Source organism: Bdellovibrio sp. HM001, assembly GCF_055397275.1.
This window is the reverse complement of the sequence record NZ_AP029174.1, coordinates 2681759-2738724: the sequence shown is the minus strand read 5'-3', so window position 1 is coordinate 2738724 and position 56966 is coordinate 2681759. Positions and strand designations below refer to the sequence as shown.

Below are 56966 nucleotides of genomic sequence, written 5' to 3'. Positions count from 1 at the left end.
CATACGGCGCTTTATTTTCCCTATTGCACGGGGGATGTTTTTTCAGGCCGTCATGTGGCGCGCTACACGGAGTACTCTGCGCGCCAAACCTGGCATGTCGGTTACACAAACATCCTTAAATCTTTAAACTATCTCCGTGATCGAAAGATTTTAAACTTTGATAATTTTGATGACGTGACCTTGTGGGGTGCTTCTGCAGGTGCCATTGGCGCTTTGGTTCATTCCCACACGATCTCAGACGCTTTCCCGAGGGCGACACAGAAAACTCTTTTGGCCGACAGTCCGGGACTGCATTTTGGGGATAAGTTCTTTGATAAGTTTTCTTCTCAAATGCGTGCAGATTTCAAACAGGCCTTTGCGGCGGTCGGGTTGATCTATCCAGAGCACAGTGGCTTCGTGGCTCCGTACTTCGGTCCGGTCTTTGCGCAACTGCGGGACTGGAAGGTCGGTCTTCTGCAGGCCACCAAGGATGTTGTCATGGCCGTGGTATTTGGTGAGATCTCTCCGCAAGAACATGAAAGACGTGTGCTTTCAGAAGGTGGCATTGTTGAAGTCGCTAAACCCTATAATCATGTCCAGGTTTGGGCGCCTCGTTGTCTGATGCACACCTTCTTGTTAGCGCCACCGAGCGCCGGAATGGAAAACGAGGAAAACTTGTCAGCCATCCGCTTTGCTGAGCGGATCTATCACGAGAAAAGATAGTCCCTATCGTGCTCCGGCTTTTTCCAGAATCGCCACGATCTCTTTAAAGCCCTTTTTCTTGGCGTGGGCCAGGGCCGTTACCTTATCCCGATCCGGGATGTTCACATTGGCGCCCGCATCGACCAGAATCTGAATGATTTGTTGATGAACAGGGCCGCCGTCACTTAAGACAACGGCCTCCATCAAAGCTGTCCAGCCCAGGTTGTTGACATGATTTATATCAATGGGTGTCTTGACGAGTTCCTTCACAACCTCGACATGACCTTTTTCCGCGGCTGGAATTAAAGCAGTGCCTCCGAAACGATTGTATATTTTGAAGTTAGGTTTGGACTTCAGAATCATCTTCAGTATTTCCAATCGGCCTTCTGCCCCCGCATAAAGCAGCGGACTGTCCTGAATTTGATCTTGAATGTTCACATCAGCACCAGCTTCAATCAGAAGCTTGGCGATTTCGACATCGTTATTGCGGGTGGCAATCAACAACGCCGTTCGGCCTTGAGAATCTTTTTCGTCAATTTTATTTTTTTGTTTCAGAAGGGCGCGGACCATTTCGGCATTGTTCTTCTTTGTGGCTTCCAACAGTTGAGATTCCAGGGGTTTAGTCTGCACGTCTTTGTCCTTGCTGCAAGAAATGGATGCGATCAGTGTCGTTAAGAGAATGATTAAAATCTGCCTTCTCATAGAGCCTCCGGTTTTTCAGGAACGCCGAACTTTTCCATTTCCTTGATCACAGTTTTGGGCAGGACCGTGGCATTCGGTCCGACGGTGGCACGGCGACCTATTTCGACTCCGCCCAGAACTTTTGCTGCAAGTCCTATGGTGGCGCCCGAGCCAATTTTTAAGTGGTCAATGATAAGATAACCTTTCATTCCGTAGTGGGCCATCAAATATGCAGATCCCCCGATAGTGACATAGTCACCCAACCTGATAAGGGCCGGATCCGAGATGTTGGAGGAATTGATCATACAGGCTTTGCCAATCTTCATGCCCATGGCGCGGAAGAAGAAGATATTCAACGGTGTCGGTGTGATAAAGTCCAAGACTGTGTAGCGCACCAGATAGGTCAAGGCATTGTGATAAAACCAGGGGATGGATTCCAAAGAAAACCAGGGACCACGATAAGGTTTGATAAATGGCAAGGCGGGCGCATTCAAAACGGGCACGACAACAATCAGAACAAAAATGAAGGCAACGAAACCTCCTGCCAAGGAGAGCCCCAGACACAGCGCCTGCAGCAGATCCGGCAGAGCGGTGCAGTTCGCAGACACCCAGCGGAAGAGATAAATCCCCGGAGCCAGCGAAACCCCCAGACAAATTACATAGGCCAGAAGAACTGGAATGATGGCAACCAGGTATGCTATCTGACGAAACTTGCGAAGAAAGCTTTCAAGCATCCCGGAGGCTCCGGTTTTTACAGATCGCTCGGCATTGATATCCTGAATGTCCTGATGATGTGTCATTCTTTCATAGTGAAATCTTGGAGCAACCTGGTCACGTCTTTTTTTTGGTTCAAGAAGATCATTTCAACACGAATGTAGACGCTGCTGATGTTCGCTGAATTTTAAGAGACAACAGAGGGCTGATTTTACTGTTAATTTTCTGCAAATTTTAAAAGGAGAGCTTTCGTTACCTCTTCCGTTCGGGTAAACAGCGTCCACTTCATTTTTAGCAGGAAGAAGATTATGAAATACTTTGTTCTTACTTTTTTCGCGGTTTTTATCTGGGCGCAGGACAGTTTGGCCATCTTTCTGGCGACAGATCCCGGTCAGCTTCGGTCGGGCGTCCCCACGGATGTGTTTGTTGCGGGAGATGGAGATGATCATGGAAATTTGTTTTTAAAATCGGCTATTCTGGCGGCGAAGGTATCACGCGATCGCTTTCCTCAGCGTCAAAGAATTATCATCAGTGCAGTCAATGACTTGTATTCCGATCAGCAACTTTTGGCTAATGCGGGTTTTAAGCTCCACATCGCAGATTCCTCCAGGCTGGATAAATCCCAGATCCTAAGCGCATTGAAGTTTCCCCGTTCATTGCTGACATCGCTTCAGTTCTTTGTTCACTCAAACCCTCATACGGGGATTGTGTTGCATAAGAGAACCAAGCGGTTGGCTCACACGGATGCAGAGTTTTTTCAGATGGGAAGTTTTTTGGCGCGCAATGCGGTTGTGATTTTCCATTCCTGCAACTCGGGGTGGTTCCTGGCTCCGGCGGCAGCGAAGCTGTGGGGGCGCCCGGCCTTTGGCACCTTCACGGCGGATGACTTTCAAGAGCCGATGTCTGATGGTCAATGGTACTATCATGATGCCGGCAGATATCCGGAACATCTTTCCCGAGTTGGTAACACGACTCGCATTCTTCGTCAGAGCATGCGCTGCGGATCCCACGATTGTCTGCGTTTAAAGCCTGTGAACAATAACTATTCAGGGATGATGGGCCGATTTGATAAGGGCCTGGGTTTCTATAAAGGTTTTGCCAAGAGCGAGGCGGACTTGCCTCAGGCGATGATTCATTATGCGCTGCTGATGCCTTCGGTGACACCGCTGTCGATGCGGTCTTCGCGCGCAGAGTTCATGGCTGTCGTCAAAGACTGGATGTGTCCTTCGGATAAAAGCGGTTCGCTATTCGCAGCTTGTAGCAAAGCGATCGATAGCAAATCTTTTGAATCGAACCCGAAGTTGAACTTCTACGCCGGGACCCCGGTATCTTGCTCAGCTTCGCAATGTTATACCATCGTGAAATGCAGTTCCTTCAAGTCCGCTCTGGGAATCAAATCCTGTAAGACTGTGGATGTTCAGGACAAGCCCTCGACAGTCTTTAGTGATCAAATGAAGCAGATCATGAAAGGTGTTCAGATGTTTGAAAAAGGGCAGATCTCTTTATAGAGGTCCGCCTTTAAGTCGGTTCGGTGCATAAAAGCGCCCACTTTTTAGGTGCCTTAAAATTGAATAGATTTGAAATCAGCCTTCGAGTTGTTCGGTAAATGAGCCTAGGAACCAAATAAATTCTTGAAATCGGGGACTTCTGCCCCTATAAGAAAGATTCACTCAGCGTGATACCGTGGTTCCGTAGCTCAGCTGGATAGAGCATCTCCCTTCTAAGGAGAGGGTCGTACGTTCGAGTCGTACCGGAATCACCACTTTCTTTAATTAATCAATAAAATTAATAGTTTATCGTCTTATCGGGGCTTTGGGGTCGAATTGTCGCGAACTATGCAATGTGTCGTTTTTGCAGGCTCGCACACAGGGCGACGCCTCCCAGGATTACATACCACAGTGTCAGAATCCATAGAAGCAACAGGGGCAGGGCCGCGAAAGAGCCGTAAAGTTTATTATAGGCAAAGAATTTCTTGGCCAATAGAACGTAGCCTTTGTGAACCAGGAAAAGGCTGATCGAAGCCAGTACCGAACTAATGACAGCGGCTCGCGTTCGCACTTGCACGTCAGGAACCATCTTATAGACCAAAAACAAGGTGCCGACCAGAACCAGCGAGTTTGAAACCGAGGCCGGGATCACGCGGTGAACGAATTCAAACTGTTCCAGTGAAGTAAAGCCCACATAGATCGCCAGAAAAACCGGGATCGCCAGCACTAGAGCCCAGTGATAGATCAGGCGCTTGTAAAACGGTCTGGTGTTGCGCTGATTCCAGACGCGGTGAATGCCGACTTCCATGTCGTGCATCAGACGGATCGACGTGATGAACAGGAAAACCGCACCGGCGGTCCCCAGTTTACCGGCGTTGACGTTCTTTAGGACGATCTTCATCATTTTGGTAAAGCCACTGCCTGCGGCTTCCTTCATATTTGAAAGAAGCAGGGCTTCGACTTTGGGATAAAGAGCCTCCAGGCCCCCAATGGATTGAAAAGTTGCCAGAACAACGGCGATAAAAGGAACCAGAGCCAGAGCAGTGGAAAAAGACAAGGATGCGGCGACCAGTTGCAATTCACCATCGCGCATTTGTTGAAGGGTGTCTTTAAGTACGCTCCACAGTCTTTTTAGCAAAATGCAATCCAGTTCCGCGAGCCCCGCCCGCTGCACATTCGGCGCGTGAGTGCGCTACAGCCAGAATCTTTTTTGAACGGCGAAATCGTTCCCGCTGCGTTCAATCAGAGCCGCATCACAGTAAGGATCGTGCTCAAAGAAAAGATACCATGAATGATCTGCTGCTTCACTAAGATACTTGGTTTTTTCCTCGATCAGCGTCAGCGGATGCAGGTCGTAACCCATCACCCAAGGCAGTTTCACGTGCGTGCTGGTGGGAACCATGTCCCCGCAATACAACAACGTGGTGCTGCCGTCGGTGACTTTGATAACCTGCTGACCTTGGGTGTGCCCGTTGCTGATGATGGCAGAAATGCCGGGCAGGAAGTTTTCCTGAGCGCCATTCATGATATTCACAACGCCCGCATCAATCAGTGGCTGGAAGTTCGCAGGATAGTAGCTGGCTTTTTCGCGCAAGTTGGGGTTGGAGGCGGTTTCAAGGTTCGCTTTTTGGATCCAGTACTTTGCGTTCGGGAATGTCGGAACCAGCTTGCCATCTTTTTCTGTGGTGCCACCGCCGGCGTGGTCGAAATGCAGATGAGTCAAAATCACATGATGGATATCTTCAGGTTTTACGTGATGATGCTTCAGGGAGTTGAGCAGGGACGGGCCGTCGCTGTGAATGTTGAACAGTTCAGCAAACTTGCCACCCAGCTTTTCACCGTATTTGGCAATGAAGTCGCCACCGTTGCCGGTGTCGATCAGAATATTGCAACCCGGGGACTTTAACAGCAGACCACGGGCCTCCATCGAGATTCGATTTTTTTCATCAGGTGGATTGCTGCGCTCCCACAGAACTTTCGGGACGGTGCCAAACATCGCGCCGCCATCCAGTCCAAACAGTCCTGTTGGGATGGGGCAGACCTCATAAGGTCCGATCTTTAAGTGTTTGTTTTCGATTTGCAGTTCATTATTCATGAGGTTTTTCCTCCGTAGCAGCCGGGAAGGCATCCGGGTTGATGGTCATAACCCAGCTCTTATAAGCAGCATACACCTCTTGAATCGGACCCGGTGGATGAACTGGACCGACGTGCAGGGTTAGTTTTCCAGGGCGAGGCATGCTTTGACCCTTGGGCCAAAGTTCCATCACGCCATCCAAATAGGTGAACAACAAAGGTGTCTGAGTGCGCTCTGAAAAGATCGAAACGCCCCGTTTGAATTCCTGAATTTTCCCGTCTTTGGAGCGGGTGCCTTCTGGGAAAATGATCAGCCACATGCGTGGAAGCTCGGTCAGAAGCTTCAAAATCAGATTGATGGCTTCGCCCTTACGGTCCTTGCGGTCAATCGGAATGGCACCCAGGCAGTGTTGAGAGAAAAACATAAACAGCGGATTGCTGAAGAAGTAATCCTTCGCGGCAGCGATGTAAAGATTCAGCCAGTAACGGCGTGGGATGGAGGCGGCAATGGACACCGCATCCAGGTGACTGGCGTGGTTGCTGATGATGATCAGCTTCGGCTGTGTTTTATAGATTTCGGAAAAGGGGGTGCCTTTGACTTCCAGTCGGATGTAAAACTTGTACAGAATATTTTTAAGGATCAGCGACCACAAAAAACGCATGCACACACTGAAAAGATCAATGTGGCGGGTGAAAAGCGGCAAGTGCTTCAGGTAAGTGGGAAGCTTGGTCCACTGTTCGTTTTCGTAGTTCCAATCCTTCATAAAATGACCGTCATGACGTAATAGTAAATAGGAGCAACAAAGATCAAGCGGTCCATACGGTGCAGGAAGTCCCCGCGGCCGATGATGAACGGGCCCACGGTTTTCATGCCGGCATCACGGCGAACCACCGTCATCACCAGATCCCCGATAAAGCCGCCCATGGAGGCCACAAGACCGGAAGCCAGCCAGTACTTGTCAGACCCATCCGGCAAAAGGAAGCGCATGGAACCTGCCAGGAACAAAGTCAAAAGCATGGACACCACGGTACTGCCCACGGTACGGCGGGGATTGATACCCGGGAACAGCTTCCAGCCACCAATGTAACGGCTGACCGCCAAGTTGGTGTTATCGCAGAACTCTGTCAGGATGATCAGGTACATCACCTGGAAGACCCCGTTCGGGAACTTCATGATCAGTCCCAGGTGCATAAACGACCAGCCAAGGAAGATAAAGGCCAGCAAGGTCAACGAGATGTATTGAATCATACGTTTGTACGAGTTGCGCACCAAAGGCACCAGGCAGGTCACACCCAGAACCATCATTGGCATGGCATTGTAAATATCCAAGCGGTCATACCAGGCACAGACCCCCAGGCCGATAATCCCCGCATAACAAATCAAAACAAAGTAACTGCGATGGAACATCCCCATGATTTGGAAGAAGATCTTTGCGCCTAAGATAGCCAGTGCGGTCAGAGCCACCAGCGGCCAGGGCTCGGGCATCCCCATCGCCAGGAACATCAGCGGGGCTGCGATCAGCCAGGATTTGATGCTGGCCCAGGATTGAACGAAGTAATAATTCTTTTTACGGAACCAGAAAATGATAAAGGCCGAGGCAAAGATGATGGACAGGACAATCAGTACGGTCTGACGATAGATGTGGCTTTCCCAGGCCGTCGGCATGGCGATGCGGATGGGAAGATCAAGATCAAAAAAATCCATTAAGAAGGTTCCTCTTCAATTTTGTAGTCTTTGATTTTTTTGTATAGATTTGAGCGAGAGACTTTCAAAACTCGCGCGGCGTCTTCGATGTCGCTGGTTTGCTTGATGCAAGTGCGAATCACATGCGCTTCAAATTCTTCAACCAGGGTGTTGAGGCCCTTATTGAAATCAATCACAGTATAAGATGGTGCTCCCACCGGAGTAGCCGCAGGCTTCAGCCATGCCGTGACATCTTCGGCACGAATGAAGGGCAGGGGGGACGTCAGACTCAGTTGTTCGCACACGCGTTTAAGTTCGCGCACGTTTCCGGGCCAGTTATATTTTTTTAGGGCCTCAATGCCGTCGTCAGTGAAGGACTTGTTACGGCGCGGGCGTTCTGCATCCAGGAAGTGTTTTGCAAGCTCAGTGATGTCTTCCAGGCGTTCACGCAATGGTGGCAGTTCGATACGCTGAGAGGCCAGGCGGTACAAAAGGTCTTCGCGGAATTCTCCGGCAGCGACCATTTTTTCAAGGGACTTGTTGCTGGCAACAATCACGCGGGTTTTAACTTGCGTGCTTTCTTTGGCTCCGACTCGACGAACTTCACCGGTTTCCAGAAAGCGCAGAAGTTTTGCCTGCTGGGTCAGTGGCAGGGCTTCGATTTCATCCAAAAACAAATCTCCACCGTGGGCGGCTTCGGTCAGGCCGATCTTGTTTTGATCCGCTCCCGTGAAGGCCCCCTTCATATGGCCAAACATTTCAGATTCAAATAAATTTTCCGGAATGCTGGCGACGTTAACTGCGATGAAAGGGCGATCGCCCTCTTGTTCGTGCAGAAGTCTAGAAACAACTTCCTTTCCACACCCGGTTTCACCTTCGATCAGAACCGGACTGGTTTCGCCACGAAGATCTGCAATGCGCTTTTTTATTTTCAATGAGGCCGCAGATGTTCCTACCCAGCGTGTGCTTTTGCGGTTGGCTGCCGGGTCCACACTGCGCAAGTCCCAGAGGGCTTCGATTTTTTCCAGTACCAGAAGAATTTCTTCCGGCATCAGGGGCTTGGCCAGAAAGCGCTGGGCGCCGGCTTTAAGACAGCTTTCCATCAGCGGTCGGCTGAGGTCACCTGACATAGCCACAACTTCCAGTTGGTTGTTGTGCTTTACCAGTTTTTCAATCACCGACGGTCCCACGGCTTTGGTAGAGCCTGGTTCCAGATGCATATCCACAAAGGCAGCATGATAGAAACGTTCGTATTGAATGGCCTCTAAAGTCTGGGCCGAAAACACCTTCCAGTGATTCGGAAGGGCCAGCTTCAGGGACTGATGAATCAATGGATCGTCATCCACGATAAGTAGAGAAAATACTCGATTTGATGTCATAGACTCCAGCATACCCGAGACGTCTAATTTGGCCATCATTAGCACGCCTCGTCACTGCGAATAGTGACGAAGATCGTGAATGGGAGTAGCATCATTGGTACGGAGGCCCGATGAGCGCTCAAAGAATTTTGTTGGTTGAAAATATTCATGCGGTGGCGAAACAAAGACTTGAAGAGGAAGGTTACAAGGTCGACCTGATCACGCATTCGCCTTCTGAGGAAGAGCTGATGCAGTTGCTTCCCAACTACGAAGTTGTGGGCATCCGATCCAAGACAGAGTTGACGGCCAAAGTCCTTGAGGCGAACAAACATCTGGTGACGATTGGTTGTTTCTGTATTGGCACAAACCAGGTGGATCTTCTGACCGCGCGTGAAAAGGGTGTGCCGGTTTTCAATGCTCCTCATTCAAACACACGATCTGTGGCGGAACTGGTGATTGCCGAAATGATATCTTTGTCCCGTCAACTGGGCGATCGCAATACTCAGGCTCACATGGGTGAATGGGTGAAGTCGGCTGTGGGGTCTCACGAAGTGCGGGGTAAAACCCTGGGCATCGTGGGTTACGGGCATATTGGAAGTCAGGTCAGCATTTTGGCCGAAGCCATGGGGCTAAAGGTTTTGTTCTATGATGTTTTAAAAAAGCTTCCTCTGGGAAATGCCACCATGATGTCCTCAATGGATGAGCTTTTGCGCTCTTCTGATTTCGTAACCCTGCATGTTCCGGAGACTCCGGAAACCAAGGACATGATCGGCGCACGCGAGTTGTCGCTGATGAAAAAGGGGAGCTTCCTGATTAATGCCAGCCGCGGAACGGTGGTGGTGATCGACGATCTAGTGAAGGCTCTTAAAGACAAACATCTTGCGGGCTGCGCGATTGATGTGTTCCCGGAAGAACCTTCTTCTAACAAGGAAAAATTCAAGTCGCCATTACAGGGAATGCCCAACGTGATACTGACTCCGCATATTGCGGGAAGTACGGAAGAGGCACAGTACGCCATCGGTTTGGAAGTGGCGGAAAGCTTCCGTCGTTATTTGAAAGTCGGGTCTTCTCCGGGGGCTGTGAATTTTCCGAATGTGGATTTGCCAGTAAAGCAGGGGACTTCGCGTATTTTGAATGTGCATAAGAATGAGCCAGGGGTCCTGGGGGAAATCAACGGATTGATCTCTAAGGCGGGGGCCAACATCGAAGGACAGTACCTGTCGACAGATGAAAAGATCGGATATCTTGTGATGGACGTGCATTCATCCCATGCACACACACTGGCGGCGGAGATCGAAAAGTTGTCTCGATCCATCCGCACGCGGGTGGTTTACTAGTTCTGAGAAGTCAGTGCCTTGATTTCCGCGCCACTGAGCTCTTGGTCAAAGATCAGGAGCTCTTTGAGAGAACCCTTGATCGGCAGGGTTGTTCCCGCTGAACCACCTGAGAATAGATAGGCCTCTGTATTTGTAGAGGGTACATATCCTGTCAAGGACCCAGAAACCTTTGCCGGAGTCGTTGTCGATGAGGTGATCAGATCTCTTTTGGGTGCACCGACTGTGTTCAGAATCAGGGCTTGTCCCGAGACACTTGTGTTTAAGGCAGAGCCCGTCGTGGTTTCCAAAGTGGAAGAGGTCGACGCCGATTTCACGGACCATACGCCTCCGGCCGTGCGACCGATTTCAAATCCTTCCAAGTTCGACGGATCTTTTTTGCCAAATGAAAGCAGAGCTGCCGCAGTGCTTTGTGCGGTGAAGGTGAAGTGAGTGTAAGCGGTCATGGCGGTGAGTGCCGGGAAATCGGGAAGGATCATGGCATCATCAATTCCATCTGCAGTAATACGCAAAATGCCCCCGGACAAGCTGACCGTTGGCTGGCGGTTTGGGTCGGGCTGATAGGCGTGTTTGCCTTCTGCACCCTGGTCGTACCAGGTGACCAAGCGCCCGGTCGTACCAGCAAAGGTTGTCAGGTAAGAATCCACCATTCCATTGGTATCAAAATAAATGTCAGTGGTGCTGTTGTCAGAAGTACGGCGTACTGTCAGTGCCGGGCCGGAATAGCTGCCATGTTTGCGCCACGAATAAATCCGTCGTGGCGTCGGCAAGGCCTGGAGACTGATGTTCACGGTGCGGATGGCCTGACCGTCGGTGGCGTTCAGTGAAATGCCAGTTTGTCCATAAACTCCGGGAGTGGAGGCGATTGCGATGGAGCAATTCAGCCCCGAACCGCCCAGTGTCAGACTGCTGTTGGGAATGACTCCGGTGTTGGAACTGGTGGCAGAGTTGCCACTGCAATCAATGGTGTCTTCGGGGTCCGGATCGGCAATAGTGAATTTTCTGGTGTATGTATCACCGAAAGTCACGGCGTTCACCGCCGTATTCACAGCCAGTGCCGGACCTTGCATGGTGATGTTGGGCTGATTGCTGGTGGGTGTTGTGCTGACGTTGGCCGCGGCGGTGCTGCTATAGGCGTTCACCGCTTCGACACGGAAGTAGTACAGCGTTCCGTTGGTCAGTCCTTCCACCACAAAGGGGGACGTTGCAGTTGTGGAGGCGACGGTCGTGGGTGTTGTCGTGGTCCCGTATTTCACGGTGAAAGAAGAGGCGCCACTGCCGCCTGACCAGGTCAGTGTGGCCTTTTTGTTTCCGGCGGAAGCGGCGACAGAGGTCGGCGCACTAGGGGCGCCGAGTGTGCAGGCGATATTACTTGTTTTCGGTCCGGTGCCAACAGCATTGATGGCTTCGATGGTGTAGTTGTAAGTGGAGCTGGAAAGACCCTCTTCCGAACAGGTGCGTGCAGAGATATTCTCGCAGATCACAACGTTGGTGGTGGGGTTGACCACGCGACGAACAGTGTACGTTATAGGCGGAGCCCCGCTGGCCGGAGGCATCCAGTTCAGTGTGCACTTGCCGATTTCGTTCACCACCACTGTTGGACTCAAAGGGACTGAGGGGGGGACGTCCGGGGTCGCGCTCAATGAGTTGGAAGCTGTTTTGCTTCCCACCGCATTCGTGGCAATCACAGAGAAGTAATAAGGCACGGTGTTCGTCAAAGCTCCGACGACATGAGGTGAATTGGCACTCGTGGAGGCCGTGGAGGTGAAGTTGCCCGGACTGGTGCCATATTTAACCGTGTAAGCCGTGGCCAAAGAGCTGTTTTCCCAGGTGAGTGTGACCTGACCGTTGCCAGGGGTTGCCGTCAGCAGTTGGAAATCGCCGGGTGTTCCGACGGCGCAGGACACACTGCTGCTCAAAGGACTTGTGCCTGAAGTGTTGGTGGCTTCAACGGTGTAAGTGTGGATTGCATTTGAAATACCGGTGTCCAGACAAGTCAAAGTCGGAACGTTAGAGCAGGCCACAACGCTTGGATTGCCCCCAGTGGTTCTGCGAACGGTGTACAAGAAAGGAGCGGTGCCTGTGGCCGGAGCTTGCCATGTCAGGTTGCACTCTCCGGTGCCGGGCGTGGCCACAAGATTTTGTGGGGCGCTGGGTGGCGGACTGGGGGTGGCGCTTAAAGAGTTTGTTGCCAACGTCGAGCCGACGGAGTTTTTGGCAGTCACAGAGAAGTAGTAGGTGGTGTTGTTGCTCAGAGAGGAAATCAGTTTGTTGGTGGTCAGGGCCGTGCCTGCAGAAGTGGTGAAGTTTCCGGGGCTGGTGCCGTAAGCAACCGTGTAACTGGAGGCCTCCGGGCTGGCTTCCCAGCTTAGCAGAACCTGACCGTCACCGGCGACGGCCGTAAGCAGGTTAAAGTCTCCGGGGGCTCCCATGAACGGAAAACTTTTTTCGGAAGAGGAATCCACGCTGCCCAGAGAGTTTGTAGCACTGACTCGGAAGTAGTAGGTGGTCTTGGGCGTCAAGCCTTCGATGATAGCAGGGGACTTGGAAACCGTGAGGCTGTTGGTGTAGGTGTTCGACGTGGTCCCGTATTTCACTTCATAGGAATTAGCGCCCTTGGAAGTTGTCCAAGAGACCAAAAGCTTTTGATCCACACGCTGAAGAGAGGCCAGATCGAATTCCCCGGGCGCTTCTGTCGAAGGCTGCTCCAGCGGGTTTTGATCGCCTAAAGGTTTAGTACAGGAAACACACAATAAAAATAGAAATAGAATGAATATACGCACTGTACTTTCCAGTCTAACAGAAGACTGGAAAGCGGCAATGGTCGCAGGTCTTAGGTGAGGTCTAGATCACTTTACCCGGGTTGATGATATTGTCAGGATCAAAGACTTTCTTAATCCCGCGCATAAGCTCAATTTCAGCTTCAGAGCGCGTATAATTCAGGAAGGATCTTTTGGTCAGACCCACGCCGTGTTCGGCGGAGATCGAGCCCTTGTACTTTTGAACCGCCTCGAAGACCAGAACATCGACTTTGCGGCACTCTTTCACGAACTCTTCTTTGCTCATGCCTTCAGGACGCAGGATATTGATGTGCAGATTGCCGTCGCCAATGTGGCCGAACCAGACCACTTCCCAGGTCGGGTACGCCGCGGACAGGACCTGGTCCAGGTCTTCCATGAATGGCGGCACTTTAGAGATCGCCACGGCAATGTCGTTTTTGTAAGGGGAGTACTTGGCCAGACATTCGGAAATGTCTTCGCGATATCTCCAGAAAGTTTTGGCTTGAACGTCGGATTGGGAAATCACGCCATCCAATACCCAGCCCTCTTCCAAAGACTTTTCAAACACGCTCAGCGCCTGTTCTTCATCGGCTTCATTGCGAGTTTCAACTTCGGCCAGAACATAGAACGGACATTCGGTCGCCAGCGGAGCGCTAAGCCCTGTGCCTTCCAAAACTTTGCGAAGGGCTTTGTCTGAAAACATCTCAAACGCCACCAGGGACGTTTTGGTTTTGAATTCCGCAAAGATCTTCATCACGGCATCCAAACCACTGACACCCATCACTAGAACTTTCATGGGCGGAGGCGCCGCAGCCAGCTTGATGGTGGCTTCAGTGATGAAGCCCAAGGTTCCTTCCGAGCCAATGAACAGATGGCGCAGATCATAGCCGGTCGCATTTTTCACAAGAGCATTGTTCAGATCCAGCACATCACCTGTGCCTGTGACCACTTTCAGGCCCACCACCCAGTCGCGAGTCAGGCCGTAGCGAACGACCTTGATGCCGCCGGCGTTAGTGGCGATATTACCACCCATTTGTGAAGATCCACGGGCTGCAAAGTCCACGGGATAGAAAAGATTTTTAGAGAGTGCGAACTCCTGCAAAGCTTCTGTGACAACACCCGGATCAATCACCACGGTCTGATCGACGGGATTGAATTCCTTGATTTTGTTCATTTGATCAAAGGACACAACGACTTCACCTTGCGTGGCCACTGCCGCGCCAGAAAGTCCGGTGCGACCTCCGGATGGGATCAGGGCCATTTTGTTTTTACGGGCCCAGTGAACCAGTTTAACGACGTCTTCGGTGGAGTGTGGAAAAACGATGGCAGAAGATTTGATATCAAAATAGGTTGTCCAGTCCTTGCCCCAGTACTTCAGACTCTCTTCGTCGGTTTTGATTTGGTCTTTCTTCAAGAGGCTTTCAAGTTCGAGGAGAGCGCTGGTGGACATGATGACAACATCCTATTCTTCGTTGATCGGTCGGTGGTAATCTTTCAGAGTTCTGATTCTAAAGAAAGCATAGACGGGACACAAGCCCCAAGCTGCGGTGATGAGGCCATAGACCCCGATATACGCCCAGAAAGGACCGCCGGCCACGGCGTAGGCAGTTAAACCCACGCCGAATAAAAACCTTAGAATGCGGTCCCACAGGGCGACGTTGCATCTCATATTACTTCAAAAGTTCCTGAAGTTCGCCGGACTGGTACATTTCCATCATGATGTCGCTGCCACCAACCAGTTGAGAGTTGATGTAAAGCTGTGGAATTGTCGGCCAGTTGCCGTATTCTTTGATGCCCTGACGGATTTCATCGTCATCCAACACGTTCACATCGTGGAACTGCACACCCATGTCCTGAAGGATCGCGCAAGCACGAGCGGAAAAGCCGCACATAGGGAACTGCTGAGTTCCTTTCATGAACAATACGATTTTATTACCTTTAACAATCTGATCAATTCTTTCGTGAGTTGTAGCCATTTTTACGGGTCCTTTTTATGATTTAATCTTAGTCTTGATTGACAGGGCGTGAACCTCACCGGTCTTCAATTCTGGACCAAAGCAAGCCATCACGTTTTGGTGCTGCTGGATGCGAGTCATCCCCGCAAACACAGTGCTTTCCACAAATACTTCCCAGTGATCCTGAGTGCCCGTCAGATCGAAAACTTCGATGGTGGCACCTGGATAATGCTTCTCTAAACGTTCTTTCATTTGTTCTGCTGTCATAGATGGGGAAACTAGCAGAGCAGGCCCTCTCGGTAAAGGGGGAGGTGCTGATAGATTGAATGATGCAATCCGTCAGTGTAGTATATCCCCATGTTTGGACCGTCCCATCGAATTATTAAGATCTTCTCTCTGGTTTTAGTGGCCGTGCTGTTCTATTTCCTGGCACGGGTCGAGTTCCTGATTTGGAACTGGAGTCTATTTAAAAACAAACCGGGGCAGGATCTGTTGTGGTCTTTCATCGTGGGGTTGCGCTTTGATGTGGTGGCCACGCTGACTTTGGCGGCGCCGCTGGTGCTGCTGTCTCTGATTCCATGGCCGCAAAGCTGGAATCGTCTGTGGCAGCATTTTACTTGGATCTCTTTTAGTGCTTTGCAGGTGCCGCTCCTGATCCTTAATTTGGTGGATACGGAATTTATCAATTTTGTTGGGCGTCGTTTCACTTATGACAGCCTTTTTTTGATGAATGAGCTTTCCGGAAAGTTGTGGAACTTTGTCAGCAGTTATTGGCTGCTGTTTCTGGTGAACACATTGCTGGTGGTGTTGTTTGTACTGGTGGTGCGACGGGTGGCTCTGGCGGAATCCCCAGTCGTTTGGACGGCACCCAAAAGCTCGGGAAAGCTTAAGCTTTGGGGGGCTCACGTATTTTTAAGTTTTGTGGCTCTGGTGCTGAGCGTGATCGGCATCCGCGGCGGTTTGCAGGCCAAGCCCATTAACTTTGTAAATGCCAATGTCTTCACCGCTCCGCTCTTGAACAATCTGGTTTTGAACTCGACTTTCACCTTCATAAAAAGTTACGGCGCTGAAGGCCTGAGCAAACAGAAGTACTTCAACGACAAAAACCAAATGCTGTCGTTATTAAATGGTTCTTTGCGTGGCTCCCTGTTGGAGGGAAGGCGGGCACAAAAGCCTCAGAATATCGTTGTGATTATCCTGGAAAGCTTCGGGGAAGAATACCTGGGGCCGGTCGACGGTGGGAAGTCCTACACACCTTTTTTGGATTCATTGAAAAGTAAATCTTTGAGCTTTGAAAACGCCTATGCCAACGGGCGCCGTTCCATCGAAGGGATCGGAGCCATCATGGGCGGTATTCCGGCATTGATGAATGAGCCTTTTATTTCATCGCATTTTACCGCCAACTATTTCCTGGGTCTGGGAACTTTATTGGCCCCGCATAAGTTTTCTTCGAGCTTCTTCCATGGCGGGCATAACGGAACCATGTATTTTGATAGCTTCATGCAAAGTGCCGGGGTGGAAAAGTATTTTGGTGCCCGTGAATACGGCAACACCGCAGACGATGACGGCGTGTGGGGGATTTGGGATGAGCCATTCCTGCAATGGATGTTGACCCAGGTGGATGAAATGCCTCAGCCGTTTATGACCTCGGTCTTTACTTTGAGCTCCCATCAGCCCTTCAAAGTGCCGGCACAGTATTCAGAGCGCTTTGTGGAAGGCCCGTTGCCTATTCTGAAAGCTGTGGAATACACGGACTACGCCCTGCAAAGATTCTTTGAGGAAGCGGCCAAGAAGCCGTGGTTCAAGGATACATTGTTCATTATCACGGCGGACCATACCTCCATGCACTATCGCCCTGAATATCAGAACGAGCAGGGGAACTACCGCATTCCGTTGATGTTGTATCATCCGTCCTTTAAGTTCCCCCAAGTGGATACGCAGATGGTGGTGCAGCAGATTGATATTCTGCCGACGGTTTTGGACTTCCTGGGGATTTCGGATAAGGATCAGAACTATCTGGGTAGCTCTGTTTTTGTTCCAGGGGACAAGATTGCCGTGAACTTTATTGATGGACGTTACATCCTGTTTGCCAGGGACTATTCAGTGATCTGGTCACCAGGGCATGGCGAGCCTCAGATGTTTGCCATTACCGACCGGGCCCACGAAAAGGATTTGTCAGCTTCTCTGACCGAGGCCTCTCGTCGGGATCTGTTGGTACAAAGACTGAAGGCCACGATTCAGTACTTCAACGAAGGTATGTGGGACAATAAGCTTTATTATCCCTCCAAGTAAAGATAACAAGAGGCCCGTGGGGCGAGCCTCTTGCGACAGGTCAGTGAGATACATTAGATAAAATGTTCTGAGTAAGCTCCTGGTCGCGGGATTTGTTGGCGATATCACCCAGGCTGAGCATGCCGACCAGACGTTTTTCGCGATTTATCACCGGCATTCTGCGAACTTTGTTTGAACCCATCAGACGTCCAACCTGCTCCAGGTCATCGTCTTCATAGCAGAAGTCGATACCGCTGCTCATGCATTCGCTGACCTTTGTGTTGTTCGGATCCAGTCCCTTCGCGACCAGGCGAATGGTGATATCGCGATCCGTGATCATTCCTATCATCTTGTCGTTTTCTTCAACGGGCAGGCAGCCGTAATCTCCGCGAGCCATCATCTGCGCGGCCTCACGTACGGTATGGTCTCGATTGATGACATCTGCTTTTTTATGCATGATCTCTTTTACTTTCATGGGGACTCCTTTTTTTTGTGCCTATAGGATATTTGTTTTGAGAAAATAAGATCTTTGTATTTTTCCGATTTTCATGTGGGAGCACAGTTGACTGACAAAATCGAAATGATTATAAAATCTGTCGCATGTCAGAAGATAGAAATTCCAGCTTTGAAGTTCGTTGTGGTGTCGTGATTGCTATTTTTGCCGCGATCATGGCCGTGAGTGACCTGGTAGCCGGCAAATACGGTGATGACGAAATCATCGGGACCAATGAAAAGGCTGCCGCCTACATGTGGTATCAATCTAAAAGTATCAAGGAAACTTTGGTGGAAGGGGAAAAGTCCCTGCTTGAAAGTTTGAAGCAGGCTGGGGCCATTCAACCCAAGGCCGAGGTGGCTGTGAATGGGCATATTGCCAATTTGCAGAAACGCATCCTGCGCTACAAAAAAGAAAAGAATGAAATTCTCAAGGGCTCCGAGGTGGTCGGACCGGAAAACTGGGTGCAGGATCTGGATGGAAAGTTAGGGCAGGTTGTTGGCGCTCAGCAGATGGAACAGCAGCTGGCGGTTCTGGCCACGGCAGGGGATCGCTTTGATATGTCCAGTTTGTTCTTTCAACTGTGTCTTGTCCTGGGTGCGATGAGTTTGGTGCTGAAAAAAGAAAACCTGCAACAGGTGTTCTTTACAGGCATGTGTGTGCTTGGTTTTATTGGCACCGGGATTTCCCTTTGGGCTTATCTGGGTGTGGCTTAAGCCGCTTTGCGGAAGTAAAGCTCGCGCTGTAAATCTGTCAAAGAACTGACGATATGGTCTTCGCTGGCGTTGGCCAGGTGGTTGAACTCCACTCCCAGCGTCAGGAATTCGTCATCTTTGATGCGAATGTTTTTAATAAGCCCCTGAACAAGTATGGGCTCTCGATCCCCGAGGAAGATTTCGGCCTGCACCATGTCTTCAAGATTCAAGCTGGCCGCCGTCTGAGATATTTCAATCGCGCAGCCTTCCGTGGAAAGATCCAGCAGTCGACAGGCGTGGGAACAAACGACCTGATTCAAATAGGTGATCACGAACTCAGCCGAATAGTCTGAAGGGATCATATAGCGATAGTTTTTGCGCCTTTGTAAATGAAACAGATTCAGAACGGTCAAAGTGATGTTATGTTCATTCACCACCGGATGGGTTTCGAACAGGTACTTTTCACCTTTAAGCGAGAAGCTCGCTGTGAAGGTCACCGATTCGTCGGTGTTCATCGCTGTGGACTCCGGGGGATGACACTTGATTTGCAGTTTATCGTTGGTGCCCATCGGTTTTAGCACGATGATGCGGTCATACTTGTCGCGCAGGCTGATCAGCTCCTGAGAATTCAAGAGCTGCTGTAAAAGCTCGTGCTTTCTGGATTCGTTGTTAATAGCTTTGAAAATGACCAATGCTTCGCTCATTTTAGGCCGCCGCTGTCATCTTGTGGCCGCATTCGTGGCAGAACTTGGCGCCAGCCTGAACGTCCGCGCTGCATGCAGGGCAGGAAGGTCCGCTGGATTTTTTCTTGGGTTTTTCTTCTTTTTCGTCCATGTCGACGAAGCCTTTTTCGTTCCACTTTTCAATTTCACGCAGCATCTTCCAGCTCTGCAGGATCGAGCGGAACTCTTTGGTTTCGAACTGTAACTGAACTCCGGTGCCGCCGTTTTTGCGTTTCATGAAGACACCTTTGCCTTCAAGACGGTTGAAGTGGTCGTTGTTCAGATTAATTCCGATTTCCTCTTTGCAGTATTCGCTGAATTTGGCAAAGTCCACGCCGACAATGCCGAAGCGATCCGGCTGTTCGTTTTCTGACATTTTCAGGATGGCGGTCAGCATTTGCATGCACAGTTCGTCCACTTTCAAAAGATCCGAACGGCCGCCTTTGAAATAATAGTATTGATAGAATTCAAAGAAGCTTTCCACCAAAGATAGATCCAGGAAGTGAACTTTCTGAATTTCATCCGGTCCGTCGGGATTGGTGGGATCTTTGCCCATTTCATACAAAGCAAGCTTCAGTTTCACCAGGATATTGATAGCCTGCTCCAGACGTTTGGGGGATTCACCCATCACACGCTGGGAATACTGCTTCATCATGTTCCAGTCGACAATCACGCGACCGGGTTGAGATCGATCCCCTTTGTGGTTGGCTGTGTGGAAGACAGAACCGTAAACCTTGGCCACTTGATCTTCCGGGCAGGGGGAGGAGTCTTTTTCAAGTTTGTTGGAGCGAACATCATTCACCGCCAGGCGCAGACGGTCAGTCAGGGATTTGATGATCATTTTCAGGGTTGGAGGCGCACTTTCATAATGTTGTTTCAAAGTTTCAACCGGGATTTCCAGAACTTTGGTTTCAGTGGTGGCAACGGCGGCGGTGGGATGTGTGCTTTGCCCCAGAATCACCTGTTCGCCCAGAATGTGGGACGATCCAAGTTGAAAAAGGTCGATGGTTTTCTTTCCGCGGATCAGGCACTGGTTTGCACCACCGGATTGGATCAAATAAACGGCTGTAATTTTATCACCGTCTTTATAGATCACTTCGCCTTTTTTAAAGGTTTTTACTGACATAGAATCCCACTCCTTCAATAGTCACAGGGTTTTATCGGCTAAAAGAGGCCTGAATTTGAGCTCTTCCAGGGCACGGCCTCGTCCAGTTTTCCGGGTCTTGCGGGGGGGCTGGACTTAAGCTATAACGACTCTATGGATTATTTCTTTTCAGCCGCTCCACCCGAGCATCAAAAACGCGAAAAAGCCAAGGCCCGCGAGCTTCGTCAAAGCCAGTGGTGGAAGCAGGAGCTGGGAAAAGGTCTGTGCTATCATTGCGGTGAGCGCTTTAAACCAGCCGATCTCACAATGGACCACTTAATCCCCATTGCCCGTGGTGGAAAATCCAATAAGAACAACTGCGTGCCGTCCTGCAAGGATTGCAACAGTAAAAAAGGTTATAAAACCCGCGCAGAAATGGCGCTGGAAGAACTCAAAAGTTCCCAGGCACCCGCTGAAGAAACCCCAGAGGATGAATAACAAAAAACCCGGTGTCCCCGGGTTTTTTTGCTATGGGATCAGCGCACTGCCATCTCCGGCAGACGGCTGGTCTCAACGGCCATAATATAGGTGTCTTCTTTATTGGTGGAAAACAGGGGGCTTAGCCACCAGATCTTGGTCAAAATTTCCATGCGCTCCAAAGATCCGGTTTCGCGAATGATGTGTTCGGGAGCATGCACTTCGATGGTGCGCAAAGGGGAGTGTGCATAAAAAAGTCCCAGGTCTTTATCCAGTTGCTCTTGATCTTCAGGGCTGCGTTCGTACAGGTGATACCATTTGCGGCAGTAAATGTCTTCGAGGGAATAAGTGCACACTTCAAAGTAAGGAAGGCTTCGAAAGATCTGGGTGTGATTTGTGTTGTAGATTTCGACCAGATGATCTGGGCGTAAAAGATCCATCACCTTTGGATCGGCTCTTTTATTCAGGCGGGACATCGCACGTTCGGTGAACTTACGGGTGTCCTTGAGGGAGTCGCCCTGATGCTTCATATCCATGCAGATTTGATAGTAGATCAGCAGATCTTTAAGGACCTGTTCTTGTTCTTCGGTGGATAGAAGATTGAAATAAGGCAGTGTCGGGTGGGTGTAGGGGCGCACTACCAGGCCCTCGTCTTCGATGGCCTGGCTGATATTTTCGCTAAAAATTTTAAATCGCGCCTGCCGACTCAGGCTTAAAGCTGATTCCATAGTTTCTTATGCACTACGAAGTACCGTTTGCCAAGTTACATGCGGAAATTTCGCAGGATCTGTTCGGTAAATTGAATTCTTCTTGAATGAGCCCTATTTCACCCAACGCACATTGTAGTGATCGCCGTCGGAAATATAGAAACCTTCTGGAGTAAAGATCGGCTGAATAGGTTTGTAGAACAAGACGTCATTGAGTGGTCCATCGCCGTGTCCGATGAAAAGGGGATTTCCCAACCAGGTGGTCACTTCATTGTTGGCTGGATTGTAGCGACGTATGGAGTTTGTTCCCCGTTCTGTGAAGTAAACGTATTTACCATCGGTTGTGAGTCCCGTGGAAGTGTGCATGCGGGCAGCGGCACCAATGCCATCGGCGTACCCGACAAGACCATCCGTTCCAGCGACCGTCGTAACAGAGGCGTTGCGTGGATCAGTAATGTCGATTTTTCTTAAGACGCCTCTATCGGTGTCGGTGACATAGAGATCATCTCCCACGGCTGTTAAAGCATAGGGCCAACCCATACGACCTGTGGTTTTGTCGCCGTCGACAACAGTGTTGTCGCCTGCAACCCCCATCACTGTGAAAATTTCCTCAGTATTAAGATCCAGGGCCCGCACTAGGCCCGTGGTTCTTTGTACAAAGAACAGGTAATGGTCCTTGTGGACCAGGCCATAAGGTTGATTCATGCGGGCGGTTGCTAAAGGGCCGTCGTTGGTTCCGGATTCTCCTGCGACCCCGGCGACAGTTGTCACTTGTCCTGTCGTCATATCAATTTTACGAATGATATGAATGTCATAGTCAGCCACATAGAGCGCCCCATTATAGTGGCTGATAAAGTGAGAAGAGAAGAATCGAGCGCTTAAGCGAGGACCGTCAATATAGCCCGGGGCACCGGCTTTTCCGGCATACAGACTGACAACTCCATCCTTGTCGACCTTGTAGATGGCGGTGTCATAGAAAGAAACCACGTACAAGTCATCGCCCACCTTGACCTGATTGGTGCCACGAAGAGCGGTCGGGGCGCGCTCAATCGAGCCATCAGAGTCGGAACGAACGATCTCGCGGACCAGTCCTTGACCCACGATAAACTCCACCTCTTCTGAGATCAGACTGACCCGGGCGATAGAATGCTGATTTTGCATTGTGACGTAGGCATTGTCCCCGATGATGGCGACATCGGCCAAGGGAGCAGAAAGTGCATATAAAGATCTGCGTTTGGCCGGAGTCGTAGGGGCCATGTCTTTGTTAATGATGGACGTGACTTCGGCCGAATTATCCAGATCAATCTTGCGCAAACGTCCTGCGGACTCGGCAACATACAGGATGTTGCCGACTGCTTTGATTCCATACAAGGAGTCAAAGCGGGCAGCAGTGCCGATACCATCGGTGTTGCCTGTTGCAGCCAGGCTTCCCGCAAGGGTGGTGACATCTCCCGCCAGGGTAATTTTGCGTACAGCTCGGGTGTCGTTTAGATAAAGACCTTGATGTGCGCCATTGGCGATGCAGGCAATGCCCAAAGGTTCGGTGAATTTTGCTCCCGCGCCACTGCCGTCCTGATAACCGGAGCTGGAACCGGCGATAAAGACCGTGGCCGGATTGGTGACGGGGTTATTGATGTCTCCCACGTCCAGGCGGCGTATACGGACGTTATCGTTATCCACGACGTAAAGCGAATTTCCGATGGAACAAAGGCCGGTCATGCCATTGAAGCGGGCTACGTCCCCCGGATTGGTGGCTTCCAAGTATCCGGGAACCATCGGATCGCCGGCGACTGTGCGGGTGTTGCCTGAGTTGTCGGTAAAGCGAATCACGTGGCTTGCCCGGTCGATACTGTAAATGCCTCCGGTAACTCGCTCCAAACCCCAGACATTTGTATGTCGGGCATTGCCGCCGTTGCCGTCCACGTGACCGCCAAAGGCACTATGACCGCTGACGGTGGAAAGTGTTTTGGCCGTCAGATCGATTTTTTTTACGGCATTGTTGGCAGCGACATAAATGTGGGTCCCGTCTGTGGTAAGAAAACGCGGTGTCGATATTTTGGCGTGATTGCCGACCTTATGCTCTGTCAGCGCTGGAGGGGCTCCCAGATACTCAGACAGCTCGTAAGTTGTCAGATTCAATTTCATAATCTGATTGGCAAAAGGACTGGTGACGAACATGTCGTTTCCGTCAATCAGTGTGAAGGTGGGGGAGTAAAGCATGCTGACGGCGGGTAAACCCATTTTGCTGCCGGCCACACCTGCTTGTCCTGCCACCACTGCCGAACTTCCGACATAGGCCAGAGGATTGGTGGGGTCATAGGGGATTTCGACGATGATGTGCGAATACTCATCCGTCACAAAAAGACTGTTGCGAGGTCCCGCATTCAGGGCGCGCACACTGTAGGCGGCACGGAACATGGTGTTTGGTGCAGGCCCTACCGAGTTGGTGTCACGCACGGCTGAGGTTCCAGAGAATGTTTTTAAGTTAAACGGTGGCGTCAGCGAGGTGTAACTTAGAACACCGTTGGTGTGTTGAGCAATCCACAGATTTTCCTGGCTGTCGATATCGATACCCACGTTGTTGATGCGATTGGTGCCAAGGTCCCCCGCGATATTCCCGGAAGATCCGCAGTATCCGGCCACGGTGGAAACCGTGTCGTTCATATCAAAGCGGCGGACGCAGTAATTGCTAGTATCGGAAATGTAAAGATAGCCGTTGTGATACTTTAGATCCGTCGGGTTACGGAAACGTGAGCCCGCCTTGGTCTGATCAGCATTGGCTGCGGGTGTTCCCAGGGTGCCACAGGCTCCCAGAAAAACTTCTACTTCTTTTGAAAGAGGGCTTGGGTTGTATCGCAAAATACAGTGGCGCGAATAATCCGAAGCATAGACATAGGTGCCATCGGTGGTCACGCTGGAAGAAAGTCCCAGCGATACATTTCGGCCAATTCCCTGATAGGCCGTTGTATAGGAAGATCCCACCAAAGTTGTCACCGTTGGCAGCGCCGGAGCACTGATATCCACGGCGCGCAGATAAGCACGATCTGCCACATAAAGGGTGTTCCCAACCTTGGTCAATGAATTCGGGCCCCAGAAGCGGGCGGCAGTTCCGATTCCATCCGTTACTCCAATCGTTGGAGAAGTGCCGATCACGGTCGTGACTTCTGTCAAGATCTGGAAGGCAGGGGAAGTGACGGTGGAAACATTGCCCTGCACATCCGTGATGCGAACCCGCATTTTGGCCTGGCGTTGAGATCCGCCACTAAAGTTATAGATGTAGTTTGGCGTGGCAGAGGTAAAGCTTTGAACCGATGTGCTGGAATCAGAGTCGTTCACAAAAAGAAGTTCCCAGGAAGCCACTTCGCTATCCAGCGCCAAGGAATTGAAATTGAAGTTGATGCTGTCAAGATCCCGACGATAAGCCGGATCAATGAAGCTGAAGTCATATGTTTTTGCCGCAAGCTGATTGCGGGTGAAGGTTCGAGTCAAAGTCGTGACATTGCCCGCGTCATCACTTTGACTGACAGTGATCGTTTTGTTGCCAAATCCGGCACTGAACGTCACTTTTGCAGACCAGTTCCCGGCGCTGCAGGTTGCGGAGGGAGAGCCTGTGACATCGCCGGTGATGGTCAGGGTGGCCATGTCTCCGCTGGCGGCTCCACAGGCTCCACTCAGAGTCAGACCGTTGATTCCGTTACTGCCATCGGCCGGGCTGGTCCAGGTTAAGGCCGGGGCCCCGTTGTCGATGGTGTAGGGAAGACTGATAGTTGTCTTGGAACGGCCCACGATATCCAGTGCGCTGACTGCAAATTCAACATTGGAGGAATTTATGTTCGCTGGAACCGACCAGTTCAAAGATCCCGTGGAGGGATGGTTGGCTGTGCCATTCAGTGTTATCCAGGATCCGCCATCGACACGGTAAACGGCAGTGACCGGATCCGTGCCGAGATTGGCGTCAGTTGCCAGCCAACTGAGGGTTAGGACGTCGCCTCCCTTCAGGGTGTCCGTGTTCGGAGAGCTTAAAGTCAGACTGATCAATGGGTCCAAGCTGTCAATCAGATGAGAAACCGGCGAAATCACCTCGGATGAGTTGCCAAGTATATCTTGAGCCACGATCCGGATGCGCAGTTGATTTGAATTCAAAGCCCCGGTGGTCCAAGAATAGGGCGACGTGTTTTGATTGTTCGCGATGCTCACCCAAGAAACCCCATCGTCCAGCGAATAGGAAAGAGCCACCGGATTTGCATGAGGATGAGCGTCAGTGTATGTCCAGGAAATATTCTGCGTGCTGCCACCGTTAATATTCAAAGATGAAAGAAAACTGGTCAGTGTGAGCGCGGGACCTGTGCGGTCCCGTGTCTTGTTGTAGGTTGTGACCGTCGGATTGATGTTTCCGACTTCATCTGCGAACCACAGATGGAATGGGTAGACTTTGTCTGTATCCATTGCGGCGGCCAAAGCTTCTGTTGCCGTTGAACAAGTAACCCAGGACCTGTCAAAAGCCGGAACCGTGGCGGACTCTGTGATTTTCACAAAGCGCACATCACTGCAGTCGGCGATAGTGAAAAGGGCCATCGTGTTGCGAGTTAACGCTGAAGAGTGGTCCGTGATCCCGGGAATGGCAGGAGGAGTGGAGTCAATCTCGAGATTGTTTTCCACCTGCAGTGAGCTGCCGGATTCGTTCTCCAGAACAGCACGCAGGCCTGCCTGAGGATAGTCTCCGGCGGGGACGGACCAGGTGTAGTTGTAAACTCCGCGAGGCAGTTCAGTCAGAAGACTCCAGGTACTTCCGTCCAATGTGTAATAGATTTTGGCTTTTGAATAATTGTTGCCGGAAACTTGCAGCTGGATAGGGAAGTCTTCGCCACCCTTAATTTTGCTGCCCACCTCCATGGCGACAGAAGGAATGCTGACATCCTCTAGGTTGGCTGTAAGATTACAGCCGACCAGTAGGAAGGGGAATCCAAAAATGAGACATTTAAATGCCAAACAAGCACGTCCAATAAGCATCAATGTCTTATCGGTTCTTTGATGAAAAACCTAAGCCATCCAATATAAAAGTGAGTAATCTAGTATCTACGGTTCAAGCTTCAATTTGTTAATCCAGGAGTTCGAAAAGAAAGAGGAATAAGTCAGAGGTTGTTTGCAGACATTTGTGAGTGACACCAACGGTTGCCAGGTTTCCTGGTTTTGATAGCGAATGGGAATATTCAGATCAATCTGCAATACTGTAGGATCTGCCTCGCTCCAGGTGCAGACTTTCTCTGTCAGGCGCATGAATATCAAAGGATCGCAGGAGGTTCGGGTCAGCAGCCAGGGGGGCACTAAGGGCACTTCCTCTTTGCTTTGGGAGTTTTTCCAGATTGTCAGGTGAGGCTGGCACTGTGTTCGTCCGTCGTACATGATCAGGGCATACATTCGTCCTTCACCGGTGAGAGCGGCTTCACCGGGAATGTAGTACTGAGGCAATTGCAACAGAATAAATACGAACAGCAAGGCCTGTGCGCTTCGCTGTTTCAGGCACCGCTTCCAGCTTCTGCTAAACCCTTCCTCTTTTTGCAAAGGTCGGGTGATCAATAAAATTCCCAACAGCAACAACATCACGCCGGGATAGAAGAATCGCGTCAGATGCCAGGAGTACAAATGAAAAAGCACCAGTTGAACAAAGAGGAAATAGAACCAGCGGTCTTTGCGGGCAAATAGCAAAAACATCAGAATCAGTTCGAGAATCAAAACATACCAGACTCCCACGCGGGTCAGAACCTCCGGCACCAGACGGTCATTGATGGCTGCACCGGAAAGCCATTGATGATTCAACTTCAGTATTCCGGCCGTGAAATAGACAACGAAGAAGGCCACGGGCAGGGCCCGGATTCGGCCGGGTACCAGTAAAAACACCAAGGTCAGGATGGTGGGAATGTAGTGGTAATTTCCCGTCAGACGATAATCCAGCAGGATCACGCCGACTTTAAAAAACAAAAGAGTCCATAAAAGAAGAATGGCGCATTTAAAGCGTTGAAGCCCCCAGCAGGCAAGGGACCCAACGGCAAGAATCAGATAGAGCCCAAGAAGGCCACTTAGTATCTCGGCAGAGGGCTTCAGAGCTTCACAAAAAGGCAAGGCTGGCCAACACACAGAAGGGTGGGAGTTGGAGAGAATCAAATGAACGGGACGTTCTGTGAGCCAGAAGACAAAAGTGAAAATATGCTCCAGACTCAGAAGCACACCGATCCAAGCCAGGGATTTATGCTGTTGCAGCTCTTGCAGAAGACTTTTCATGGGACCCTCTTCATGCCAAGCTGCAAGGCTGTTTGTTGCGAAAACGGAAGACGTGTTTTTTCGTCGAACTGCGCCCCTGACAATTGGGCTCCATAAAGCAAGGCCGCGGAAAGATCTGTGCTGCGTAAGTCGGCGTCGCGCAGATCGGCGAAGCTTAAGTGTGCTTTGGAAAGATTTTTTCCAGAAAGATTTTGATTTTTTAGTACGATGAAAGGTGCAAAAAGACGTTCTTGCAGAATGATATCAGAAGCGGGGAACTGCGGGTGCAGTCCAGCGGAAAGAACCGGGAACTGAGGGTTGAAGGTCTGCTCGAGAGAAGGAAAGTTCAGATGATTTTTTTTGGGGGGAGGAAGCAGCCGTCGCCCCCCCTCGAAAAACTGAAAGGTTCCAATGACAATGAGCAGGCTGGCATAGTAGATTCCCAGCGACCGCCTAGAATCCATCCCCATCCCCGTCACAGGTTGAAGGGACTGAGAAGGTCCCCAGACTGACCGTTCCGCCATTCAAACATTGCGCCATGGTTTTGGAACTGCAGGTGCTGCTAGAGATATACACTTGTCCGTGCTGATAGCCGCCACAAGCTGTCCCAGCGGCGACCGCCACATGACTGACGGAAGTGATTCTTCCTTGGCTGTCTACATAGAATCTTGGCACCGCGGTTGAAGTACCATACCAACCAGCTCCGACCCCCGTATTGGTCAGACTTAGCGAGACGGCGCCAGAAGAACCTCCACCGGCAAGTCCCGTTCCTGCTCCGACACTAGTGATCGTTCCGCCTGAGTTATTATCAGCTTGAGGAGTCCATTGAGAACCATTCCACTTCAAAACCTGACCGGTTCCCGGTGCAGTCGAAGCCACTGAGCGGCCTTGAAGACCTTCAACGACCGTGGCGCCCTGAGTGCCCGTGACGTCCCCACCCAGTGAACCATAGAAGCCCGCCGCGTTGCCGGGAATGTTTCCCGTGACCTTGCTTCCAGAAACTGACGCAATTTTGGCGTCAGTGACATTGCCATCCAGAATTTTGACAGTGGTCACGGCATTGGAAGCCAGATCCGCAGCGACAATGGAACCGTCAGCAATCTTGGCAGAATTCACCGCAGAGTCCGCGATATCAGCAGTGGCAATACTGCCATCTTGAATCTTTGACGAATCCACAGAGGAATTTGCCAGATCGGCATTAACGATCGTTCCGTCCTGAATTTTTGTGGAGGTGATGGCTGAATCAGCGACGTCGGCCGTTACGATCGAACCATCGAGGATCTTGGCCGAGTTGATGGCAGCATCAGCCACATCGGCCGTAACGATGGAGCCATCCAGAATCTTGGAAGACGTGATGGCGGAATCCGCCAGGTCCACCGTGACAATGCTGCCGTCCAAAATCTTGGCGGAAGTGATCGCTGAATCCACGATTTTTGACGTGCTGATGGAACCATTGGCAATTTTATTGAATGTGATTGCTCCGTCAGCAATCTTAGAGTTTGTGACAGACATATTCATAATCTTATCTGTGGTCACTGACTCATCAGCCAGCTTGTCAGTGGTGACAGCATTGTTGGCGATTTTGCCGCCGGTGACGGCACTGTTGGCAATATCAGGAGTACTGATGGAGCCATCAGCAATGGTGGAGGAGCCCACAGTGGTATTGCCAGTCATTAAGTCCTGCCACTGTCCACCGACAGAGACCTGTACTGTTTGCGTGGTTTCATCATAGCGCATCAGGCCGTCGCGAGCTGGTGAAGCACTGCCATCAGAGGTGGGGATGCCAATGACTCCGTCGCTGGGAGGAGCCGCTGTGGGATTTAACATGGAAACCAGGCCGTCAAAGTTGGCTGGCAGAAGCAGCTGTTCGATTCGTTCCTGGGTCACTGTGGCCGATGTCTGAATAAAATCACCGGCTTTCTTTCCGCTCAATGCCACAGCGTTATCCGCCTCCAAAGCGAAGGGGACGGACTTCATTTTAAAATCCGGAGCCAGCGTGACAGACTCACTGCCCACGGTAAAGGACACTCGGACTTTGCGTGAATCACCGGGTTGCGGGGTGTAGGTATTCCCGGAAGCGCAGGTGGTCAGACCGGTAATGGGGGCCGAGTTCTTAAGAACCTGGTGTATGGCAAGAAGAGGACCGGTGTTAATAACGGTGGTGCCAGGTTCTGAGGCGCCGATTGTGAAGTTGATGATGCCTTTGCTGTTGGTCATGTTCACGACACGGTTTTCTTCAAACAGCACACAGCTTTCGGCGCCAGGAGAAAGAACTTTGATATTAAAGCTGACATTGGAGTCTTCCAGTGGAAGCCCGTCCGGCTGGATGATCTTACCCTGGACGGTCAGTCCTTGCGGCACTTCAGTTAATGAAACTGATGCCAGTGCGGAAACCGGTGCAGAGAGCAGATATGAAAAAAGAATGACTGTTCTTACTTGTGAGAACCCCATACCTTTTCCTTCCATTTACGTTCATGTTAAGGTCACAAGTTCATCAATACCTATTTTATCGGGTAACTTTCGGTCATTCATAAGAAAGAATCGTGAGGATTACCAACATTTGAGAATAATGTATCAGGCTGAGACAAATCAGCGACGCGAGAACTGCTGGATGTTATTACGGCAGGCGGGACTTAAGGATGCCAGTTGCTGTTTGAGACAACCAAAGTAGCTGGATTGCTTTGGACAAAGACGCTGGATATCGGCACCACAGTCTTTTTGAAATTGATCCCGAACCGCCGTCACTTGGTTGAAGCAGGCTCTTGAAAGCTGTTCTTTGTGATGGCGTAGGCACGCCAGGGGATGCTCGGCCAGATACGGATTTGCCAGACAAAGTTTTTTATAGTCTTCTTTACAGTCAGGTGTCGCTTTTAAAAGGGTTGTCTGAACTTCGTCCGTACTTAAAGGTCTTCGATTATCAAGATAGGCCGCCGCATCTGCGGCGGAGACCGGCACAGGCATCGCGGCTTGAGGTAAGGCCATCGTTGTTGCAGCAGTCACGGACGACAGGGGTGTTGCAGTGGAGCTGGCTTTACCCAGGTTGATCGTGGCCGCCGGGCTGTCAGGAGGTAAAACTTTTTCTGAAACAACTTGGGATGTTTTATCCTGAGTCAAATGCACCGCCAGCAGTGCCGAGCACACTGACAGTAGAACGGTCCCAAGAATTAAAATCATGACGTTCCGGTTATTCATAGGCCCTTGATTATTCGGAACTTTTACTTGTTTTCTTGAGCCCGGTCCTCAACCTGAAGGGAGTGTAATATATAGTTGGCACGATTGCCCGCCGATAAGATGAGGGAAGTGTCGGAGGCATGAATGTACTGGAACCTTGCGATAGCCCTTATATCATTGATGTATTTTACATCAGGATGTTCGCTGGATGCGAGTCTTCAGAATTTGGCCGGCCTGAAAGTGCCGAAACTTCCCCCTGGCATCGAAATAGCCGAAAGACCTGTTAAAGGTGTTGTGACAGACCCAAGCAAAGCTGACTTTGCAAAATCCGAAATCTATGTTGGTTCGAACGGAAAAGCCGATGGCCTGACTGAACTTGAGTTTGTGATTCAGCTGATGAACTCAGATGACACCGTGGTGGCTGGGTATGTTCCTGAGTTTAGCATCACCAAGGGGACAGGTGTGTATCCTTTGAGTTGTTCGGCCAGTGATGAGTTTGGTATTTCCGTCTGCTCTCTGCGCGCGTCAGATCCGGGCATTAAAACTGTCAGTGTCAGCAACATCGGCATCGCTTTGGCCCGGGACATGATCTTTGATGCGATCTCTAAAGACAGCACTCAGCTTGTCAGTGCCGGTGGTGACGTCAGCGTGGCCTCGGATCCGAAGGGGTGGCGTATGACGGGGACGGTAGGCACTCAGTACGATCGCGCGGAAGTAAAAAAGGACGGCTACAAATTGCGTCTGGGGGCGGGTGGGGCCTCTATTGACTAAGCACCAACAGACCGTCGTCGCCCGAAGTTCCCAATAAAAGTTTTCCGTTCCAGAAAACGGGTGAACCTGAAAAATCCCCTTGCAGTTTTATTTTCTGTAAAACGGTCCCGCTCCCCAAATCCAGAAGACACAGGGATTTATTTTCACACAAAACAACGGCCACGTCCTGTGCTTGATAGCTGATGATCAAGGGGCTGGCCTGGGCGCGCTGAGTTCTTTCGAAAATTTCAGAGCTCCAAAGAGATGTTCCTGTAGCCGTTTGAATTGCAAAGTTCTTTGCAAAACCTGTGACCAATAAAAGATCGCCGGTTTTACTCAAGGAGGGACAGCTCATGGCACTGCCATCCAGGGCGGTCTTCCAGATCAACTTTCCTGTGCGATCGTCCAAAGCATAAAGAAATCCGTCCCAAGAGGTGAAGTAAGCACGCCCCCGGGCAATCAAGGCGCTGCACTTGATATCGTCTTGAGTTGCAAAGGACCAGAGTTTTTGTCCAGAGGCACGGTCATAGGCTGCCATGGCCCCGGTGTTTGATCCCATCAACAGTCTTTGTCCATCTTCGCTCAAAGCCGGGGAAGAGTGGGGATGATTTCCCACCAAGGGTGAAGTCCAAACCCACTGTCCTGTTGTGGCGTTGATGGCTAATAAAAAACCGTCGGGATCAGCCAGCTCCACCCCGACATAAAGAAGGCCTTCATGCAGAAGTGGTGAAGAGCCGATGGTGACACCGGTTTTTGTTATCCAGCGAATTTTGCCCGTACGTTTATCCAGACTGTAAAGAAAGCCTGCATAATCACCAATATATAAACTGTCCTGATCCGTCAGTGGAGTGGAGTGAAAACCGCGGCTGCTGACACCGGAATAAAACTGCCAAAGCAGTTTCCCCTGCCAACTGTAGGCGCGAACAAACCCGGTGTCATCGGCGACATAAAAGCCATCGGCATCCACTGCTGGACTGCTTTTGCTGGCGCGGTGAATGCCGTTATTTAAAGTCGGTATTTTCCAAAGCAGAGAAAAATCCGTAAAGCGCGGCAATGTGGCATGACTTCGCCCGGATCTTTGTGAATCCCCGCGATAGGTGGAAAGGGCTGAGCGGTTTTGCAATGTTGAAAGATCATAGGTGATGGTCGCCCCATGCACTGGAGCGCTCAGCTTGGAAAAGCGCAGTTCCTTGTCCAACAGAGGCCAGGTTTTAAGTTCCGCCCGGACCAGCAGAACCACGATCAGCAGGCTGTACAGAGTCAGCATGATTTTCATAGAACCTCCGCCCAAAGAAGTTCGGTCGAGGATTTTTTGCACACATCCCGGATCAGAAGGCGCGTCTGGAACTTTGATTCTGTGGTTCGGCGGGACTGCAACCAGAAGTCCATGTTCTCTGATCGGTCTTTGCAAAGAGTCGGTATCTGGGACAGGAAAACAATCGGATCACACTGCGTGCGGGTGGAAGGCGCCTTCACAAAAGGATCGTAAACTTCGTTGGCGCGGTCCTGATGGCGAATGAGCAGTGTTTCGCACTCCATACGGGCATCAAGCATATTCAACGAAACCAGTCGGGGAGTGCCGCTGGCGGCGGGATCAGAACTCGCGAAGTAAGGAAGAAGCTGAAGCAGAATCAGGATGCCGCCGAACACCAGCGTGGTGGTCTGTTTGAGGATGAATTGATTCCACGCAGCTTCCCAGGGTTCTTTGCAAAAAGCCGGCAAAAGAAAAATTGCCAGAAGCAGGAACATGGTTAGCGGATAGAAGTAGCCGACGATGTGCCAGGAAAATATATGGAACAAGATGAATTGAAAAAGAACCACATGGCGAAGCCACGCTTTGGAGCTAAAAAGTCCCAGTACCAGAATACATTCCAGCAAAACGGCGTAGACCAGACCCGCATGTTCCAGGGCCCCAGGAAGGGCGCTGGGATGAATCAAGGCCACCCCGGACAGCCATTCCGGATTGAGTTTCAGAACGCCAGCCCCCCAATAGAAAATGCCCAGGCAGAGCGGGATCAGAGTTTTCTTGTAAGGCAGGAATAAAAAAGCCCCGTGGACAACAAAGCTCATGTAGTGATAGTTCCCCATCAAACCGTAAGACAGGCTGGTGAAGAAGATCTTTAATCCCACAAGTAAAAGCAGTCCCGCATAAGCCAAGCGCGTTCTTTTCAGGACAAAGAGACCCGCGACGAACAATCCCAGGAAGGCATAAATTTCAAGATAGGTCGCAGCTGATGCTGTCGAGGAAAAGCGCAGCGCCTGGCAAAAGGGCGCCCAGGGCCAGCACAGCGGCGAGGACAGTTCGCCGGCTTTCACAACGAGATCCAAGGATCGGTCCATCCAGAAATAAGCTGAAAGAACGTGAGTCAGGGCCAGCAAGGCCCCATAAAATTGCAAGGCGCGGGATTTTAAAATCTCTTTCATTGTTCCGCCTTCACTTGCAGTTTCCATTTTTTAAGTAGTTCGGGATGGGCCGTATTTGCGGTGTTTTGATCCAGGGTGCAGTTTTCAAAAGTGCTGTTGATAAAATCCACGCGACTCAGATCCGAATTCACGAAAGAGGTGTTGCGGAAGGTGCTGGTTAAAAAACGGCTTCCATCCAGACGGACATTGGCAAAGGTGACATTTTCAAACAGGCAAAGAGTGCATTTTGCGCCTGCCATGTTCGTATTCATAAAGCGCACGTGAGTGAATCGTGTCTTCAGTGCTTGCACCCCGTTCAGACGGGAGTCGATGAACGACGAATTATCGAAGGACATCTGAAACCACGAGCTAAGAGTAAAATGGCTTTCTTTGAATTCCGCATTGATGATCTGTGAAAGGGCCAGAGGTTTTTCAGCGTATTCGATCTTATCTAGTTTTTGACCGCTCCAGGGGGATGCGTTCAGGGGCGCCGCATGAAGGGCGCAAGACACGGTCATGGCAATGATGAAGTTTCCAGACAAATACCGAAGTCTCATTGTGAGATAATAGTGACACTTTTTTAATGTCAAAACAATCCAGAATTACCTGAAATTTCCGATAAATATAAAGATGATCAAGGGACGTTACTTTATTTTTGTCATCATGATGACCTGTCTTTCAGGCTGTATGAATGCCGACTTGTCGGTGTTGTCCAGCAACTTGAAAAGCACCTTGGCTCTTCGTCCGGCCTATAAATCCACATCCACAATGAACATTCGCTGGAGCACCAGCGGCGGCTCCGCGCAGCCGGATTATTTCAAACTGGAATACTCAGCCGACGGTGGGAGCACCTGGGTTGTAGCTGATGCCCGCATCACCACCGCAGGTTCTTATGACTGGCTTTTGAGTTCGTTGGTGCCGGGAAGTTATAAGGCCCGTTTGACCGCAGTTATCAGCGAGTCTCAGGAAACGATTCCATTGGGTGATTTTTTGATTGATGATCAGGCTCCGGTGGCTGGCGCAGTTCAAACGATCCCGGTGACGGAGGATACTCCGTCCGGATTCCTCTTAAACACCCCGACAGAAAATGATCAATACGAAATCGTGATTGTAACTCATCCCACCAAGGGGACTTTGACTGGTTGTGGGAACGGGCCTGTCTTAAGCTGTCATTATACCCCGCAGTTGAACAATGAGGCGGATGATTCTTTCACCTACAAAGTGATCGACCGGGCTGGCAACGAATCTTCACTGGTGACCATCACCCTGGATCTGCAACCAGTGAACGATCTTCCTGTGATCAGCACTTTGGCGTGCCCCACCACCGTCGGGGAAAATTACAATTATTCATGCACGATCAACGCCACGGATGTGGATCTGCCGTCGCCACTGACTTTGACGTATTCACTGGATGTGGCCACCACCTGCAGTGGCTGGCTTGGGATCAATTCCACGACGGGTGAAGTCAGCGGCACACCAGCCGCCGCGCAAGTGGGAACCACTTGCCATGTGTCCGTTTATGCCGAAGACGATCAAATGGGTCGCAGTAGTTCCTTTGCCTGGGATCTCACCATCACGAACTCAGCCCCCATCATCGTGGTCAGTGGGGGGCCTTATGTGATTTCAGAAGATGCCCCTTTAGCCACGGTGATCCCGGCGGCCAATGTTTCTTCGATTGAAGAGGCCACAAGCACTTACAGTTTGGTCACACCCACGGTGGCCGGGGACCATTGCGAGGATTTCGCGATGGCACCAACCGCGACCAACTACAGCATTGATCCTGTAACCGGGGCTTTTTCCTTCCGTCCGGCGGCAGACTATGATGGTGTTTGCCATATTCGGATCGCTTTAACGGACGGATATCCTTCCACAGGTTATGCGGATGTCGCGATTACGGTGAACAATGTTCAGGATGCGCCTGTGGTTTCCGCCAATCTGCTTCCATGCTCGTCTTCTGCGACCGAGGACGTGGCCTATTCTTGTACGGTCGCAGTTGTTGATCCGGATCAAGAAAACCTGACAATCACACGCGATGCTTCTGATTCATGTTCCTGGCTGACGATCACACCCTCTGCGGACGGACGATCTGTCGCAGTCAGTGGCACTCCGGAGGACACTCATGTCGGGACTTGCCGTTTGGCTGTGCAGGCCACTGATCCGCAGGCGGCCTCGGACATGGAATACCTGGATATCACCGTCAATAATGCGGCCCCGACTTTGACGCTGGGGACGCCCACTGTTTTGACAGAAGATGATCCGGCTTTTGTCAGTCTGGTGCAGGTTCTCAGTGACCCTCAGGTGTCTTCTTTGGATGAAGGACAGGGGACGTATTCACTGGTGTATACAGGCTTGTCGGGAACAGCATGCAATGATACGGCGGTGGTGCTGACTCCAGCTTCGGATGTGATGATTGATCCTGCCACGGGGGCCGTCAGTATTAAGCCGCGAGCAGACTATTATGGAACTTGTTACGCCAAGATTCATTTTGATGACGGAAATGGGGCGGGGAACTCCGTTGTACAGCAGGAGATTTCAATCATCGTCAACCCGGTCAATGATGCACCGTCAATCACCGCAGTTCCGGCGACACATGAAATACTACTGAACCCCACGGGAGCCACGCCTTCGTCCTTCAGTCTGACAGTGGATGTCGGCCCGACAAACGAGGAGGCTCAGCAGGTACAAATGATCTGCACCAACTCAAACCCCACACGATTGACTGTGGACTGCTCACAGACTCGCATCGGGGATGGTGGATTGACAATTCAGCTTTCAGCAACTGCGGGACTGGATACATCTGCTGTGGTGACAGTGAAGTTGAAAGACAATGCCGGCGGTACAGATGAATCCGCTGTCGCCACGATCAATGTCAGTATCACCGATGCTGTTGTGTTGGCGGCCATTGCCACTGATACAGCCAACTACAATATCTATTCGCAAGCCGTTGCTCAGTACAGTGGTGCTGTGGCTTCTTCCAATCGCACGTTTGTGGTGACGGTGAATTCCGGAGTCAAAGTTTCCAGTGCGGATCCGGCTCAGCCAGCGATGCGAACCGGCTCCCTGGCCGCGGGCGCTCGGGTGCGATTGATTAATAATGGCTGGATCGTCGGAGCTTTCGGCGCGGGAGGACTGGCTTCAGCCGGTGCAACGGGCGCACAACGTATGGGTCAGCACGGAGGCACAGCCTTCAAAATTGATGATGTCTATTCACAGGTCACAATCTTAAATAACGGAATGATCTTTGGCGGTGGAGGCGGTGGCGGTCGCGGCGGCACGGACAACTCGGATGCCGGAGCCGGTGGTGGCGGTGCCGCGGGTGAGGGGCCTTCCACGGCGGCACTCTCAGGAACTGCCGGTGCTGGCGGTGGTGGAGGCGGGGGAGCTTTGGCAACCTCATTGGCGGCGGGTGCTACGCCTGCTGGAAACTATTCTCCTGCCAATGGCCTATCTCCAACTCACGGATCCGCCGGACAAGGTGGCAGCAGTTGTTTGATTGGTTCGGGATTGGGTAACAATCCCGGTGAGGCCTACTTTGGACGCGGCGGTTTTGGTGCGGGATTTGGAGGCGGTGCTGGGGCCTGCTCAACGACCTATGGTGGTGGCGGAGGCGGTGGTCACTTTGGTGGCGGCGGTGGTTCTGGAGGCCTGGCCGATTTAGGTGATGGTGGCAACGTCAATACGGACACCAACGGATATAACGGTGGAAATGGTGGAGCGGCGATAGAGGTTCCAGCTTCCGTGTCGGTTCCCGCAGATATCGCAATCGAGATCATTCCCGGAGGCGGCAGTCAGATTGCCGGCTGTGTTTGGAATGATATTTCCGGAGTTTATCTTTCAAATGTGGTGAGTGACACAGACATCAACAATCGTGTGTTGAGCTACTCTTCGACGGCAAGTCAAAGCGTCAATGCGCCTTCCAGTCTGAAAATATGGTCTAATGGGCGCGGAAAAGCCTATCGATAGCTATGAAAAAAGGGGGGTTTTAGACCCTTCCAGACCCTGTTTTTGAAGCTCTTCAGTTCCTCGCATTTAAATTTACGCCAAGCATCACCGAGCCTTAAGTCTTGCTTTGACCCCCTGCGTTCGGCTTAACCTATGAAAGTCATTCATTAAAATTCGTTAACATCGTGTAAGGATTAAGCGACTGTGAGCAAAATTACCAAAAGTAGCACAGCTGAATATTTTGCTAAGAACCTCCAGCAGGTGGGTTTTTCATCTCCTTTGAAGGCCGTTTTGACGACCTTGAAAGAAGCCGTGGACAACTCATTGGATGCGTGTGAATCCGCTGGCATCTTGCCTGATCTCCTGGTTGAAATCTCCAAAGTGGGAGCGGGCTCAACCAAAAATACTGATTTAATTCGCATCGTTGTCGAAGATAACGGCCCGGGTATCGAGGCCGAGGATCTGGCCAAAGTTTACGGTGAATATCTGGCGTCTTCCAAGTTCGGTCGCGGACAGTGTTCCCGTGGTCAGCAGGGTATCGGTATTTCTGCAGCAACAACTTGGGCGCAAATGACCAATGCCCGTGGTGTGAGTGTTATTTCCAAGACTAAAAAAATGCGTAAAGCGATCTCGGCGCAAGTGGACGTCGATATCAAATCCAATACTGGTGTTCTGAAAAACAAAGAAACTCTGGATTGGGACCGTGAACACGGCACCCGCGTTGAATTCGTGCTGGATGGCCGTATTCAATTGAACGGTGACGGTGGTCTTTTGACTTACATCGAGGGCACCATCCTGGTGAATCCTCATATGACCATCACCTACAAGCTGACGGACGCGGACTTTGTGACTGTGACCCGCGTAAGCACCGATGTTCCGAAAGTTCCGGAAGCGTCTTTGCCGCATCCTCATACGTTCAAACTGGGTGAGTTCATTACGCACGCCACTTTGTTCGGTAAAACGACTTTGTCCAAATTCTTGAAAACGGGCTTTTCCCGTATTTCTGATCAGGCTATTTCTGATTTCGTAAAAAAAGGTCTGCCAAAAGGTCTTCTTGAGAAGCCTTTGACCTCTTTGAGTGAAGAAGACTTCAAAAAAGTCTTCCAAGCTGTGCAGAACACAGACTTGATGGCTCCAAGCACGAAGTCCGTTCTGACCGTGGGTGAGGAGGCGTTGTCCAAATCCATCACGCGTCTGGGGGAAATCGATTTCTTCGCGGTGGTTACTCGTAAACCGACCATCTGTGACTTCAAACCTGTTGTGGTGGAAGTGGCTTTGGCGCGTTTCAAAGACCGCAATCAGCAAAACGATTCTCCGGTGACGTTGCTTCGTTTTGCCAACCGCGTTCCGCTGCAATTCGATAAATCCGGTTGTGCGATCACCTGGGCGATTGAATCTGTGAACTGGAAATCCTATGGTTTGGGTCAGCCTAAAGACTCTTTGCCACTGGGGCCATACATCTTCGCGGTTTCCATCGTGTCTCCGTTTATTAAATTTAAAAATGCCTCCAAGGAAACGATTGATGCGTCCGAGGAACTGGTAGCGGAAATCCGTCTGGCCTTGATTCAAGCCGGTCAAAAGCTGTCCCGTCACATCAAAAAAGAAGTGAAGGAAGCAGATCTGGAAAGAAAGCTTGCTCATATCGAGCAGTTCGGTCCGATCCTGGTGGAAGGTTTGGCAAGAATCATCAAGGCACCAGAGTCCCGCAAGAAGAAAGCCGAAGAAGGTTTGAAGAAACTTTTGGGCCGTGATTCTGAAGAGGCGATGGCTGATCTGGAAGCCGCGGAATCCAAGCTTCTTGAGCAGAAGAAACGCGAAAAGAAAAAAGGTATTGATCACGGTGACGAAGATTTCGATGTGATTTCTTCAAGTGATCTGGTGGAGGAAGCTTCTGAGGAACCGCAAGGGACCAAGAAAACCACCACAAAAAAGACTGTAACCACTAAGAAAACCACTGGGAAGAAAAGCTAATGGGCAAACTACTCAGCATTCGTGACCTGAAAATTGATATTCCTAAAGAAGCCCGCATCCTGGCAGATAAAATGTTGAGGGATCTGGAGTCTTCCAAACGTCCGGTTCTGGAGGCGGTGAAAACCTCTCTGGACAACTCCTTGTACAACTCCAAAGTGGGTTATCTGACTCCGGGGGACAAGGTTGTTCGCACCGAACTGAATGTGTCCTCTGTACAAAAACTGGCACGTGTTGTTTTCGTTTTGGAAATCCTGTTGAACAACCTGGAAAAAGGCGCAGTCAACACCAAGCGTGAGCTTTATTACATGTGTAAAGGTCTGATCAAAGGCAATCCTCGTTTGAAGCCTTTGGACTTTGATGACCAACCGGAATCTGATGCCATCATCGACTTCATCGGTGACATGCTGGAAGTTTACCGTGAGGAACTGAACTGTTTTGCCAATGATCGTGGTGGTCAGACGTACTCCCAGCAGTTGATCGTGACTGAAACTTTGGCCGATGGCGATAAAGCCGTGGTGGATCTTTCCACTCTAGGAACATCTCCGTTCCAGCCAAAGAACAAACCGCAGTCTTTGAAACTCAAGGCAAAGAAGAAAATCGACTTCTGCCTGATCGTGGAATCCGAAGGTACGGCGAATACGCTGGTGACCATGGGCTTCACCAAACGTAACAACTGTATCGTGATGGGTGCTCAAGGGGTTCCATCCAACGGTGTACGTGGCTGGTCTAAGTTGATTCAGGATGAATTGGATGTGCCAATGTACTTCTTCGGGGATCTCGATGCGTACACATTGCAAAACATCTTCCGTACTTTGAAAGCCGGTTCTGCGGCGTCTTTGATCCGTAATGCTGACTTCTCCGCTCCGAATGTAAAATTCCTGGGCGTGTTGCCAGAAGACGTGAAAAAATACGATCTGCCTCACTACAAAGTGAAAGAATCTGATCCAGCCGAAGCCCGCGCTTTGAAAAAAGCCAAAGATGCTTTGGAAAACGATCCGTTCTTCCTGGATAAAAAGAATAAAAATCTGGCAGACATTCTGCGTTGGTTGATCAAAGAAAAAATCCGTTGCGAACAGCAATCCTTCTTCTCTGTCGACCCGAACGATCCAATCAAGACAGAAAAACTGATCCTTGAGAAAATCAAACGCGGATCTTACGTCTAAGATTTTAAATAAGATAAAAAAACACCAAAGCCCCTGTCCTCACGGATGGGGGCTTTTTTTTGCCCGGCTTCCGCCAGCAGAGCTGAAGCTCGGCTCCAGCCGGCAGAGCTGTAGCACCGGAGGTGCGCAAGCTGAAGCAGCCGGCGGTTTTCGGTGGAACACCTTTTCGCCGACTTTTATGAAGATTCCGAAGGCTTCGGGAAAAGCTGTGGCGGGCGTGAGGAAACTTTGTTAGACAGGGCTCGCTGTTTGCCTCGAACCGAAAGGACTTTCATGAAAACACTGTTTTTTGCTCTGGTCTCTCTATTGATGGGTTGGACGGCGCAAGCTCGCCCGGTTCCGGAAACCTATGCGACTTGCCAGGGAAAGCTCTATGATGGAACTGCTGTGACCTTCACTGTGCGCGAAATGGCGGTGGTCGGTCTTGCGCAAGGGCTTTTGCAGTCTGAGGCGGATCAGGCAGTCAGTTTGACTTGCCGAAATTCCACCGGGTCGTCATCCAAGGATCGTGTGGTGATGTATGTCTGCACGGAAAATCGTGCAGGGGATGGCAAGGTCAGTGTTCGTCTTGAATACGGGTTCAGCGGGCATTTGATCGGCCAGATCCAACGGGAACAGATGTTCCCCCTGCCAGCACAGACCATCGGTCATCTTTTCTGTCGTTAAGAGATCATCACCACAGGTGTGCCACGAATATCGGCCACCTGTTTGATATCCCGTCGACCCGCCAGTATTTTACGAGCCTCATTCAGGGGACTCCAGCCATGGTCTTGTAGATCACGAAGCAGAATGTAAGCGCGGCCCAGAGGATTCAGGGCCTGGTCGATGGCTTCAATCAAAGTTTTAAAATCTGAATCGATAAAAAAGCGGCAGCGATTTTTGAATTCCGAGGGCGACATCTTGCCCTGGTTCAGTCGAAAATAGGGTGGGTTGCTCAGAATCAAATCATACTTTTCTGAATCAGGCATCGACTTCAGGGATTCATAATTTTGATTGAGAAAACGGACTGAAGGCAAACCGTCACCAAAGTTTTTCAGGTTTTCTTCAAAGTAGGGTTGATACACCTTCTGCACTTCCAGAAAATCAAAGTGCGCAGGCATTGTGAGCTGAGCCTTTTTAAGGTGAAACAGAAAGTCCAAACCCACGATCCCACAGCCTGAACACAGATCCAATCCGCGCCACGAGCTTAAGTCGCCAGAAACCAGTTCAAACACCTGACGGGCTAAAAACACGGAATCGTGGGAAAAACGGTATTCCTCCGGCTGGGTGTAGTGAAAGGTAAAATGGGGGTTTATTGAGCTCATAGGGTCCCGCAGTTGTAAAAGCTTGGGGGAAACTTGTCCATTTTTTCATTTCGTTTTCATTGGGCGGGTCTGAAAGCTAAATTAATTACATTTGAGGCCATTTTAGGGTCGTCTGGTTGAGTTTTTGGGGCCAAGAACTTATAAAAGGGGCAAGCAAATCCTATGAAAATATCCAAGCTGGCTCCGAACATGAATGTTTCCCTGATCCTTTCCGTCCTGTTGCACGGGGGGCTGTTCGCGTTGGCTTTAGGGATGGCGGCGCCAAGTGTGGTGCCTTTGCCGGTGGGTGTGGAACTGATGTATGGCGATGGCGGAACAGTTCAGGCTCCCAAGCAGGAAGAAATTATCAAAGCTCCGAAGATGAAGGCCCCAGTAGTGGTGGATAATTCCGACGGCCCGGCGATTAAGACGGAAAAGGTCACGGAAGCCGCTCCTCAAGAACAATCACCAACTGGCAAAACGGCGGGCTCCTTGGCGGGCACTTCGGATAAAGGCGCTTTGGAAGGTCGTGAGGGTGTTGCCAATGGGATCGAAGTTTCCCCCGAGCAACGCTATCTTTATGAAATCAAAAAACTGCTGGAGCGTCGTAAACGCTATCCCGTGCTGGCTAGAAAAATGGGTCAGACCGGTAAAGTCACCATGCGCTTTACTCTGGCTCAGGATGGCTCGTTGTTAGCTAGCGAAGTTTTAGAAAACGCTCCGTACGATACTTTGAATCAGGCCGCTTTGGATCTGGTCAAAGGCATCCACGGCATGAAGCCCTTCCCACAGGAAATCCAAAAGACCTCCTGGGTTATCACAGTCCCCATTGAGTATGTCTTGAATTAAAAAAACGCCGCTTCTGAACGAGCGGCGTTTTTGTTTGTGACTTCATTTAAATCAACTATTTCGTGATGCCCTGGAAGTTCTTGCAGAAATAGATGAAGAACGTGCGGGCGTGGATGCCGTGACGGAAGGTTTTGAGTTCTTCCTTTTCACAGGAATCCCACTTGGCCCACTCAATGGGGTTGGCCGGATACTTTTCTGAGCTCACAAAGATCGCATTTTGACCTTTTAAGTTGTTCATCTCCTCCGGGGATTGCATCACGGTGTAGTTGCTGACCGTGGAGCTTAGCATGTACACCTTCTGCTTGGTGCCCCAAGTGACCTGTGCGGTATTTTCATAACGGTGAGCCGCGATGAACGGCTTGCTGCCGCTTTCGGCGTGGATTTCACGCTGACGGCGGTTTACGTATTTGCCCAGTTCTTCCCAGCCCGTGAATTCATTACTGAAATCGTAAGTGGTTTTCCATTCTCCATTGGGATTGAATAGATGGAAAGCTTTGGGAATCCACGGATACGCAAACGGAGTGTAGCTGATCAGACCCAGAACGATAAAGAATCCCGCAATACCCCAGGTGAAGACTTTACTGCGCGCTTTGACGATCTGACGACGACCCCAGACAAGTCCCTGGGACCAGATCGCACCAGCCCCCATCAAAAGCAGGGTGTAAGCAGCCCCGCTCCAGTGCGGTTTATAATCGGCGAACAACGGCTGCGGATAGAAGATTGCGATGGATGGCAGGGTCAGGCACAGCAAGAATCTCCAGCGCGCCTCCTGGCGCTTTACGAAGGATGTGATGAAAGCCAAAGCGATCAGCACATACAGGAACGGAGTTGCAAACAACAGCTGCGCACTGAAGAACACGAACCAGCGATTCAAGTTGAAAGATTCGCCCGTGTGACGATCATGGAATTGATATTTGAAGCCCGGCCATTCATGGATGTGATTCCAAAGGAAGATCGGCGTTGCCAAAGCAGTAGCGATCAGGAAGCCCACCCACGGCCACGGAGTCAGGAAATCTTTGCGGCGAGATGGTGTCGCCAGCAGATAGATACCAAAGCCCGGAGCCAGCAAGGCGATGATGAATTTGGAGTTCAGCCCCAAGCCCATCAGAACCCCCAGCCACAGCCAGGTTTTTTTCACACTCCAGGCTTTGTCGTCTTCGCGCACCCCTTGCCAGAAGACGTAAGAAGCTGCCACCCAGCAGAGCATGAACGGAGGTTCTGGAGACGCCACGTAACCGCCAAAGCCCCAGAAAGGGGACCACAGCAAAACAACGCCGACAAAAATCGCAGCCCAGTCATCGAACAGATCCCGAGTCAGTTTATAAAGTAAAACCACGGTTCCAACAAAACACAGGAACCCCGGCAGGCGGACCCCCAGATAGGTGTCACCAAAAAGACGGGTGGTGATGGCTTCCAGCCACGCGATCATGCCTGGATGGTCGAAGTAAGAAAGCTGCAACCATTTCGCCCAGGACCAGTGGTAAGCTTCATCGTCAATCAGGCCGATATTCAGCGAGAAAAAAGCTCGGAAAAAGAGCGTCAAAATAAACAGGATGACTACTTTTTGAGAGAGAGTTTGCTGCTTCCAGAAGTCACGAATCACGGCCACGTCCTCACGGTCGAAATCAGGTTGTTGTGTCAATGCTCTGTCGTAATATCTTGGGGCGTTGCTGGCAACACATCCCCGCATGACAAACGGTGTAAATTGAAGCTTTCTTGCCTCCCAGGTCGCTCAGTGAGACTCTGCGGGGCATGAAATTGTCCATGGTTCTTTTTATCGGTTTATTTGTGCTGATGGGATGTCAGAGCTTCCGCTATTATGACCCGCAAAAGCCCTATCGTGGGAAGACTCAGTTCTATAATAACTATGACAATTCCCCCAAGGCCAGTTTCTGGAAGTGGCAGCTGGAGCGCTGGACAAGCTCAAAACCGGCAGAGCCCCCCTTTGAACCCGAGATCATTAAAACAGATCTTGGTTATCTTCGGCAGAACAGCCAGGACATCACATTGACTTGGGTGGGGCATTCCACAGCTTTGTTGCAGCTTCGGGGTTTGAATATTCTGATTGATCCGGTTTTTTCTGAACGAGTTTCTCCGGTCAGCTTTATGGGGCCGAAGCGTCTGGTGGGATTGCCGTTCACTATCAAAGATCTTCCCAAAATTGATGTGGTCGTGGTTTCTCACAGCCACTATGACCATCTGGATCTGCCGTCTTTGCGTGAGCTGGGTAAGAAAGACCCCGAGGCTCTTTTCCTGGTGCCGTTGGGAGACGCAGAGCTTTTGCAGTCCGAAGGAATCCCTCATGTTCAGGAATTGGACTGGTGGGATGAAGTGAAAGTGCAGAACCTGTCGTTTGTCTTTACTCCTGCCCAGCACTGGACTCAGCGTTGGTTGTTCCAGCGCAATCAAAGTTTGTGGGGTGGTTGGTCCATTAAGACGGACGGTTTCCATTTCGTTTACACGGGCGACACAGGTTATTCCAAGGACTTTGCTGACATTCATGCCCGTCGTGGGGATGTAGATTTGGCGATGATCCCCGTGGGCGCCTATGAACCCCGTTGGTTCATGGGACTACAGCATGTGGATCCTGACGGAGCTGTTCAGATCCATCAGGATTTGCGTTCAAAGCATTCTATTGGCGTGCACTGGGGCACCTTCCGTTTAAGTGATGAACCTATGGCCGAGCCTCCCGTCGAGCTGGCCAGGGCCCGTAAAAAGGCCGGCCTTGAAGACGGAGCGTTTCACGTCATGAAACATGGCGAGATCCTGAAAATAGAAGTAAAAAAATAGTTATTCTTGGAGAGATGTATGGATAAGTTCCGCGTAGAAAAAGATTTATTGGGCGAAAAGCAGGTTCCTGCCGAAGCTTACTATGGGATTCACACAGTGCGCGCGGTTGAGAACTTTAAAATTTCCGGCCAGACAGTCGGCACCAACCAAAGTTTCGTGCGCGGCTTGGCGCTGGTGAAAAAAGCCTGTGCTCTGGCAAACGGAGAGCTTGGCACCATTCCCGCAGACGTTTCCAGATCTTTGGTGGAAGCCTGTGACGAAGTTTTGCGTGATCCGAAGAAGTGGGGTCAGCAGTTCCCTTCCGACGTTTATCAAGGGGGAGCAGGCACCTCCATCAACATGAATGCCAACGAAGTGATTGCCAACATCGCACTGGAAAAACGCGGTTTGGCCAAAGGAACTTATTCAGTCATCAATCCGAATGATCACGTCAACAAATGCCAGTCCACCAACGACGCCTATCCGACGGCTTTCCGTGTGGCGCTGTTTGAACACATAAACGGCACCTTGCAGGCCCTGGATTCTTTGGCTGTGGCCTTTGAAAAGAAGGGGAAGGAATTTCACAACGTTTTGAAAATGGGGCGCACCCAGCTCCAAGACGCCGTGCCGATGTCTTTGGGGCAGGAGTTTAATGCGTTTGCCACGCTGTTGAAGGAAGATGGTCGTCTGATTCGGACTGTGCAAAAGTTCATGCTGGAAGTGAACCTGGGGGCCACGGCCATCGGCACCGGCATCAATACGCCTCCGGGATACGCGGAGCTGGCAGTGAAGAAGCTAGCTGAAGTCACGGGACACCCTTACGTGCAATCAGAGGACTATATCGAGGCCACCAGTGATTGCGGCGCTTATATTATCATTTCCGGTGCGTTGAAAAGAACGGCAGTGAAGCTTTCCAAGATCTGCAATGACCTGCGTTTGTTAAGTTCTGGGCCGCGTGCAGGGCTGAAAGAAATCAATCTTCCAGAAATGCAGGCAGGTTCCAGCATCATGCCAGCCAAAGTAAATCCTGTGATTCCTGAAGTGGTGAATCAGGTCAGCTTTAAGATCATGGGTAATGATCTGGCAATTACATTGGCGGCCGAAGCAGGGCAGTTGCAACTCAATGTGATGGAGCCGGTCATTGCCTCCAGTTTGTTTGAATCCCTGGATCTGTTGAAGAATGCGTGTGAAACTCTGGAACACAAATGTGTTCACGGTATCACGGCCAATGTGGAACGCTGCCGTGACTATGTGATGAACAGTATTGGCATTGTGACTTATCTTGATCCGATCATTGGACATGATGAAGGTGATCGTATTGGTAAGATCTGCGCGCAAACAGGTCGCAGTGTTGCAGAGGTGGCACTGGAGCGTGGTGTAGTCACGCAAGAACAGCTCAACGAGATTTTCTCTTTGGAAAATCTTTTGAACCCGAAGTATGTAGGCAAGATCCAAAAGTAAATTTTAGTGGATCGTTCCATATTCGGAACGATCCTTTCCGATTTCACCGTCTAATCAAATCCACCCCGTGGGAGTAGTCTGATACCTGAAGGCAGGTTGAAGATGAAACTCCTCTTGATGCTACTGACTCTGGTGACCTTCGCAGGATGCGCAGAGTTTAAAAAAACACCTTTCACGGACGAGCTCAAGACAAGCACTCGCAATTGGAATGCCCGTAATGTTGAAAAGATTCGGGCCCTGAATCTTAGTGATACATTCAGGATCGCGACGATTTCCGATACACACTCAAATTATGATGACCTGCGATCGGTCATCAGGGAATTGAACTCTCGCAGGGATATCGATTTTGTGATTCACCTGGGGGATTTCACAGATCGTGGTTACAATTTCGAATACGATATTTTCGTGGATATCATGCAAAATCTGAACAAGCCCTCGCTGGTGGTGATTGGCAATCATGACAGCATCGGCAAGGGTCCTCAGATGTATCAGCGCGTTTTTGGCAATCCTGACTTTGCCTTTGATTTCAACGGCACCAAGATCATTGTAGCCAACAACAATCGCCTGGATTTCATCAACTCCTGGTCTGCCGACTGGATGTTTCATGAGGTTTCCAAAAGCCAGGATTTTGAGCGGGTGATTGTCGCCCATCATGTGGACCCTGATTCCTCCAATTATTTTACGACTACGCAGGTGATGCAGTTTGATAAGTTGTATTCAGACAGCAAGGTCAATCTGGTTTTAAACGGACATCAACACACCTTCCTGATGCGTGCGATGACGGACTATCTGTCCTTGCAGGTTCCGCGCATCCAGGATCGTCAGTACAACATTTTGGATTTTAAAAAAGGAGAACTTCATGTTTGGTATTGTCAGAAGGGAAGTTGTCAGACTGTGGCTCCTTAGTCTTCTGGTTTTGAGCCCCCTGTCTGTGCAGGCGGTTGAATGGCAGATGTCTTTGCAGCATGCAGGCTTTATGGGTGAAACTTCGGTGGCCGCAGGTTTCGAAAATCAAAGCCGCTGGTTTGGGATGGATTTGGGTGTGGGATTTAGTTCGGACAGCGATGGAAAATCTGTCCGGCAGATCAATGTGAAGGCCCGTTTTCAGCCTTTGATCTGGGGAGCAGGTAAATACGGAGAAGTGATTTTGCCTTACTTTGGTGTGCAGGCGATGTACACGGATGATACAGCTTTTTTTGTGCAAAGCGGAGATGAGTTTCCCGAGGACGAATATTACGATTTTACGGCCATTCGCTTTGGAATACCTGTGGGCATTGCCTGGAGAAATGAGACCTGGTCTGTTTATGCAGAGTACGTGTTGCTGGATACGGACATCATCGCTCAGTACAACACGAAGTCCGCTCTGGGATATCAGGACATCGCTTCGGCCTCCGTAGGTTTACGTTATTACTTTTGAACTGATTTGCTCTTGCGATTTTTGGGCGAAGGTTCATGATGAGACCATGAACCTTCATCATCTTGATATCAATGAAGTGTACTATTTTATTCGCATCATGCAGGCCGGAAGTATTTCGTCAGCATCGCGCCTGCTGAATATTCCCAAATCCAAGCTCAGTCGGAAGTTGAGCAGTCTTGAAAAAAAGATGGCCGTAAACCTGGTGAAAAGAAAAACCCGCCAGTTGGAACTGACGGCTGAAGGTCAGAAGCTTTTTGATCGCACGGAATCCCACTTTGATTTTATCGTCACAGAACTGGACAACCTGGTGTCGCCACATTCTATGTTAAGCGGTGAGTTCCGCATCGCTGCGCCGGTGGCGATGGCCTCTGATAGTTTTGTTGCGATGATCGGAGACTTCCGTCGGCGCAATCCGGCTTTGCGGGTGCATTTGGATTTGTTACCCAAAGGGCCGAACCTGACAAACGATGACTATGATGTGGCCTTTGCCGGCGGGACGGATATGCCGCCCCAGGTGGTGGCTTTGAAGCTGATGGAAATTGATATTCAGCTTTACGCCAGTGCTTTGTTTATTCAAGAGCGCGGACAGCCGAAAGAGCTGGATGAACTGCCACGTTTTGCCTGTGTTTCCATGCATGAAGTATCTGATCTTTTATCACTGACGTCTTATAAAAGCGGCGAGGTTCGCAAGGTTCCCATCCATCCGGTGATGCTGTCCAATCAACCGCAAGTTGTGCGAGGTGCGGTTTTGCAAGGTCATGGAATTGGTTTTTTGCCCGCGATGTTTGTGCAGAAGGAGCTGGATTCTGGAGCAGTCCAGAGGGTGCTGCCGGAATGGCATTATCCGGGAGTGGGGTTGTATCTGACTTATCTGAAGCAAAAGGTTCGAAATCCGAAAGTGAAGGCCTTTGTGAATTTCATCAAGAGCGAATTTAAAAATTATGAAGGGGTCTGTTAACGAGGACGTCGTCGCCAGACTTCCTGGGGATTGACCAGAACGATCGCGACCAGAGACAGCAGGCAGCCGATCCCGGTGGCGGTCAGGCGAACCATGGGTGTGTGCAGATCACCCCGTTGCAGATTGGGCATATCCAGAATGATCAGCAGCATAATGACCAGGACGGCCGACCCCAGCCAGTAGCTGCGCACAATGGACCAGGGGCCCCAGAAGCTGATCAATCCCAGAATAATGATGGCCAGCCAAGGTGAATGCACGCTGTAGATGATGATGTCGGCAACCAGGACCCCAAGCAAAGTGCCTAGGAAACGCTGAATGCTGCGATAGATGCTTTGTTTCAGCTCTGGCCGCATAATAATCAGAACAGTACCCACAGCCCAGTAGCCGTGATCTATTTTGAAGTAATCCACGATCACGAGGCTTAGGAGGATCGCACTGGCATACCCAGTGGCATAGAGATGGTGCGATCGTTCTGTCGTCAATGACTTCTTAAGTGAGGCACGCAGACCAGCAAAGGGATTGGGGGTGTGACGACGTAAAAACACCAGCAGGGTCAAAGAGACAATCACACACAGATAACCGAGCAATGCATAGGAGAGGACTGGGACCAGATAGCGCTCCAGTCCCTGAACGTAGGCTCCGGCCAGAACCTGAAAGATTGCAAAAAGCAACGCTCGCTCCAGCTCGGCGCCTTTTCCTCCACCCATTAAGCCCAGCCAATACACCAGACCGAAAAGCAAAGGCATCAGAAGCCATCGATCCCCATGGGTTAGTATTCCCAGGGTCAGTCCACCCAGCATCATCATGCACGTCAGGGTGATCGTCCAAAGGCGATGTCCCAAGGTGCCCATATGGTCATTCAGAACCAGCAGAAAACCCATCAGTGAGCCAAAGATGGCGGCACCTATTTGCTGCGTCAGCAGCCCGATAATAAGAGGAATTGTCGTGGAAATGGCGCAAACAAACATGCGCGGCCAGGGCGAGGCGACGGGGTTTATTTTGAGAAGTTCATCGATATGATGGCGTAAGGTCATGATGTCCATTATACTACTTGGCAGGAGTCATTATGAAAAAGAAAATTGAACTGGAAGTGGTCGTCGATATCGTCTGCCCCTGGTGTTATGTTGGCAAAACAACACTTCTGAAAGCGATGGATCAGCTGAAGGATCAGATTGAATTTGATGTGAGAATCCTTCCTTTTCAATTGGATCCCGATGTCCCGGTGGAGGGGCTTCCACGAGCCGAATATTTGACAAAGAAGTTTGGCGACGGACAGCGTTTTGCTGAGGCGGAACGTCGTGTGGTTCAGGCCGCGAACAATATCGGTGCGGAAATGCACTTTGATAAAATTCAGACGCAAATCAACACCATGGATTGTCACCGTCTGATCTGGCTGGCCGGGCAAGATGGAAAGCAGTTGGCAGTGACCAATGAACTTTACAAGGCCTATTATGTCGAGGGTCTGGATCTTTCAAAGAAATCCAATCTGGCCGATGTGATGGCGCGACTGGGATATGAGGCTCAAAGTATTTATGAGTTTCTTAACAGTGATCAGGGCACGCGTGACGTTGAAGCACTGATTGGCGAAGTTTATAGTTTTGGTATTTCCGGTGTTCCGTTCTTTATTTTAAATAGGGAGGTCGGAATCTCAGGAGCTCAGCCACTTGAGGTGTTTTTACAGGCGTTTCAGGAAGTGTAAAGCCGGCCTGCACAGGAGGCGTCAGAAGAAGCACTTCTTTGGGCGCCTTCAGGTGGGAAAACCATTTTCGATACAAGTCTTCAAATTCACCACTGCGTTTGATTTCAGTCAAAGCTGTATGCCAGTTTCTGATCAGGTGGGGATCTGTGCCCTGGGAGAAAGCAAAGTACAGCGAGCTTGATTGCAGTGAAGCCACTTTGACATAATCTTTTTCTTTGTATCCAGTTCGTCGGAAAAGCTCGGCGACCGCCAGATCGTCATCACACAGAACCTCCACGCGGCCACTCATAAGCATGCGCACGGCACTTTCGGATGAATTCACAGGCACGATATGTTCAAATCCCTGCTGCTTCAGCAAGTTGTGAAAAGCTGTGCCCCGATGAGTGCCTACAGTCAGACCGCGTTTGATTTCATCCAGAGTGATCGTTTTTCGGTTCTTTGCGTGCGCTGGCATGTACAGCGATATGTCGCCATCGGCGATCGGCCCCAGCAGGGTAAAGATTTTCTCTCGCTCGGGTGTGCGCACCAGGGTGAAGAGCAACACATTGGGTTGGGTCAGTGCGGTTTTATAAGCTCGGGTCCAAGGCTGGACTTCGACTTGGTTGTGCATGGAGAGATGCTTTTGAATCATTCGGGCCAGATCCACGGCCATACCTTGGGCAGTTCCGGATTTTTCGAAAGACATAGGAGGCCAGTGCTCGGTCACGAGTCTTAAAGAGGTCTCGTGTGACAAGCCCGGCTGCGATAGCAGCAGCAGACAGAATAGAAAAAAGTATTTTAGCTGCAACATACCCTGATTTTAACACAAACTTGACAGCTAATCAGGGCATGGAGGAGAGAGTTGTTGAATATCAATTTCCCTCAAATCGCCTGTGGGGCAGGGAACTCGAGGGAAAAGTGAGTCTTGGATTAATTGCGTTTTTTGCGAGCCTGGTGGCGATGTTCTTCCTGCCAGTTGCGTCGTTCGCTCTGACCTTGATCCTTGGAAATAGTCATCTCGGGCAGCAATTGCAAGTGACCCTTTAATTGAGAGTGCAGGGGAAGCAAGTTTAATCCGGACATTAAAAGCTGGCGGAACTGTTTACCAAATTCACTTTGGTGCGGCGGCTCTTCAAACAGCAGACGTTCAATTTCTGCACGGGCCACAGCGGCATGTTGATCGGTGATGAATTCAAGTTCTGTCAGGGTGTCGATATCAGCCATCAGGGATGTGAACTCGCGCAGCCACACGTAGCGTTCAGCACCCATCAAAGCCTGAAACCATTCTGTCGGCGTTGTTTCGTAACCATTTTCGCGATCGAACTCTGCTTTAAGGGCTGTTAGAGTTTCCTTTTGCAGGCCCCAGAGGGCGTGGCGAACTCTCAGAGTGTTGGCGTGATGATGTGAATGAGTCATGGGGTCGGGCTCCTGTTGCGCTTAAAAAACCGATGCTAGCTTATTTTTACAGTCTTGACATCTACTTTTAAGAACAGGAGCCCGTGGGGTTTTTAGAGCTTAGCGGCAGCGTCTCCACTGAAGGTGATAGATCAGGCCGGAGCTGATATCGGCGCTATCCACAGTGGCCAATGTCTGTTCACCACGGCCGTTGGATCTGGCCATCATGGAAGTATTGACGCGAAGGTTTACGTCCGCTCCGCACGGCGTCCAGACCATGGTGCTGGCAATCAGGCCGTCAGAGATCGTGTAGCTGTCGTTCACAGGGCCCATGAAGGTGCGGCTGATGCGCGGTCCGCGGGCGCCGGCCCAGAAGTATTCAGCGTCAAAGCGGGACATGCCTCCGCGTGGGACAAAGTTAAATCCACGATAGTCCACCTGGAAGACGGCCACACTGTAACCACTTGGAACAGAAACTGGGACCGAGATGTTGCAGGACTTACGATCCATTGCGCGTCCGTTACCGGCTTCCGCCACGTAGTTGTCAAAAAGGATACTCAGTGCTGAAGCATCCGGGCTGACTGTGACACTGGCGCTTCCCGCAGGGCAACCAGTCCCGCCGTATGCAGGCTGACCCAAACGAATTTGTTGTGCCTGAGCGGTGATGCTCGCAGCGGACATAAGACCAACGATCGCAAGTAATAGTGTACCTTTCATAATTCCCCCTTTGGATTATGTGTGTTTTTGTTTTACTTAAAAATTTGGTTATTGATTTTATTTATGGAAAACGCGGTGGTCTTCCTGGTGCTGGGTTGGGACGCCCTGGTCCGGGATCGCGACCCGGGGGTGTCACGGAACCGCCGCCCGAGGGGCGACATTGTTTCCACGCCAGTTGGTAGCGCTGTGACTGCACCTGACCGTCAATGCTGTCCAGAGTGATCTGCGCGGTCAACAGCGATGACAAGTTCAGATTGCGAGCCATCAAGTAAGTCGTGATGTAAAGCGACTGAATCGAATTGGCATTACAAGCCGCCCATGGAGCAACACGCGGATCGACCTGGTGACGGATGTAGTAGGTGTCGTTGTAAGGTCCGCGGAATTCCTGCGCGCGGAAGTTGTAGGTGCCACCGTTTTCATATCCGGGTCTTTCATTGCGGGGTTTGCTGCCGTCAAAAGAATAAAGAGCCTGGTGAGTTACCAGAGTGCCAACTTCAGCATAAGCAAAACCGCGATAGTCCGCCGACGTGACAGCGAAAGTCCATCCTGCCGGAACCTGGAAATTTACACGCAGTTCGCAGTTCAATCTCACAATAGGTTTTTGCATGGAAGATTCAGCAATGAAATTGTCCAGCAGTAAAGAGAAGGTCTGGGCGTCTGGAGAAATGGTGGCATTGTAGCTTCCTGCGGGGCAGCCGCTTCCCACAGCCTGAATACTATGAATCCTGATACCCGGTGGAGTTTGTGCCAAGGCCGGTGCTGCCGCTATGAAAGTAAGACCTAATATAGATGTAGTGATTCCCCGCCACATATTTGTTTCCCCCCAGAAACTGGTGACAACCGTCACCTGGGAAACAGCTATAGCAAGGGTTGGGCCACCTCTTATGGTGGCATCTTGGCTCTGAGTTCTTCTATGTTGCGCAGCAAGTCGGTTTTACGCAAGGGTTTGACCAGATGCAAATTGCACCCCACCTCAAGGCTGCGATCAATTTCATTTTTCAAAGCATAGGCCGTCAAGGCCCAGATGGTGGCCGGTGTTTTGCGATGTTCTTTTTCCCACTGACGGATTTTCTGTGTGGCCGTAAATCCATCCATCACCGGCATCTGCATATCCATCAAAATCAGATCATAGTTATTTTCGCGGGCCAACTCCAGAGCCTGCTGACCGTTGACTGCTTCATCAATGTGATGGAGAGAGCCCTTAAGGTAGGCTTTGATCAAGGTGCGATTGTCTTCGGTATCATCGACGACCAGAATGGAAAGAGCTCGGCCCTTTTTTTCGTGGGAGTCTGTCGGTGTGGCAGCAGTGGGCTCTTTTTCCAGAGTCTGCAGAGTTTCCTGATCCTGCAGGCAGGGAAGATCCAAAGTGAAAGAAAAAACACTTCCCTGATGTGGTTTGCTTTCAACCGTGATTTCACCACTCATCAGGTGAACCAGTCGCTTGGAAATGGACAGCCCCAGCCCGGTGCCTCCAAACTTTCTGGTGATGGTTGAATCGGCCTGAGTAAATGGCTGAAACAGGGACGGGATTTTTTCCTCGGGAATGCCGATACCGGTGTCCTTCACCTGGAACAACAAGTTGCCGTGCAGGTGGGGGAGGTTGTTGCGAGAAACGCGGACCTCAATAGATCCTTGCATGGTGAACTTCAAAGAATTGCCAATCAGGTTTGCCAGAATCTGACGAATGCGCGTGGGGTCGCCCAGATAGATATAATTCGTGTCCGGACTCAGAACAAGCGACAGTTGCAGATTTTTTTCCCGGGCTTTCAGAGCGAACATGTCGCAGACATCACGGACTAGTTCGTGCAGATGGACCTGGGTTTTTTCCAGAATCAACAGGCCGGATTCAATTTTTGAGATATCCAGGATGTCATTGACGATGTTCAAAAGATTCTGCCCGGCCTTTTTGGAGATTTCCACATAGTGGGCCTGATCTTCATTTAAGGGGGATTCCTCCAGCAAATCAGACATACCGATGATGACGTTCAGGGGAGTGCGTATTTCGTGGCTCATGTTGGCCAGGAATTCAGATTTCGTTTCGGAAGCTTTCTTCAACTGCAGATTTAAATCAATCAGGTGCTGGGTTTTCTCATCCACGATCTCCTCCACCGACATGATGCGATTGGCGATGGTGAGAAGCAGGGCGCAGAGTAAAAACACAAAGATCAGGGAAGCTATCAGGAACAGATTGGAGTTGGACATGGCAGCCAGAGGCTGCGAGGGATCTTGTTCCAAAGTGACTTCCCAGATGCGATCACCGACCTCGATGGGCTTGCTCCAGCGGAAGTCCTCTAAGAAGGGATTGGCTTGTTCGGGAAACGACTTCGACTGCAGAACCAACGTGGCCGGAGTCGTTGTGATATCCCGGATTGTGACGGCGTAGCTGGGATCATTCAGAACGGCGGTGAGGTCCTTGAGGACATCATCCAGTCTCAGAACCTCCAGCAAAATTCCACCTGGATGTCCAAGGGCAAAAAACAGGAAGCTGCTGGAGCCGACCTCATTTATCTGCAGGGGCAGTGAGGAGGTGATTCGTTGCGATTTCAAAGATCTCCTGAACAGCTCTTCGTGCTCGGGATAGTCGCTGAACTTAAGGTTTTTGATCAGTTCATTCTTATTCAGAGGTTCGATGAATTCGATTTCGAAAAGACCGGGTTTTTCGGGGCGCACGGGAATCCAGGCAAGGGCCTGAACCTCGGGGTGACGGGCATGCAGGGTGCCCGCAAACTTTTTAAACTCTGCCACCGTCACTTCGGACGAGCTTTCGTAAAAACTTTGCAGGGAGCTGAGCATGTCCAGATTGGAGTTCAAATCCTTTTCCAGGACATTATAAGTGAATTCTGATTTTTTGCTGAATTCAGCCAGCCATTTGCTTTGTTCAGTTTTATTCAGATAGTGTGATACCGAAAGAATCAGGCCAAAAGAAACACATACTGGCAGCAGAACCTTGGTTACTGATTTGAGCCAGTACTTGCGCGACTGGATTGAAAACATCAGGGCCACCGGCGCAAAGATCAATCCTCCGGTGGCATCCCCCACAAACCAATGCAACCAGTTCTGGAAAAGACCCCTAGGGCCGACGGCACCGGCAAAATAAAGGGTGCCTGCGCCCAAAGTGGCAGTGATCAGTGATGACAGTGGACCTGCCACCAACAAAAAGAGCAGGACTTCCCGTTCTGTATAAAACCGTTTTGGAAACTGCAGCCAGCGGCGAATCAGCCAGGCCGCCGTGACAATGCCGAGCGTGCTTCCCAGGGCCACCCCGGAGGGGATCAGTATGGCATTGAGGGAATCCAGGTTGCGAATATTAATCAGAAAAGCGCCCGCCGCAACTCCGGGCCAGCGATTGATTCCAAAAAGCAACAGGGCGGCAATGCTAAGGCCTAATGGGGCCCAAATAAGGGAGGCGTACCCTGGTGGCAGGGCCAAAAGCAGGCCTGCTTTGCCGGTGATAAAATAGACAGCGGTAATCAGCAGAACCTGAGCAAGCCATGAGCGCAGAAGGGGTCTCTCCATAAATCAAGTTTATCGGGCTTCAGGCGGGGAAACAATAAATCTCTCGATGGAAGCACAAATGCGTTTTTG

Annotated in this window: 50 protein-coding genes and 1 tRNA gene (1 of these 51 cut by a window edge); 19 read left to right on the top strand and 32 right to left on the bottom strand. The window is 50.6% G+C overall.

Annotated elements, in window-relative coordinates; genetic code table 11:
- Positions 1-702: the 3' portion of a pectin acetylesterase-family hydrolase gene (locus tag ACZ5ZZ_RS12945; protein WP_464139791.1), read on the top strand. Its footprint begins 291 nt before the window's first position; the window shows 702 of its 993 coding nt (coding positions 292-993); its start codon lies beyond the left edge, outside the window; it ends in the stop codon at positions 700-702.
- A 3-nt stretch (positions 703-705) separates the two neighbouring features.
- On the opposite strand, the gene ACZ5ZZ_RS12940 is transcribed toward ACZ5ZZ_RS12945, so the two are convergent.
- Positions 706-1383 carry an ankyrin repeat domain-containing protein gene (locus ACZ5ZZ_RS12940; RefSeq protein WP_464139789.1) on the bottom strand — a complete coding sequence of 226 codons (678 nt, stop codon included), beginning with the start codon at positions 1381-1383 and terminating at the stop codon, positions 706-708.
- Positions 1380-2162, bottom strand: a complete 783-nt coding sequence (locus ACZ5ZZ_RS12935; protein ID WP_464139786.1) for a hypothetical protein — start codon at positions 2160-2162, stop codon at positions 1380-1382. Before ACZ5ZZ_RS12935 ends, ACZ5ZZ_RS12940 begins: the two co-directional genes overlap by 4 nt.
- A gap of 222 nt (positions 2163-2384) precedes the next feature.
- Between ACZ5ZZ_RS12935 and ACZ5ZZ_RS12930 the strand changes: the two genes are divergently transcribed.
- Together ACZ5ZZ_RS12930 and ACZ5ZZ_RS12925 are read left to right on the top strand one after the other, a co-directional pair.
- Entirely contained in the window at positions 2385-3584 is a 1200-nt protein-coding gene (locus ACZ5ZZ_RS12930; protein ID WP_464139784.1) for a hypothetical protein, read from the top strand.
- Between the two features lie 177 nt (positions 3585-3761).
- Positions 3762-3838, top strand: a tRNA-Arg gene (locus ACZ5ZZ_RS12925).
- Between the two features lie 71 nt (positions 3839-3909).
- Here ACZ5ZZ_RS12925 and ACZ5ZZ_RS12920 read toward each other — a convergent pair.
- Genes ACZ5ZZ_RS12920 through ACZ5ZZ_RS12900 form a run of 5 tightly spaced genes read right to left on the bottom strand, consistent with a single transcriptional unit; the run spans position 3910 to position 8738 of the window.
- Complete coding sequence (locus ACZ5ZZ_RS12920) at positions 3910-4701, bottom strand: YihY/virulence factor BrkB family protein (protein ID WP_464120299.1); 792 nt, start codon at positions 4699-4701, stop codon at positions 3910-3912.
- Positions 4702-4755: 54 nt separating this feature from the next.
- Complete coding sequence (locus tag ACZ5ZZ_RS12915; protein WP_464120300.1) at positions 4756-5658, bottom strand: MBL fold metallo-hydrolase; 903 nt, start codon at positions 5656-5658, stop codon at positions 4756-4758.
- The gene (locus tag ACZ5ZZ_RS12910; RefSeq protein WP_464120301.1) at positions 5651-6400 is read right to left on the bottom strand and encodes a lysophospholipid acyltransferase family protein; all 750 of its coding nucleotides are present in this window, start codon (positions 6398-6400) and stop codon (positions 5651-5653) included. Before ACZ5ZZ_RS12910 ends, ACZ5ZZ_RS12915 begins: the two co-directional genes overlap by 8 nt.
- Positions 6397-7341, bottom strand: a complete 945-nt coding sequence (locus tag ACZ5ZZ_RS12905) for a phosphatidate cytidylyltransferase (protein ID WP_464120302.1) — start codon at positions 7339-7341, stop codon at positions 6397-6399. Before ACZ5ZZ_RS12905 ends, ACZ5ZZ_RS12910 begins: the two co-directional genes overlap by 4 nt.
- A complete protein-coding gene (locus ACZ5ZZ_RS12900; protein ID WP_464139782.1) occupies positions 7341-8738 on the bottom strand; it encodes a sigma-54-dependent transcriptional regulator in 1398 nt (465 codons plus the stop codon). The genes ACZ5ZZ_RS12905 and ACZ5ZZ_RS12900 overlap by 1 nt, the downstream gene beginning before the upstream one ends.
- Before the next feature lie 71 nt (positions 8739-8809).
- Between ACZ5ZZ_RS12900 and serA the strand changes: the two genes are divergently transcribed.
- A complete protein-coding gene (gene serA / locus ACZ5ZZ_RS12895; protein WP_464131624.1) occupies positions 8810-10015 on the top strand; it encodes a phosphoglycerate dehydrogenase in 1206 nt (401 codons plus the stop codon).
- Here serA and ACZ5ZZ_RS12890 read toward each other — a convergent pair.
- From ACZ5ZZ_RS12890 to ACZ5ZZ_RS12870, 5 genes are all read right to left on the bottom strand, one after another.
- Positions 10012-12795 (bottom strand): fibronectin type III domain-containing protein, encoded by a 2784-nt coding sequence (locus ACZ5ZZ_RS12890; protein WP_464139780.1) that lies wholly within the window; start codon positions 12793-12795, stop codon positions 10012-10014. The two genes, serA and ACZ5ZZ_RS12890, sit on opposite strands and share 4 nt — an antisense overlap.
- Before the next feature lie 61 nt (positions 12796-12856).
- Positions 12857-14242: an FAD-binding oxidoreductase gene (locus tag ACZ5ZZ_RS12885; RefSeq protein ID WP_464131620.1), complete on the bottom strand. Its 1386-nt coding sequence runs from the start codon at positions 14240-14242 to the stop codon at positions 12857-12859.
- Between the two features lie 12 nt (positions 14243-14254).
- Positions 14255-14461 carry a YgaP family membrane protein gene (locus tag ACZ5ZZ_RS12880; RefSeq protein WP_011165270.1) on the bottom strand — a complete coding sequence of 69 codons (207 nt, stop codon included), beginning with the start codon at positions 14459-14461 and terminating at the stop codon, positions 14255-14257.
- Between the two features lies 1 nt (position 14462).
- Complete coding sequence (gene grxD / locus ACZ5ZZ_RS12875; protein ID WP_464120307.1) at positions 14463-14768, bottom strand: Grx4 family monothiol glutaredoxin; 306 nt, start codon at positions 14766-14768, stop codon at positions 14463-14465.
- A gap of 15 nt (positions 14769-14783) precedes the next feature.
- On the bottom strand, positions 14784-15014 hold the full coding sequence (locus ACZ5ZZ_RS12870; RefSeq protein WP_464139778.1) for a BolA/IbaG family iron-sulfur metabolism protein: 231 nt from the start codon (positions 15012-15014) through the stop codon (positions 14784-14786).
- Between the two features lie 90 nt (positions 15015-15104).
- Here ACZ5ZZ_RS12870 and ACZ5ZZ_RS12865 point away from each other — a divergent pair, with 90 nt between their 5' ends.
- The gene (locus tag ACZ5ZZ_RS12865; protein WP_464139777.1) at positions 15105-17039 is read left to right on the top strand and encodes an LTA synthase family protein; all 1935 of its coding nucleotides are present in this window, start codon (positions 15105-15107) and stop codon (positions 17037-17039) included.
- Positions 17040-17079: 40 nt separating this feature from the next.
- Here the strand turns inward: ACZ5ZZ_RS12865 and ACZ5ZZ_RS12860 are convergent, their stop codons facing one another.
- Positions 17080-17493, bottom strand: a complete 414-nt coding sequence (locus ACZ5ZZ_RS12860; protein WP_464139775.1) for a CBS domain-containing protein — start codon at positions 17491-17493, stop codon at positions 17080-17082.
- A 125-nt stretch (positions 17494-17618) separates the two neighbouring features.
- Here ACZ5ZZ_RS12860 and ACZ5ZZ_RS12855 point away from each other — a divergent pair, with 125 nt between their 5' ends.
- Complete coding sequence (locus ACZ5ZZ_RS12855) at positions 17619-18227, top strand: DUF4337 domain-containing protein (protein WP_464139773.1); 609 nt, start codon at positions 17619-17621, stop codon at positions 18225-18227.
- On the opposite strand, the gene ACZ5ZZ_RS12850 is transcribed toward ACZ5ZZ_RS12855, so the two are convergent.
- On the bottom strand, positions 18224-18910 hold the full coding sequence (locus tag ACZ5ZZ_RS12850; RefSeq protein WP_464120312.1) for a PilZ domain-containing protein: 687 nt from the start codon (positions 18908-18910) through the stop codon (positions 18224-18226). The genes ACZ5ZZ_RS12855 and ACZ5ZZ_RS12850 overlap by 4 nt on opposite strands.
- A gap of 1 nt (position 18911) precedes the next feature.
- Complete coding sequence (locus tag ACZ5ZZ_RS12845; RefSeq protein WP_464120313.1) at positions 18912-20054, bottom strand: cyclic nucleotide-binding domain-containing protein; 1143 nt, start codon at positions 20052-20054, stop codon at positions 18912-18914.
- A 132-nt stretch (positions 20055-20186) separates the two neighbouring features.
- On the opposite strand from ACZ5ZZ_RS12845, the gene ACZ5ZZ_RS12840 reads away from it, so the two are divergent.
- The gene (locus ACZ5ZZ_RS12840) at positions 20187-20510 is read left to right on the top strand and encodes an HNH endonuclease (protein WP_464120314.1); all 324 of its coding nucleotides are present in this window, start codon (positions 20187-20189) and stop codon (positions 20508-20510) included.
- A 38-nt stretch (positions 20511-20548) separates the two neighbouring features.
- Here ACZ5ZZ_RS12840 and ACZ5ZZ_RS12835 read toward each other — a convergent pair whose 3' ends face one another.
- From ACZ5ZZ_RS12835 to ACZ5ZZ_RS12810, 6 genes are all read right to left on the bottom strand, one after another.
- Positions 20549-21217 carry a hypothetical protein gene (locus ACZ5ZZ_RS12835; RefSeq protein WP_464139771.1) on the bottom strand — a complete coding sequence of 223 codons (669 nt, stop codon included), beginning with the start codon at positions 21215-21217 and terminating at the stop codon, positions 20549-20551.
- A 93-nt stretch (positions 21218-21310) separates the two neighbouring features.
- Complete coding sequence (locus ACZ5ZZ_RS12830) at positions 21311-26206, bottom strand: hypothetical protein (RefSeq protein ID WP_464139769.1); 4896 nt, start codon at positions 26204-26206, stop codon at positions 21311-21313.
- A 66-nt stretch (positions 26207-26272) separates the two neighbouring features.
- Positions 26273-27475, bottom strand: coding sequence for a hypothetical protein (locus ACZ5ZZ_RS12825; RefSeq protein ID WP_464139768.1), 1203 nt, complete (start codon positions 27473-27475; stop codon positions 26273-26275).
- Positions 27472-27918, bottom strand: coding sequence for a pentapeptide repeat-containing protein (locus tag ACZ5ZZ_RS12820; RefSeq protein ID WP_464139766.1), 447 nt, complete (start codon positions 27916-27918; stop codon positions 27472-27474). Before ACZ5ZZ_RS12820 ends, ACZ5ZZ_RS12825 begins: the two co-directional genes overlap by 4 nt.
- Positions 27908-29905 carry a hypothetical protein gene (locus ACZ5ZZ_RS12815; RefSeq protein ID WP_464139764.1) on the bottom strand — a complete coding sequence of 666 codons (1998 nt, stop codon included), beginning with the start codon at positions 29903-29905 and terminating at the stop codon, positions 27908-27910. The genes ACZ5ZZ_RS12820 and ACZ5ZZ_RS12815 overlap by 11 nt, the downstream gene beginning before the upstream one ends.
- Before the next feature lie 138 nt (positions 29906-30043).
- Positions 30044-30628, bottom strand: coding sequence for a hypothetical protein (locus ACZ5ZZ_RS12810; RefSeq protein WP_464139762.1), 585 nt, complete (start codon positions 30626-30628; stop codon positions 30044-30046).
- A gap of 141 nt (positions 30629-30769) precedes the next feature.
- Here ACZ5ZZ_RS12810 and ACZ5ZZ_RS12805 point away from each other — a divergent pair, with 141 nt between their 5' ends.
- Positions 30770-31396, top strand: a complete 627-nt coding sequence (locus tag ACZ5ZZ_RS12805) for a hypothetical protein (RefSeq protein ID WP_464131608.1) — start codon at positions 30770-30772, stop codon at positions 31394-31396.
- On the opposite strand, the gene ACZ5ZZ_RS12800 is transcribed toward ACZ5ZZ_RS12805, so the two are convergent.
- Genes ACZ5ZZ_RS12800 through ACZ5ZZ_RS12790 form a run of 3 tightly spaced genes read right to left on the bottom strand, consistent with a single transcriptional unit; the run spans position 31386 to position 34335 of the window.
- Positions 31386-32651: an outer membrane protein assembly factor BamB family protein gene (locus ACZ5ZZ_RS12800; protein WP_464139760.1), complete on the bottom strand. Its 1266-nt coding sequence runs from the start codon at positions 32649-32651 to the stop codon at positions 31386-31388. The two genes, ACZ5ZZ_RS12805 and ACZ5ZZ_RS12800, sit on opposite strands and share 11 nt — an antisense overlap.
- On the bottom strand, positions 32648-33799 hold the full coding sequence (locus ACZ5ZZ_RS12795) for a hypothetical protein (RefSeq protein WP_464139759.1): 1152 nt from the start codon (positions 33797-33799) through the stop codon (positions 32648-32650). The genes ACZ5ZZ_RS12800 and ACZ5ZZ_RS12795 overlap by 4 nt, the downstream gene beginning before the upstream one ends.
- Positions 33796-34335 (bottom strand): pentapeptide repeat-containing protein, encoded by a 540-nt coding sequence (locus ACZ5ZZ_RS12790; protein ID WP_464139757.1) that lies wholly within the window; start codon positions 34333-34335, stop codon positions 33796-33798. Before ACZ5ZZ_RS12790 ends, ACZ5ZZ_RS12795 begins: the two co-directional genes overlap by 4 nt.
- 73 nt (positions 34336-34408) lie before the next feature.
- Between ACZ5ZZ_RS12790 and ACZ5ZZ_RS12785 the strand changes: the two genes are divergently transcribed.
- The 4 genes from ACZ5ZZ_RS12785 to ACZ5ZZ_RS12770 all read left to right on the top strand — a co-directional run bounded on the left by ACZ5ZZ_RS12785 (position 34409) and on the right by ACZ5ZZ_RS12770 (position 41520).
- Positions 34409-37741 carry an Ig-like domain-containing protein gene (locus ACZ5ZZ_RS12785; protein ID WP_464139755.1) on the top strand — a complete coding sequence of 1111 codons (3333 nt, stop codon included), beginning with the start codon at positions 34409-34411 and terminating at the stop codon, positions 37739-37741.
- 183 nt (positions 37742-37924) lie between these two features.
- Positions 37925-39691, top strand: a complete 1767-nt coding sequence (locus ACZ5ZZ_RS12780; protein ID WP_464120321.1) for a DNA topoisomerase VI subunit B — start codon at positions 37925-37927, stop codon at positions 39689-39691.
- A complete protein-coding gene (locus ACZ5ZZ_RS12775; RefSeq protein WP_464120323.1) occupies positions 39691-40854 on the top strand; it encodes a DNA topoisomerase VI in 1164 nt (387 codons plus the stop codon). The genes ACZ5ZZ_RS12780 and ACZ5ZZ_RS12775 overlap by 1 nt, the downstream gene beginning before the upstream one ends.
- 273 nt (positions 40855-41127) lie before the next feature.
- Positions 41128-41520, top strand: coding sequence for a hypothetical protein (locus tag ACZ5ZZ_RS12770; RefSeq protein ID WP_464139753.1), 393 nt, complete (start codon positions 41128-41130; stop codon positions 41518-41520).
- On the opposite strand, the gene ACZ5ZZ_RS12765 is transcribed toward ACZ5ZZ_RS12770, so the two are convergent.
- Positions 41517-42158 (bottom strand): methyltransferase, encoded by a 642-nt coding sequence (locus ACZ5ZZ_RS12765; protein ID WP_464139751.1) that lies wholly within the window; start codon positions 42156-42158, stop codon positions 41517-41519. The two genes, ACZ5ZZ_RS12770 and ACZ5ZZ_RS12765, sit on opposite strands and share 4 nt — an antisense overlap.
- Positions 42159-42320: 162 nt before the next feature.
- Here ACZ5ZZ_RS12765 and ACZ5ZZ_RS12760 point away from each other — a divergent pair, with 162 nt between their 5' ends.
- Positions 42321-42986, top strand: coding sequence for an energy transducer TonB (locus ACZ5ZZ_RS12760; RefSeq protein WP_464139749.1), 666 nt, complete (start codon positions 42321-42323; stop codon positions 42984-42986).
- A 55-nt stretch (positions 42987-43041) separates the two neighbouring features.
- Here ACZ5ZZ_RS12760 and ACZ5ZZ_RS12755 read toward each other — a convergent pair whose 3' ends face one another.
- On the bottom strand, positions 43042-44628 hold the full coding sequence (locus ACZ5ZZ_RS12755) for an ArnT family glycosyltransferase (protein WP_464120329.1): 1587 nt from the start codon (positions 44626-44628) through the stop codon (positions 43042-43044).
- Between the two features lie 110 nt (positions 44629-44738).
- Here ACZ5ZZ_RS12755 and ACZ5ZZ_RS12750 point away from each other — a divergent pair, with 110 nt between their 5' ends.
- From ACZ5ZZ_RS12750 to ACZ5ZZ_RS12730, 5 genes are all read left to right on the top strand, one after another.
- Positions 44739-45776 carry an MBL fold metallo-hydrolase gene (locus ACZ5ZZ_RS12750; RefSeq protein WP_464139747.1) on the top strand — a complete coding sequence of 346 codons (1038 nt, stop codon included), beginning with the start codon at positions 44739-44741 and terminating at the stop codon, positions 45774-45776.
- Positions 45777-45794: 18 nt separating this feature from the next.
- Entirely contained in the window at positions 45795-47216 is a 1422-nt protein-coding gene (gene aspA / locus ACZ5ZZ_RS12745; RefSeq protein WP_464120333.1) for an aspartate ammonia-lyase, read from the top strand.
- A gap of 102 nt (positions 47217-47318) precedes the next feature.
- On the top strand, positions 47319-48122 hold the full coding sequence (locus tag ACZ5ZZ_RS12740; RefSeq protein WP_464120335.1) for a metallophosphoesterase family protein: 804 nt from the start codon (positions 47319-47321) through the stop codon (positions 48120-48122).
- Positions 48076-48633: a hypothetical protein gene (locus ACZ5ZZ_RS12735; protein WP_464120336.1), complete on the top strand. Its 558-nt coding sequence runs from the start codon at positions 48076-48078 to the stop codon at positions 48631-48633. Before ACZ5ZZ_RS12740 ends, ACZ5ZZ_RS12735 begins: the two co-directional genes overlap by 47 nt.
- Positions 48634-48679: 46 nt before the next feature.
- The gene (locus ACZ5ZZ_RS12730; protein WP_464131593.1) at positions 48680-49591 is read left to right on the top strand and encodes a LysR family transcriptional regulator; all 912 of its coding nucleotides are present in this window, start codon (positions 48680-48682) and stop codon (positions 49589-49591) included.
- Here ACZ5ZZ_RS12730 and ACZ5ZZ_RS12725 read toward each other — a convergent pair.
- Positions 49588-50625 carry an FUSC family protein gene (locus ACZ5ZZ_RS12725; protein WP_464139745.1) on the bottom strand — a complete coding sequence of 346 codons (1038 nt, stop codon included), beginning with the start codon at positions 50623-50625 and terminating at the stop codon, positions 49588-49590. The two genes, ACZ5ZZ_RS12730 and ACZ5ZZ_RS12725, sit on opposite strands and share 4 nt — an antisense overlap.
- 32 nt (positions 50626-50657) lie before the next feature.
- Here ACZ5ZZ_RS12725 and ACZ5ZZ_RS12720 point away from each other — a divergent pair, with 32 nt between their 5' ends.
- Positions 50658-51290: a DsbA family oxidoreductase gene (locus ACZ5ZZ_RS12720; RefSeq protein ID WP_464120340.1), complete on the top strand. Its 633-nt coding sequence runs from the start codon at positions 50658-50660 to the stop codon at positions 51288-51290.
- On the opposite strand, the gene ACZ5ZZ_RS12715 is transcribed toward ACZ5ZZ_RS12720, so the two are convergent.
- From ACZ5ZZ_RS12715 to ACZ5ZZ_RS12695, 5 genes are all read right to left on the bottom strand, one after another.
- Positions 51214-52080: a substrate-binding periplasmic protein gene (locus ACZ5ZZ_RS12715; protein WP_464139743.1), complete on the bottom strand. Its 867-nt coding sequence runs from the start codon at positions 52078-52080 to the stop codon at positions 51214-51216. The two genes, ACZ5ZZ_RS12720 and ACZ5ZZ_RS12715, sit on opposite strands and share 77 nt — an antisense overlap.
- A gap of 119 nt (positions 52081-52199) precedes the next feature.
- A complete protein-coding gene (locus ACZ5ZZ_RS12710) occupies positions 52200-52685 on the bottom strand; it encodes a hypothetical protein (protein WP_464120342.1) in 486 nt (161 codons plus the stop codon).
- 99 nt (positions 52686-52784) lie between these two features.
- Positions 52785-53381: a DUF4360 domain-containing protein gene (locus tag ACZ5ZZ_RS12705; RefSeq protein WP_464131587.1), complete on the bottom strand. Its 597-nt coding sequence runs from the start codon at positions 53379-53381 to the stop codon at positions 52785-52787.
- A gap of 61 nt (positions 53382-53442) precedes the next feature.
- Positions 53443-54192, bottom strand: a complete 750-nt coding sequence (locus tag ACZ5ZZ_RS12700; protein ID WP_464131585.1) for a DUF4360 domain-containing protein — start codon at positions 54190-54192, stop codon at positions 53443-53445.
- 71 nt (positions 54193-54263) lie between these two features.
- Positions 54264-56897 (bottom strand): ATP-binding protein, encoded by a 2634-nt coding sequence (locus ACZ5ZZ_RS12695; RefSeq protein ID WP_464139741.1) that lies wholly within the window; start codon positions 56895-56897, stop codon positions 54264-54266.
- Positions 56898-56966: the final 69 nt, after the last annotated feature.

Coding starts and splice junctions, on each gene's coding strand:
- ACZ5ZZ_RS12940 (WP_464139789.1), bottom strand. CDS start 1,383: ATGAGAAGGCAGATTTTAATCATTCTCTTAACGACACTGATCGCATCC.
- ACZ5ZZ_RS12935 (WP_464139786.1), bottom strand. CDS start 2,162: ATGACACATCATCAGGACATTCAGGATATCAATGCCGAGCGATCTGTA.
- ACZ5ZZ_RS12930 (WP_464139784.1), top strand. CDS start 2,385: ATGAAATACTTTGTTCTTACTTTTTTCGCGGTTTTTATCTGGGCGCAG.
- ACZ5ZZ_RS12915 (WP_464120300.1), bottom strand. CDS start 5,658: ATGAATAATGAACTGCAAATCGAAAACAAACACTTAAAGATCGGACCT.
- ACZ5ZZ_RS12910 (WP_464120301.1), bottom strand. CDS start 6,400: ATGAAGGATTGGAACTACGAAAACGAACAGTGGACCAAGCTTCCCACT.
- ACZ5ZZ_RS12905 (WP_464120302.1), bottom strand. CDS start 7,341: ATGGATTTTTTTGATCTTGATCTTCCCATCCGCATCGCCATGCCGACG.
- ACZ5ZZ_RS12900 (WP_464139782.1), bottom strand. CDS start 8,738: ATGATGGCCAAATTAGACGTCTCGGGTATGCTGGAGTCTATGACATCA.
- serA (WP_464131624.1), top strand. CDS start 8,810: ATGAGCGCTCAAAGAATTTTGTTGGTTGAAAATATTCATGCGGTGGCG.
- ACZ5ZZ_RS12885 (WP_464131620.1), bottom strand. CDS start 14,242: ATGTCCACCAGCGCTCTCCTCGAACTTGAAAGCCTCTTGAAGAAAGAC.
- ACZ5ZZ_RS12880 (WP_011165270.1), bottom strand. CDS start 14,461: ATGAGATGCAACGTCGCCCTGTGGGACCGCATTCTAAGGTTTTTATTC.
- grxD (WP_464120307.1), bottom strand. CDS start 14,768: ATGGCTACAACTCACGAAAGAATTGATCAGATTGTTAAAGGTAATAAA.
- ACZ5ZZ_RS12870 (WP_464139778.1), bottom strand. CDS start 15,014: ATGACAGCAGAACAAATGAAAGAACGTTTAGAGAAGCATTATCCAGGT.
- ACZ5ZZ_RS12865 (WP_464139777.1), top strand. CDS start 15,105: ATGTTTGGACCGTCCCATCGAATTATTAAGATCTTCTCTCTGGTTTTA.
- ACZ5ZZ_RS12860 (WP_464139775.1), bottom strand. CDS start 17,493: ATGAAAGTAAAAGAGATCATGCATAAAAAAGCAGATGTCATCAATCGA.
- ACZ5ZZ_RS12855 (WP_464139773.1), top strand. CDS start 17,619: ATGTCAGAAGATAGAAATTCCAGCTTTGAAGTTCGTTGTGGTGTCGTG.
- ACZ5ZZ_RS12850 (WP_464120312.1), bottom strand. CDS start 18,910: ATGAGCGAAGCATTGGTCATTTTCAAAGCTATTAACAACGAATCCAGA.
- ACZ5ZZ_RS12845 (WP_464120313.1), bottom strand. CDS start 20,054: ATGTCAGTAAAAACCTTTAAAAAAGGCGAAGTGATCTATAAAGACGGT.
- ACZ5ZZ_RS12840 (WP_464120314.1), top strand. CDS start 20,187: ATGGATTATTTCTTTTCAGCCGCTCCACCCGAGCATCAAAAACGCGAA.
- ACZ5ZZ_RS12835 (WP_464139771.1), bottom strand. CDS start 21,217: ATGGAATCAGCTTTAAGCCTGAGTCGGCAGGCGCGATTTAAAATTTTT.
- ACZ5ZZ_RS12830 (WP_464139769.1), bottom strand. CDS start 26,206: ATGCTTATTGGACGTGCTTGTTTGGCATTTAAATGTCTCATTTTTGGA.
- ACZ5ZZ_RS12825 (WP_464139768.1), bottom strand. CDS start 27,475: ATGAAAAGTCTTCTGCAAGAGCTGCAACAGCATAAATCCCTGGCTTGG.
- ACZ5ZZ_RS12820 (WP_464139766.1), bottom strand. CDS start 27,918: ATGGATTCTAGGCGGTCGCTGGGAATCTACTATGCCAGCCTGCTCATT.
- ACZ5ZZ_RS12815 (WP_464139764.1), bottom strand. CDS start 29,905: ATGGGGTTCTCACAAGTAAGAACAGTCATTCTTTTTTCATATCTGCTC.
- ACZ5ZZ_RS12810 (WP_464139762.1), bottom strand. CDS start 30,628: ATGATTTTAATTCTTGGGACCGTTCTACTGTCAGTGTGCTCGGCACTG.
- ACZ5ZZ_RS12805 (WP_464131608.1), top strand. CDS start 30,770: ATGTACTGGAACCTTGCGATAGCCCTTATATCATTGATGTATTTTACA.
- ACZ5ZZ_RS12800 (WP_464139760.1), bottom strand. CDS start 32,651: ATGAAAATCATGCTGACTCTGTACAGCCTGCTGATCGTGGTTCTGCTG.
- ACZ5ZZ_RS12795 (WP_464139759.1), bottom strand. CDS start 33,799: ATGAAAGAGATTTTAAAATCCCGCGCCTTGCAATTTTATGGGGCCTTG.
- ACZ5ZZ_RS12790 (WP_464139757.1), bottom strand. CDS start 34,335: ATGAGACTTCGGTATTTGTCTGGAAACTTCATCATTGCCATGACCGTG.
- ACZ5ZZ_RS12785 (WP_464139755.1), top strand. CDS start 34,409: ATGATCAAGGGACGTTACTTTATTTTTGTCATCATGATGACCTGTCTT.
- ACZ5ZZ_RS12775 (WP_464120323.1), top strand. CDS start 39,691: ATGGGCAAACTACTCAGCATTCGTGACCTGAAAATTGATATTCCTAAA.
- ACZ5ZZ_RS12770 (WP_464139753.1), top strand. CDS start 41,128: ATGAAAACACTGTTTTTTGCTCTGGTCTCTCTATTGATGGGTTGGACG.
- ACZ5ZZ_RS12765 (WP_464139751.1), bottom strand. CDS start 42,158: ATGAGCTCAATAAACCCCCATTTTACCTTTCACTACACCCAGCCGGAG.
- ACZ5ZZ_RS12760 (WP_464139749.1), top strand. CDS start 42,321: ATGAAAATATCCAAGCTGGCTCCGAACATGAATGTTTCCCTGATCCTT.
- ACZ5ZZ_RS12750 (WP_464139747.1), top strand. CDS start 44,739: ATGAAATTGTCCATGGTTCTTTTTATCGGTTTATTTGTGCTGATGGGA.
- aspA (WP_464120333.1), top strand. CDS start 45,795: ATGGATAAGTTCCGCGTAGAAAAAGATTTATTGGGCGAAAAGCAGGTT.
- ACZ5ZZ_RS12740 (WP_464120335.1), top strand. CDS start 47,319: ATGAAACTCCTCTTGATGCTACTGACTCTGGTGACCTTCGCAGGATGC.
- ACZ5ZZ_RS12735 (WP_464120336.1), top strand. CDS start 48,076: ATGTTTGGTATTGTCAGAAGGGAAGTTGTCAGACTGTGGCTCCTTAGT.
- ACZ5ZZ_RS12730 (WP_464131593.1), top strand. CDS start 48,680: ATGAACCTTCATCATCTTGATATCAATGAAGTGTACTATTTTATTCGC.
- ACZ5ZZ_RS12725 (WP_464139745.1), bottom strand. CDS start 50,625: ATGACCTTACGCCATCATATCGATGAACTTCTCAAAATAAACCCCGTC.
- ACZ5ZZ_RS12720 (WP_464120340.1), top strand. CDS start 50,658: ATGAAAAAGAAAATTGAACTGGAAGTGGTCGTCGATATCGTCTGCCCC.
- ACZ5ZZ_RS12715 (WP_464139743.1), bottom strand. CDS start 52,080: ATGTTGCAGCTAAAATACTTTTTTCTATTCTGTCTGCTGCTGCTATCG.
- ACZ5ZZ_RS12710 (WP_464120342.1), bottom strand. CDS start 52,685: ATGACTCATTCACATCATCACGCCAACACTCTGAGAGTTCGCCACGCC.
- ACZ5ZZ_RS12705 (WP_464131587.1), bottom strand. CDS start 53,381: ATGAAAGGTACACTATTACTTGCGATCGTTGGTCTTATGTCCGCTGCG.
- ACZ5ZZ_RS12700 (WP_464131585.1), bottom strand. CDS start 54,192: ATGTGGCGGGGAATCACTACATCTATATTAGGTCTTACTTTCATAGCG.
- ACZ5ZZ_RS12695 (WP_464139741.1), bottom strand. CDS start 56,897: ATGGAGAGACCCCTTCTGCGCTCATGGCTTGCTCAGGTTCTGCTGATT.